Origin of the sequence: Bacillus sp. TH30, assembly GCF_016650875.1 — a bacterium.
GTDB lineage: Bacteria > Bacillota > Bacilli > Bacillales > Bacillaceae_G > Bacillus_A > Bacillus_A mycoides.
In genome coordinates, this window is sequence record NZ_JAEKEY010000002.1 from 2,362,593 (window position 1) to 2,419,540 (window position 56,948).

Consider the following 56,948-nt stretch of genomic DNA (forward strand, 5'->3'; position numbering starts at 1 on the left):
ATATCAAAGTTATGTATATAAAAATCCTTACCATCCGTTAGTTGATAAACACCGCTAATCTCACGTTCCTCTTTATCACTTTGTATCCCTTTTTCTATTTCAATGTAATATAAACAATTATTCCGATGTTCCTTACCTGCATGTTGGAAGTCCCCATATAGCTCTTTACGTTTCTTTATTTCCTCACATTCTTTTGACTGTGCAACATAATAAAAACCTTTACCAGTAGGCTCCCATTTGAATGTACTGACCCCTTCTTTCTCATCAGTAATTTGTAACTCACTATAACCATCTATTGACTTAACAAAGATTTGATTTTTCTTATTATCTCCGTCACCAACTGGGCTAAGGTATGCGATATCCCTAGAATCTGGGGACCATAATGGGTATATACTATCTATATCCCCAGTTGTTAATAGGTAACTCTGCTCCTTATCTTTTTCATATATCCATATATGATTCCTATATGTATTGTCTTTCCAGTTAGCTGTCTTCTTAACAAATGCTACGCCTTTGCCGTCATCACTTATATTTGCACCTGATAAGGTTGGTAATGAAATAATCTCTTCTATACTTAAATATGTTTTTTCTTTCACCTTCATTAATAAACCCCCTTGTAATGTCTAGTAATCTAATTTGTTCAATAAAGTGAAACTTTAATCAGTGTTTTTTTCCATCAACGAATATCTGAAATAACAACAGAAAATTCAGTTAAATAAAAGTAGTTCCGTCCCAAATCCGATAAAACCTCATGCTATCTGCCGGTTTTTATACTTTTTAAATCCCACTGCCAGTTCCTTGCCCCTCTTTAATCCACTTATCGATTTTAGATGTTCTTTTTTTCGACACAAAAATGCCCCTTTAGATAATCATATCCAAAGGGGCAAAGCTTCACAACTTTTTTATAAACTTCGTGACTTTATTTTAAATTTACAATAATCTAGTTACTCTACCAATCTCCTACTCAACAGTAACAGATTTAGCTAAGTTACGTGGCTTATCAACGTCACATTCGCGGTGAAGCGCTGCGTAGTATGAGATAAGTTGGAATGGAATAACTGCTACTAGCGGTGCTAGTGCTTCGTGTACAGCTGGTAATACGAAGCTGTCTCCTTCCATTTCTAAGCCTTTCATTGAGATGATACATGGGTTAGCTCCGCGTGCTACTACTTCTTTCACGTTACCACGAATTCCAAGGTTCACGTGCTCTTGTGTAGCAAGTGCGATAACTGGTGTACCGTTTTCGATTAAGGCAATTGTACCGTGTTTTAATTCTCCTCCAGCAAATCCTTCTGCTTGGATGTAAGAGATTTCTTTTAGTTTTAACGCACCTTCTAAACCTACGAAGAAGTCTACGCTACGTCCGATGAAGAAGCAGTTACGCGTTGTTGCTAAAAATTGTTTTGCTAATGCGTCCATCTCTTCTTTTTGATCACAAAGTACTACCATTGCATTTGCTACAAGTCCTAATTCATGTGTTAAATCGAAATCAAGAACCTCACCTTTTGCTTTTGCAATGTCAGCCGCTAAGATTGAAAGTACTGCAAGCTGTGCTGTGTATGCTTTCGTCGATGCAACTGCGATTTCTGGTCCTGCATATAAAGGAAGTGTATAATCAGCTTCACGAGAAAGCGTAGAACCAGGTACGTTTGTAATTGTTAATGCTTTATGACCCATTTCATTTGTTTGCACAAGTACTGCACGGCTATCAGCTGTTTCACCACTTTGTGAAATGTAAATGAAGAATGGTCTTTCTGTTAATAATGGCATGTTGTAAGAGAATTCACTTGCTACATGTACTTCAACTGGTACTTTCGCAAATTTCTCAATGAATTGCTTTCCAACAAGACCTGCATGATAACTTGTTCCACATGCAATGATGTAAATGCGATCGCTATCTAAAATTGCGTTACGGATATCTTGATCTAATTCAATTTCGCCATTTTCATCTTGGTACTTTTGAATAATATTACGGATTACAAGTGGTTGCTCGTCGATTTCTTTTAGCATGAAATGAGGATACGTTCCTTTTTCAATATCACTTGCGTCTAATTCCGCTGTAAACGGTGCACGTTCAATCGTTTCACCTTGTAAGTTTTTAATTGTAATGCTTTCTTTTGTTACGATTACCATTTCTTTATCCATTAACTCGATAAATTGATCTGTAACTTGTAACATCGCCATAGCGTCGCTTGCAATAACATTAAAGTTATCACCAGCACCTACTAATAGCGGGCTTTTGTTTTTAGCAACATAAATCATGTTTGGATTTTCAGCATCAAGTAGTCCGATTGCGTAAGAACCATGTAAAAGAGATAACGTTTGACGGAACGCGTCTTCTACACTTAGTCCTGTACTTACTTGTTGTTCCATAAGCTGCACGATAATTTCTGTATCTGTTTCACTTACGAACGTTACATCTTGTAAATATTCTTTTTTCACTAATTCATAGTTTTCAATTACACCGTTATGAACTAGTGTAAAGCGTTTTGATGTACTTTGATGCGGATGCGCGTTTAATTTGCTTGGAACACCGTGTGTAGCCCAGCGTGTATGACCGATTCCCACGCTTGCTGCTACATTCTCTTCTACGACTTCGCGAAGTTTTGCAATACGGCCTTTTTCTTTGTATACAATAACACCGTTCTCTGCTTGTACTGCAATACCTGCTGAATCATATCCGCGATATTCTAGCTTTTCTAAACCTTTTAATAAAATTTCCTTTGCATCTTGCTCTCCAATAAATCCTACGATTCCACACATGTTTAGTCGCCGTTACAAATGCTTACACTGCTCTGCGAACATGTAACGACATAGTCCGATACCATTTTTATTTATACTAAAAAACGGATTACATATTGCTAGCCCTGTAAGCTTGTAACGGCTTTCACCTTCCTCTCGATTGGGTTAAAGTCCGTATATACTTATACAGCTAGTATTCATCCGTTCCTCTTCTCTCATCACACTTTCACCTTTGTCCACTAAGTCACCTTAATGTTTTAAGTAAAAGATTGCGGTTGTGATGAACAACCGGGAGTCATCCGCCGAAATCTCGATAAACTCCACCTCGTCAACTACAATACTTGTAGTTCTGGCGCTTTTATAATTTACAATATTTCCTTTGAGAAAAAGAACAAGACCATCGTATAACAAACAATATAAATCGTCAATGAAATTTTTTTCATTGTCTATAAAACATATGAAAAAGGAGCACTTTTTGTGCTCCTTTTAAATAAAATCGACTAATTATTCAACGCCAACTTCAGCTTTCACAACTTCTACAATACGATGTACATACCCATCACAAATTTCTTGTGTCGGTGCTTCTGCCATTACACGAATAAGTGGTTCTGTTCCAGATGGACGAACAAGAATACGACCGTCTCCGTTCATTTCTTCCTCTACAACACGAATAATTTCTTTAATTTTCTCATTTTCTAGTGCTAGTTTCTTATCTGTTACACGAACATTTACTAGTAATTGTGGGAATTTTGTCATCTCGCCTGCAAGCTCAGATAATGGTTTTTTCGTCATTTTCATGATATTTACAAGTTGAAGTGCACTTAACATTCCATCACCAGTTGTAATGTAATCAAGTAAGATAATATGACCTGATTGTTCTCCGCCCAGGTTATATCCACCACGTTTCATCTCTTCCATTACGTAGCGATCACCAACTGCTGTTTTATCACTTGTAATATTGTTTGCTTCAAGCGCTTTGTAGAAACCTAAGTTACTCATAACTGTTGAAACAACTGTATTATGTTTCAATTGGCCAGTTTCTTTCATATACTTCGCGCAAATAAACATAATTTGATCGCCATCAACGATGTTTCCTTTTTCGTCTACTGCGATTAAACGGTCTCCGTCACCATCAAAAGCAAGACCAATGTCAGCACCTTTTTCTTTTACTAATTCAGCTAATACTTCTGGATGCGTAGAACCTACTCCAGCGTTAATATTCATACCGTTCGGTGAAGTTCCCATTGTTGAAATATCAGCTTCTAAATCTGCAAATAAATATGGAGCTAAAGAAGATGTAGCACCATGTGCACAATCTAAAGCAATATGTAAACCAGAGAAATCTTCCTCTACAGTTTGTTTAATGTATTGTAAATATTTTTGTCCACCTTCAAAGTAATCACTCACTTGTCCAAGGTTAGTACCTGTTGGACGTGGTAGCTCATCAACTTCTTTGTCTAATAACGCTTCAATTTCTGCTTCTTGCTCATCTGTTAATTTAAATCCATCTGAACCGAAGAACTTAATTCCATTATCTTGTACTGGGTTATGAGATGCAGAGATCATAACACCTGCTTGCGCCCCTAAAGCTTTTGTTAAATAAGCCACACCTGGTGTAGAAATAACACCAAGGCGCATTACTTCCGCTCCAGTTGATAATAGGCCTGCTACTAAAGCTCCTTCTAGCATATGTCCAGATACACGTGTATCACGGCCAATAATTACTTTTGGACGATCTGTATCTTTTGTTAATACATAGCCGCCAAAACGTCCTATTTTAAAAGCTAATTCAGGTGTTAATTCCTTATTTGCAACCCCGCGTACTCCGTCTGTACCAAAATATTTACCCATTATTATTCGCTCCTTTTTCGTGCTCTTTTTGATTATCTACTGTTGGTTCTTGGCTCGTTTCTTGGCCATTTTCTTTTTCTTTGTCTTTGTCTTTTTCTTTGTCTTTGTCTTTATCTTTTTCCTGATCCTTTTCTGGATTAGGTTCAGGATTTTTTGGTTTTTCAGTTTGATTTTCTTGATTGTTTTTTGAATCTGGTTGTTCAATATTACCCTGTACTTCTTTATCCGGCTTTTCTTTCTTCACAATTGTGACTTTAGCACTTTTTTGTTTTGCTTCTATCGAAATATTACCAGGACCACTCACTTGAATAGAAACATCATTCGTCCCCGGAGATACATTTTGCAGATTAATCGCCGCTGTTATTTGAGCAACTGTTATTTTATCTACTATACTTGCTTCTCCTGAAATATCAACGCTTATCTTTCCATCTTGTGGCGAAAGTAGCTGCGCAGTAACATCATTCGGAATTCCACTTTTTTGAATCGGGATACCATCAATAGTTTTACTTTTCATTTGTTTTACCTTTTGTACCCCTATGGAAACCTTCACTTGATTTGGTTTTGCACTTGTTACACCTTTTGGCAATAAAACAGAGGCATCGAATGTTGTAGAATCCGTCAATTGACTAAGATCTACCTCGACCCCCTCTATAGATTGTATATTATCCAAAATGTCTTTTGGACCTGCTATCGTTACTTCTTTTGGTTCAACACTAATATTTGTAACAGCTAAACCTTCTGGTAAATTCCCTTTTTTCGAATATGTTAAAGGAACTGTTTTTTCGACATTATTTGCTGTAGCTTGTGTCGCTACATTCACCGTTACACTTATTTTAGATGGACTTGTTTTTACATTTAAACGTTTTCCTTCTTTATTGTATAATGTAACGTCTGCTGTTTTTGTAACTGTTTTATTAACACCTTTTAAATCTATATATGCCTTAGCAGATGAAATACTTTCTATTTCTTCTTTTGTTCCAACTACTTCAACAGTGTCAGGCTTAATACTTGATTTCTCAATGGTAGCACCTGCTGGCATCTGGTCTTCATTTGATAATTTTAAATCTACATGAACATACTTTTTTGCTTTTTCATGAAGAGTGACTTTAATTGTTGCTGGCTGAACTGTCCCCTTCACATCATCTGGAAGCCCGTTCGCTTTTAAAGAAACTTCATACGTTCCTTTTGGTTGACCTTCCAAATCAACTGGTATATCAAATTGTCTTTTATTTTTTGTTGCAGCAACCGCTGCTTTTGGACCTTCTAACTTCACCTTAACTCCCTCTGATGGAATACCACTTACAATATACTTCTCTTCATCATACTTAAGGTTAATAGCATGATTAGTTAATGTTTCTTTCGCATCATTTAAGAAAGGCAGTATATTCGCTGTCGTATTTTTTTCAGTTAAAGTTGCTGACATAAAAAGCATACACGCCAATAGTAATGAGATTCCTTTTAAAAACCAATGATTCTCCATTAACTTATCCATGACGCTTTCTCCTCCAATTCCATAAAGACGAAGAAGTCGTTTTTTCGTTCCCACTGAATTCAGCTAACAACATATCCTTTAGCTGTTCTGTCTTCAAATCACGATGTAACTCACCGTTTTTCGTTAAAGAAATTTGGCCTGTTTCTTCCGACACAACTACTGTAATACTATCGGTGACTTCACTAACTCCCATTGCAGCGCGATGCCTAGTTCCTAACTCCTTAGAAATAAATGGGCTTTCTGATAAAGGAAGGTAACATGCTGCTGCTTTAATTGTACTTCCCTGCATAATTACTGCTCCATCATGAAGAGGGGTATTAGGGATAAAAATATTAATGAGTAATTCCGATGATACATTTGCATTTAGCGGAATACCCGTTTCTACATAATCATCCATCCCAGTCTCTTTTGACAAAGTAATTAGTGCACCAATTCTACGTTTTCCCATATATTCCGTTGCTTTAGCTATCGCTGTTGCAACAATTTCAGGTTCATCTTCCCCCTGATTTCCCACACGCGAAAATAAGCTACCCCGTCCTAGCTGCTCAAGTGCTCTTCTCAATTCTGGCTGGAAAATAATAATGACGGCTAAAAATCCCCACGTTAATACTTGTTCCGTTAGCCAATATAGCGTATGCAATTCAAGTAAAATACTAATCATCCGGACGACAATAATAACTGTAATACCTTTTAAAAGTTGCACCGCTTTCGTGCCCCGAATTATAAGAATTAGCTTATATATAATAAACCATACAACAGCAATATCTAATGCCGTACTAAGATATTTCAAAATGGTCGTATCTTCAAAAGGCATGCTAACCCTTCCTCCTACTTACGAGCAATTCTATCCATATATTGAAATATTATTTTATGCTCTATCTGTATGTATTTCCAACAACTAGTTAATTATACCATACATGAACCAAACGACAATTACAAACGCCCCCCTTTAGCTTAAATTGGTAAGATGTCAAACTTTCTTATCCTACAGTATAATATAAGTCATTATTATACGCCTATTTTCAAATAAAAAAAGCAACTTCTCAGTTGCTTTTCTTACATTTATTTTAGTTTTTCACCGAATAAAGAACCCATTAAAGCAACCGCTGTTGTTGCTGTTCTATTTCTCTCATCTAAAATCGTATTTACTTCAACAAATTCAGCAGATGTAACAATATCAGCTTCTGCTAACATTTCCATCGCTAGGTGGCTTTCACGATACGATAAACCACCAATTACAGGCGTCCCAACTCCTGGTGCATCATGAGGATCAAGACCATCTAAATCTAATGATAAATGAACACCGTCAGTATGAGATAGGTAAGCAATTGTTTCTTCCATAACAGCCGTCATACCCATACGATCAATTTCATGCATTGAAAATACTTTAATGCCTTCATTACGAATAAAGTCTTTTTCCCCTTCATCTAATGCACGTGCACCTATAATTACAACGTTCTCTTTTTTTACTTTCGGGTATGCCCCGTATAAATCTACAAGTGAAGAATGTCCATAACCTAAACTTGCAGCAAGTGACATACCGTGAATATTTCCAGATGGTGATGTTTCTTCTGTATTTAAATCACCGTGTGCATCATACCAAATAACACCTAAATTTTTATAATGTTTCGCCACACCAGCTAGCGTACCGATAGCAATACTATGATCACCGCCTAATACAAGTGGAAAACGACCTTCTTCTATAATATGATCAACCTTAGTCGCTAGTTCATTACATACAGTTGCAACTTGAGTAAGGTTTCGTAACTTTGTATTTTCATCTACTTCTTTTTCTCTCTCTATACATATATCTCCCATATCTTTTACGTCATATCCAATTTGTTCAATTCTTTCAACTACCCCTGCATAACGGATCGCGCTTGGTCCCATATCAACCCCGCGACGCATCTGTCCTAAATCCATTGGAACTCCAATAACTGAGATTTCTTTTTTCATAGATAGTATCCCCCTTTTATGCCTTCACTAAATATTTTAAATCTTTTATATAGTCTGACTCAACTCGACATTTTTCTGCATGGATATACATTTTATTCACTTATATTTACGTTGGATTCCCGATTTTTAAACTATTCTATGTATAAAGTTAACTTAATGAACCAACTAACTTTTCTATCAGCTAATATTTTTATCCGTGCCTTTCTCCATCAATACCTAGAATTACACAAAATATCCTCAAATAACTGAATTTAAAAAACACTTCTACACTTAGAAGCGTTTTTCTGATGCTAGTTTCCACACTGCTGCAATATTTTTTGCTGTCATTTCGATATTCTCTTCTGCCGCTTTATATGCTTCTTCTAATGTCATTGGGCTAGCCGTAATACTAAACACTGCATCAATTCCCTTTTCGTAAACAGTCGTATAATTCGGAGATACAGATCCACCAATAGCAATTACAGGAATATGACGACATTTCGCCCGCTTCGCGACACCAACAGGAGCTTTTCCATAAGCTGTTTGTTCATCTATCCTTCCCTCACCAGTTACAATAAGATCGGCACCCTCTATACACTTATCAAAATTTGTATAATCTAATACAATTTCAATCCCTTTTCTTAGCTGTCCCTTTAGTACTGCAACGACAGCGGCTCCCGTTCCTCCAGCTGCCCCCGCACCTGGTATTTCAGATACATCAAAAGACACATGTTGTTTAAGTATATTAGCATAATGTTTTAAATTCTCATCTAGCTCTTTCATCATCTCTACATTCGCACCTTTTTGTCTCGCAAATACAAAAGACGCTCCCCTTGGTCCAACTAATGGATTGTCGACATCACATGCTGCTTCTAGCTTTATATCCTTCAAACGTGTATCCATACGAGAAAGATTAAGAGCAGTAATCAAATGCAATGTTCCTCCAGAGGGCTCAATTACTTCACCTTTCCTATTAATAAACTCTACGCCTAAAGCAGACAACATACCTGCCCCACCATCATTTGTAGCACTTCCTCCAAGCCCTAAAATAATGTGTTTAGCTCCTTGATCTAATGCATGTAATATCAGTTCGCCTGTCCCTTTTGTCGTTGTAATAAGTGGGTTTCTCTTTTCAATTGGAACGTGTTGTAATCCTGATGCTGCCGCCATTTCAATAAATGCTGTCTCCTTATCCTTAGACATACCATAATAGGCTTGCACGCTCTCTCCAAGCGGCCCTGTCACATTAAGTGATATAATTTCCCCCATTGTAGCACCAACAAGAGATTCGACCGTTCCTTCACCTCCATCTCCAATTGGTACTTTAACGTACTCTGCTTTAGGAAAAACTGCTGCAAAGCCCCTTTCAATAGCTTCACATACCTCTATAGCTTTCAGGCTTTCTTTATATGAATCCGATGCAATGACAACTTTCATAATTATCCCCCCCTTATTCAATCCCTTTTTTTCATTTTAAACGATATACGGAACAGTTTCCTTTTTGAGTGGAATTTAAACACAAAAAAAGCTTACATCATTTGATGTAAGCTTTTCCTATTTATATGGAGCCTAGCGGGATCGAACCGCTGACCTCCTGCGTGCAAGGCAGGCGCTCTCCCAGCTGAGCTAAGGCCCCTTAGTAATTAAGCGGAAGACGGGATTCGAACCCGCGACCCCAACCTTGGCAAGGTTGTATTCTACCACTGAACTACTTCCGCGAAAATGGTGAGCCATGAAGGATTCGAACCTTCGACCCTCTGATTAAAAGTCAGATGCTCTACCAACTGAGCTAATGGCTCGTAAATGGCTGGGCTAGCTGGATTCGAACCAGCGCATGACGGAGTCAAAGTCCGTTGCCTTACCGCTTGGCTATAGCCCATTAATATTTACTAGTATGGTTATCTTTTCAAAAAAATAAACCCTTTCAGGTTATTTTAAAGAAAATGGTGGAGGGGGGCAGATTCGAACTGCCGAACCCAAAGGAGCGGATTTACAGTCCGCCGCGTTTAGCCACTTCGCTACCCCTCCGACATTTAAAAATATATGGTGGAGGATGACGGGATCGAACCGCCGACCCCCTGCTTGTAAGGCAGGTGCTCTCCCAGCTGAGCTAATCCTCCAAAAGTGGTGACCCGTACGGGATTCGAACCCGTGTTACCGCCGTGAAAGGGCGGTGTCTTAACCACTTGACCAACGGGCCAAAAAAAAACAAAAACTTTTCCCAAGCTTCCAACCGGGCTTGAACCGGTGACCTCTTCCTTACCATGGAAGTACTCTACCAGCTGAGCTATGGAAGCATAATGGCTCCGCAGGTAGGAATCGAACCTACGACCGATCGGTTAACAGCCGATAGCTCTACCGCTGAGCTACTGCGGAATAATATAAGCCTGGCAACGTCCTACTCTCACAGGGACAAGGTCCCAACTACCATCGGCGCTAGAGAGCTTAACTTCCGTGTTCGGTATGGGAACGGGTGTGACCTCTCTGCCATCATTACCAGACTTTTATCATTATACACATTCTTTTGAGAATGTCAAAAGGAATTTTAAATATATATTCCTTCAAAACTAGATAACATTAGCTTCATATTATATGGTTAAGTCCTCGATCTATTAGTATTCGTCAGCTCCACATGTCACCATGCTTCCACCTCGAACCTATCAACCTGATCATCTTTCAGGGATCTTACTAGCTTACGCTATGGGAAATCTCATCTTGAGGGGGGCTTCATGCTTAGATGCTTTCAGCACTTATCCCTTCCGCACATAGCTACCCAGCTATGCCCTTGGCAGAACAACTGGTACACCAGCGGTGCGTCCATCCCGGTCCTCTCGTACTAAGGACAGCTCCTCTCAAATTTCCTGCGCCCACGACGGATAGGGACCGAACTGTCTCACGACGTTCTGAACCCAGCTCGCGTACCGCTTTAATGGGCGAACAGCCCAACCCTTGGGACCGACTACAGCCCCAGGATGCGATGAGCCGACATCGAGGTGCCAAACCTCCCCGTCGATGTGGACTCTTGGGGGAGATAAGCCTGTTATCCCCGGGGTAGCTTTTATCCGTTGAGCGATGGCCCTTCCATGCGGAACCACCGGATCACTAAGCCCGACTTTCGTCCCTGCTCGACTTGTAGGTCTCGCAGTCAAGCTCCCTTATGCCTTTGCACTCTACGAATGATTTCCAACCATTCTGAGGGAACCTTTGGGCGCCTCCGTTACACTTTAGGAGGCGACCGCCCCAGTCAAACTGCCCACCTGACACTGTCTCCCGGGTCGATAAGACCCGTAGGTTAGAATTTCAATACAGTCAGGGCGGTATCCCACCAGCGCCTCCACCGAAGCTAGCGCTCCGGTTTCAATGGCTCCCGCCTATCCTGTACAAACTGTACCAAAATTCAATATCAGGCTACAGTAAAGCTCCACGGGGTCTTTCCGTCCTGTCGCGGGTAACCTGCATCTTCACAGGTACTATAATTTCACCGAGTCTCTGGTTGAGACAGTGCCCAAATCGTTACACCTTTCGTGCGGGTCGGAACTTACCCGACAAGGAATTTCGCTACCTTAGGACCGTTATAGTTACGGCCGCCGTTTACTGGGGCTTCAGTTCAGAGCTTCGCTTACGCTAACCCCTCTCCTTAACCTTCCAGCACCGGGCAGGTGTCAGCCCCTATACTTCGCCTTACGGCTTCGCAGAGACCTGTGTTTTTGCTAAACAGTCGCTTGGGCCTATTCACTGCGGCTTTCCGTTAAGAAAGCACCCCTTCTCCCGAAGTTACGGGGTCATTTTGCCGAGTTCCTTAACCAGAGTTCTCTCGCACACCTTAGGATTCTCTCCTCGCCTACCTGTGTCGGTTTGCGGTACAGGCACCTTTTATCTCGCTAGAAGCTTTTCTTGGCAGCGGGGAATCAAAGACTTCGCTCCATAAGGAGCTTCCCCATCACAGCTCAGCCTTCACGATAAGCGGATTTGCCTACTTATCAGCCTAACTGCTTGGACGTGCACAACCAATCGCACGCTTCTTCTATCCTTCTGCGTCCCTCCATTGCTCAAACGATAAAGAGGTGGTACAGGAATATCAACCTGTTGTCCATCGCCTACGCCTGTCGGCCTCGGCTTAGGTCCTGACTAACCCTGAGCGGACGAGCCTTCCTCAGGAAACCTTAGGCATTCGGTGGACGGGATTCTCACCCGTCTTTCGCTACTCATACCGGCATTCTCACTTCTAAGCGCTCCACCAGTCCTTCCGGTCTGACTTCACTGCACTTAGAACGCTCCCCTACCACTGATACCATTGGTATCAATTCGCAGCTTCGGTGGTGTATTTAGCCCCGGTACATTTTCGGCGCAGAGTCACTCGACTAGTGAGCTATTACGCACTCTTTAAATGGTGGCTGCTTCTGAGCCAACATCCTAGTTGTCTAAGCAACTCCACATCCTTTTCCACTTAATACACACTTTGGGACCTTAGCTGGCGATCTGGGCTGTTTCCCTCTTGACTACGGATCTTATCACTCGCAGTCTGACTCCTAAGGATAAGTCATTGGCATTCGGAGTTTGACTGAATTCGGTAATCCGATGAGGACCCCTAGTTCAATCAGTGCTCTACCTCCAAGACTCTTACACTTAAGGCTAGCCCTAAAGCTATTTCGGGGAGAACCAGCTATCTCCAGGTTCGATTGGAATTTCTCCGCTACCCACACCTCATCCCCGCACTTTTCAACGTGCGTGGGTTCGGGCCTCCATTCAGTGTTACCTGAACTTCACCCTGGACATGGGTAGATCACCTGGTTTCGGGTCTACGACCACGTACTAAACGCCCTATTCAGACTCGCTTTCGCTGCGGCTCCGCCTCTTCAGCTTAACCTCGCACGGGATCGTAACTCGCCGGTTCATTCTACAAAAGGCACGCCATCACCCATTAACGGGCTCTGACTATTTGTAGGCACACGGTTTCAGGATCTCTTTCACTCCCCTTCCGGGGTGCTTTTCACCTTTCCCTCACGGTACTGGTTCACTATCGATCACTAGGGAGTATTTAGCCTTGGGAGATGGTCCTCCCAGATTCCGACGGAATTTCACGTGTTCCGCCGTACTCAGGATACATTCAAGAGAGAACGAAGTTTCGACTACGGGGTTATTACCCTCTGTGACGGACCTTTCCAGGTCGCTTCGTCTACCTCGTTCCTTTGTAACTCCGTATAGAATGTCCTACAACCCCAAGAGGCAAGCCTCTTGGTTTGGGCTAGATTCCGTTTCGCTCGCCGCTACTCAGGAAATCGCATTTGCTTTCTCTTCCTCCAGGTACTTAGATGTTTCAGTTCCCTGGGTCTGTCTTCCATACCCTATGTATTCAGGTAAGGATACCATACCATTACGTATAGTGGGTTTCCCCATTCGGAAATCTTCGGATCAAAGCTTACTTACAGCTCCCCGAAGCATATCGGCGTTAGTCCCGTCCTTCATCGACTCCTAGTGTCAAGGCATCCACCGTGCGCCCTTTCTAACTTAACCAAACTAAAATTAAAAAAATATGAGCTACACTGTTATCTAGTTTTCAAAGAACATACATTTAAACTTGAGAGATAGTTCTCTCAAAACTGAACGAAACAAAACAAGTCAACGTTTATTGATGAACTGCGTTCATCAATTCTCCATAGAAAGGAGGTGATCCAGCCGCACCTTCCGATACGGCTACCTTGTTACGACTTCACCCCAATCATCTGTCCCACCTTAGGCGGCTGGCTCCATAAAGGTTACCCCACCGACTTCGGGTGTTACAAACTCTCGTGGTGTGACGGGCGGTGTGTACAAGGCCCGGGAACGTATTCACCGCGGCATGCTGATCCGCGATTACTAGCGATTCCAGCTTCATGTAGGCGAGTTGCAGCCTACAATCCGAACTGAGAACGGTTTTATGAGATTAGCTCCACCTCGCGGTCTTGCAGCTCTTTGTACCGTCCATTGTAGCACGTGTGTAGCCCAGGTCATAAGGGGCATGATGATTTGACGTCATCCCCACCTTCCTCCGGTTTGTCACCGGCAGTCACCTTAGAGTGCCCAACTTAATGATGGCAACTAAGATCAAGGGTTGCGCTCGTTGCGGGACTTAACCCAACATCTCACGACACGAGCTGACGACAACCATGCACCACCTGTCACTCTGCTCCCGAAGGAGAAGCTCTATCTCTAGAGTTTTCAGAGGATGTCAAGACCTGGTAAGGTTCTTCGCGTTGCTTCGAATTAAACCACATGCTCCACCGCTTGTGCGGGCCCCCGTCAATTCCTTTGAGTTTCAGCCTTGCGGCCGTACTCCCCAGGCGGAGTGCTTAATGCGTTAACTTCAGCACTAAAGGGCGGAAACCCTCTAACACTTAGCACTCATCGTTTACGGCGTGGACTACCAGGGTATCTAATCCTGTTTGCTCCCCACGCTTTCGCGCCTCAGTGTCAGTTACAGACCAGAAAGTCGCCTTCGCCACTGGTGTTCCTCCATATCTCTACGCATTTCACCGCTACACATGGAATTCCACTTTCCTCTTCTGCACTCAAGTCTCCCAGTTTCCAATGACCCTCCACGGTTGAGCCGTGGGCTTTCACATCAGACTTAAGAAACCACCTGCGCGCGCTTTACGCCCAATAATTCCGGATAACGCTTGCCACCTACGTATTACCGCGGCTGCTGGCACGTAGTTAGCCGTGGCTTTCTGGTTAGGTACCGTCAAGGTGCCAGCTTATTCAACTAGCACTTGTTCTTCCCTAACAACAGAGTTTTACGACCCGAAAGCCTTCATCACTCACGCGGCGTTGCTCCGTCAGACTTTCGTCCATTGCGGAAGATTCCCTACTGCTGCCTCCCGTAGGAGTCTGGGCCGTGTCTCAGTCCCAGTGTGGCCGATCACCCTCTCAGGTCGGCTACGCATCGTCGCCTTGGTGAGCCGTTACCTCACCAACTAGCTAATGCGACGCGGGTCCATCCATAAGTGACAGCCGAAGCCGCCTTTCAATTTCGAACTATGCAGTTCAAAATATTATCCGGTATTAGCCCCGGTTTCCCGGAGTTATCCCAGTCTTATGGGTAGGTTACCCACGTGTTACTCACCCGTCCGCCGCTAACTTCATAAGAGCAAGCTCTTAATCCATTCGCTCGACTTGCATGTATTAGGCACGCCGCCAGCGTTCATCCTGAGCCAGGATCAAACTCTCCAATAAAGTTAGTTTGTCTAGCATCTAAAAATAAAAATTGACGTTCACGTTGTTTGTTTCGTTCAGTTTTCAAAGAACTACTTAGTCGCTCATTTGCGACTTCCTTATGTTAACATCTTCATTTTTCGATGTCAACTAAGTTTTTTAATTTCCTTTTTGTCGTTTTCTGCATTTCTGCATCAGCGACGTTTATTAATTTATCATATCCTTACTCTTAGCGTCAACACTTTTTAATAAAAAATTCTTTTTCTTACATAACGAATACATTCTTCCCTATTAGCAACTCTCCGAAATAAACAAAAAATGATTTTATACCTTTCTTCCATCGCCTTTTTTACAACGCTATGTATACGCTCATCTTCAAAATCAAATAAAAGTTCCTCTAACTCTCTCTTCAGTATGTATTCCATTTCTTTTTTCTCTTCCTTCGTCAACATAATCCCAAGCAAATTATCACCTCAATAACTCCTTACGTGTACCGATAAACGCCCCACTCATTTTCAATTATCAATAACGTATCACCAAAAACAAAATTCTATCACTCATTATATCCACCACTTACGATATTAATCCCTTGTTCTCTTTTTTTAATTTAAAGCATATATGTAACTGAAAAGGATTGGACAAAGGGGCGTAATATTATGTTTTTCTTTTTTATTACGAGTAAAAGAACATTTAAACACATTAGCTTAATAGTCGTACTTTCCTTATTTACAGCATGGCTACTCTTTTTAAAAACATATTCAAATGAATCTGCTTTTTCAACTGCTACTGGCCCTAAAGTGATTTACAAAGGGGACACTGCAAAAAAACAAGTTGCATTCACGTTTGACATTAGCTGGGGGGACAAAAAAGCTATTCCAATCCTTAATACACTCAAAGAAAGAGAAATTAAGAATGCAACCTTCTTTCTCTCTGCTGCATGGGCTGAAAGACACCCTGATATTGTCGAACGCATCATGAAAGATGGACATGAGATTGGTAGTATGGGCTATAATTACACATCCTACACTTCACTAGAAGCAAATGAAATACGACGAGATCTTTTGCGGGCACAAGATGTTTTTACGAAACTTGGCGTAAAACAAGTCAAGCTATTACGTCCACCTAGTGGCGATTTTAACAAAACAACTCTTAAAATAGCGGAATCACTCGGATACACCATCGTTCATTGGAGTAACAATTCAAATGACTGGAAAAATCCCGGCGTAAATAAAATCATTTCCACAGTCTCTAGCAATTTAAAGGGTGGAGATATCGTCTTATTACATGCTTCTGATTCCGCCCTTCAAACAAATAAGGCTTTACCATTACTCTTACAAAAATTAAAGAGTGACGGATATGAACAAACATCTGTATCACAACTTATTTCCAACACAAGTACAAAAAGTGAAGATATTAAGTAGTTCCTTTCTACACGGTCCTTCACACATAAAAAGCTCTGCTATCTTTTGTTAAGATAGCAGAGCTTTTTTATCCTAGCATTTACAGACGATAAGAATCTGGATAATTAAAAATCCACTCTCCTCATTAAGCTGACTTACTCTTTTGTCCAATTAAACGATGCAATACAAGTAACTGATATGAATTACATAATAAAAGTGGTATCACCATTAAATATAACCAATCTGTATCATTAATCCTGAGCGCTGGTACCCATTCAAGAATTGTTACAACAACCATAAAGAACAGAGCGGGAACAAATGCTTTTTTATTCGTTTCTTTACTCTTTATATAAGCGACAATTGCCCCAAACACAAATAACATCCCAGCAACAAGTATGTTATTCCCTAATGAAACTTCCCCATTTGCAATAAGTACTGACCTTAAATAAACGAAATCAAATAATACGAACGCAATAAAGAACAGTTGCACTGTATTCCATAAAGAAGATGACCGAAACATCCCTAATCCAAAACGATGGATCGTTAAATACGCAAAGAACCCCATTTGACTTATAACACTAAAAATAAATCCTACGCCCATCAACCAAAAGGAAATTGCTAAAATCTCTTTTCCGTCGAAATTTTGAAAAAATTTAGCGTACTTGTCCCACTCTAAAACAAAACCAATAAAGACTGTGCTAATCCCACCAAGAAACAACGTCGTAAAAAATAGTCGTACCCACTTGCGGCTATTCACAACACATCCCCCATTATTCTTATATTTCTAATTAAATTGTAACAATGACAATTTCAAAAAGCTAGCCATGTTAATGTATAAATTCCTTAAAGAGATTTATATTAAAAAAAGAGAACTTTGCTGAAAGGAGCTCCAACTTATGAAACGGATGCTGCTCGTTTTGATTTCTTCTTTTCTATTTATAGCACTAGCGGCATGTGCACAAGAAAAAGAAGCAAAATCCGAACTTGATTATGATCAAACAAAAAAAATGATTGTTGATATTTTAAAAACCGATCAAGGAAAAAAAGCGATCCAAGATGTATTAACTGATGAAAAAATGAAACAAGCACTCATACTAGATGAAACAGTAGTAAAGAAAACGATTGAAGATGCACTGGTATCTGAAAAAGGGCAACAATTCTGGGAAAAGCTCTTTAAAGACCCTGAGTTCTCATCGAAATTTGCTAAAAGTATGGGAAAAGAACAAACAAACTTAATGAAAACTTTACTAAAAGATCCTGAATACCAATCAGGTGTTATAGAGATTATGAAAAATCCTGAAGTAGAGAAAATTATGTTACAAACAATGAAGAGTAAAGAATATCGTCAATATTTACAGCAAGTACTAACTGAAACTGCCGAAAGTCCTCTCTTCCAAGCTAAGATGATTGACATCATTAGTAAAGGTGTACAAAAAGCCGAAAAAGGTGGGTCTGATAAGAAAGGCGCAGGTGGTGAAGGCGGTTCTCAAGATGGGAACAAAGAACAATAATAAAAATTATAGCACTGAGTGGACAATGTATATATTGTCCACTCATTACTACTTTATTTTTGTGTAACAGCTGTTTTATCAATAACTGTCTCAGCTATCGTACGATAAATGAGACCCGTTGTATGTGTATCTTCATATACTGACGGCGCAAAGTCCTCTTTATTCCAATCAGGTTGTTGAAGTGGAATTCGGCCAAGTATATCCGTTTGGAGTTCCGTAGCCAATTTATCTCCTCCACCTCTTCCAAACACATACTCTTTTTCACCAGTTGCTTTACTTTCAAAATACGCCATATTTTCAACAACACCAAGAATACTATGTTCTGTACGTAAAGCCATGGCTCCAGCGCGCGCTGCTACAAATGCCGCTGTTGGATGCGGCGTTGTTACAATAATCTCTTTACAAACCGGCAACATCGAATGTACATCTAAAGCAACATCACCCGTACCTGGTGGTAGGTCCAATACTAAGTAATCTAAATCACCCCACTCTACTTCTGTGAAAAAGTGATTTAACATTTTCCCAAGCATCGGTCCTCTCCAAATAACAGGTGCGTTATCTTCTACAAAGAATCCCATTGAGATTACTTTCACGCCTAGACGCTCCACTGGTATTATCTTATCACCTCTTACGATTGGACGTTTTTCTATACCCATCATATCCGGTACACTAAAACCGTAAATATCCGCGTCAATGATACCAACCTTTTTGCCTAAACGAGCTAAAGCAATTGCAAGGTTAACAGAAACAGTTGATTTCCCTACTCCACCTTTTCCACTTGCCACTGCTAAAAATGTTGTATTTGAGTTCGGTGATAATAAGGATTCACTTTTCTCTTCCTCTTGCGGTGGTGCAAACTGAGCTAATTCCTCTTCTGTAAATTCTGCAAAACGAAGTCCAACTGTTGTTGCTCCAAGTTCTTTTACTAACTTTACAATTCCAGACTGCAACTGCATTTGTTCCGCTGTACCCGTCTTTACAATTGCAATTTTAACACTTACATGTTCCTTCTCAGGCTTGACTGTCACCTCTTTAATTGCATTTGTTTCTTTTAACGTTTTATGTATAAACGGATCTACAATCCCTTCCAATGCTTCCACTACTTGCTCTTTTGTTACCATAATTAGCCCAGCCCCCTGTATGAAAAATAACGTATTGTTAATTAAATTTATCTCTCTTTATTTTTGAAATAAATGCGTTTACATTTCCAGTATAACATATTTTCGGAAAACTTCGTTAACGAGAGAAACTCGAAAAAATCCTCCTTATTCTGGAGGATTTCCTTTTTCCGTAAAATAACGTAATATACCACGATATATTGCAGCAGCTACTTTTTGTTGGTATTTCTCCGAATTTAACATATATCTTTCATTCACATTCGATAAAAAGCCAGCCTCAATTAAAGCACCTGGTGTTTTGGCATACTTCAATAAATACACGTGAGGAATTGTTTTAGCAGAACGATTCGTATTTTCTAAGCTTGTTCTCAATTCAGCTTGTATAAATTTCGCAGCCCGTTCATTTTCAATCGAAGAACGATAGTAGAACGTTTGTGCGCCCTTAGATCCACTACTAGTTAGGGCATTTAAATGAATACTCGCAAAAAAGTCTACATCAGGCTTATTAATGATCTCAACACGCTTTTTTAAATCCTCTGCTTTACGTCTACTATATGACTTTGTATCTTTATTAGCTAAATCATAATCTCCTTCACGCGTTAAAATAACTAAAGCACCTTGTTCTTGTAAATAATCTTGTACCTTTTTTGTAATCTCAAGTGTAATATCTTTTTCTACAATATCCTTTCCACCAACAGCCCCTCCGTCTGGCCCACCATGCCCAGCATCTAGTACAATCACTTTCCCTGATAAGGGTAAATTCCAAGCTCGCCACGATTTTGTAATTTGAAATTCTTGTTTAACTAAAAAAAACAAAACAACCGCAGCGAGCGCAAAAGAGATAATTCGAATTCTCTTCATACCTTTCCTCCTCCAGCTAGTCCCTCTAATTACTTATATGGGACAAGAGGAAAGTTTATGCTTGTCTTAGTGTAGCTTTAATCGATATCTTCTTTCGCCTTTTTCATAGCCTTCCTGCCACCACAAGCCGATAAACTGCTGGCAAGATTCAAAAAGCAATTCCTCGTCTTGCAACTTAATTTCACGTATAGTCATACTCGTTAAAAATTGAAATAACGTTTCAGTTAATTGTTGTTCTTCTTCTAAAGCCCTATATTTCACATCAAAGAATGATTCACCATGATAACCAAATTTACTGTATCTCGCTCCTAATAAATAAGATTCTATCCCTAGTTCAATACAATAATCTTCATACTGACGATGAAGTTCTTGCATCTGAAAGGCATCATGAATATTTAAACGCAATGTTTTTAATGATAATTCTCGCAGCATCTTCCGCTCGTATTTTAACTGCTTTTCTTTTTGTTTTTCTTGTAAGCTGACAATGACATTCATAGTACTTATAAACCTCCCTAATACGTATTAGTCTAAACTTCTAAAGAAGAAGCATACGTAGGACGGTAGCACTAAAATATTCCAAGCTAAAAAAATTACAAAAGAAGAATTAAACATAAAAAAACCCCAACCAAAATGGTTGGGGTTTGTAGTTCGCAAAAATTAACGTTTTGAGAACTGAGGTGCACGACGTGCGCCTTTAAGACCGTATTTTTTACGCTCTTTCATACGTGCGTCACGAGTTAATAGACCCGCACGTTTTAATGTTAGACGGTATTCTGGATCAGCTTTTAATAAAGCGCGAGAAATACCGTGACGAATAGCACCAGCTTGACCAGTGTATCCACCACCATTTACGTTTACAAGTACATTGTAGTTACCTAAAGTTTCTGTTGCAACTAGAGGTTGTTTCACTACTTCACGTAATGCAGCAAATGGGATATAGTTTTCAAAATCACGACCGTTAATAATAACGCGTCCTTCGCCTGGAACTAGGCGTACGCGCGCTACTGAACTCTTACGACGTCCAGTGCCATAGTATTGAACCTGTGCCAAAGTAAGCCCTCCTTTAATTAATTATCCGCGAAGTTCGTAAACTTCTGGTTGTTGTGCTTGGTGTGGATGCTCTGCTCCAGCATACACGTTTAATTTCTTAGACACTTGACGTCCTAAACGTCCTTTTGGAAGCATGCCTTTAATTGCAAGCTCTAACATTTGTACAGGGTAGTTTGTACGCATTTCTAGAGCTGTTCTTTGCTTAAGTCCACCTGGGTGGTTAGTGTGACGGTAGTAAATTTTATCGTTTAATTTATTACCTGTTAAATGAATTTTCTCAGCGTTAATAATAATTACATGATCACCCGTGTCAACGTGTGGTGTAAATGTTGGTTTGTGTTTACCACGTAAAATGGATGCTACTTCAGTAGATAGGCGACCTAAAGTTTGACCTTCAGCATCAACCACATACCATTTACGCTCAACTTCGTTAGCTTTTGCCATAAAAGTCGTACGCATGTGTTTCCCTCCTCGTTATCTTTTCCATAGAAAAAATCTATTGTTTATCTTAAACACGATTTCCTTCCGGGGCTAATCGTGGTTTTAGAAACAATACCATATGTTATGATATACTTTTGAGTTTCTAATGTCAAGCAAATGTTACACCAGGATTAGTTGTTATAGTTTACCTGCCATAAGTAAAGTCCATGACCTGGAGCCATCTTTCCAGCAAACTGGCGATTTTGTTTCGCTAAAATCTCTGGAATACTATCCGGATCAAGCTTTCCTTGACCTACGCTAAGTAACGTACCAACAATAATTCTGACCATATTATATAAAAATCCATTACCTACAAAGCGAAAAATTAATTCATCGTCTTGCTCAATTAATTCGATTTCATAAATTGTTCGTACTTTATCTTTTTTGTCAGTTTTTGCCGAACAAAAAGAAGTAAAGTCATGCGTTCCAATAAAATAAGGAATCGCTTTTCTTATAGAGTTTATTTCGAGTGGATATGGATATTGATATACGTAATTTCTACGGAATACATCCGCAGTCTTTGATAATAATACACGATAGCGATATTCTTTTTTCTCGACACCGTAACGTGCATGAAATTCTTCTGTTTTCTTCTCTACCTGCCTGATAATAATATCATCCGGCAACATTGTATTTAAAGCATTACTCCATTGCCACTCTTCAAGAGACAAAGGTGTATCAAAGTGTATCACTTGTCCTTTGGCGTGAACGGTAGAATCCGTTCTGCCTGATGCCTGCACACGAACAAGTTCTCCTTTATGCAACTTCTGCAGTGCTTTCTCTATTTCTTGTTGAACAGTCCGATGCTGTGGTTGAATTTGGTAACCACAAAAATGAATGCCATCATATGCAACTGTACATTTTATTCTTTCCATTTCTCTATTCTCCATTACGACCGCACCCATGCCAAAATACAAGCTAAACAAAGTAAGCTTACAATTGTTACTGTATCACTTATTTTCCAGCGTAGTTGCCTAAATTTAGTACGTCCTTCGCCACTTTTATATCCACGAGATTCCATCGCAATAGCTAAGTCCTCTGCACGCTTAAAAGCACTGATAAATAATGGAACGAGTAGTGAGATAATAGCTTTCATCCTATCTTTTATCGGTCCCCCGGCGAAATCAATGCCACGTGACGCTTGTGCTTTCATAATTTTACTCGTTTCATCCATTAATGTCGGGATAAAACGTAGTGAAATTGACATCATTAATGCGATTTCATGAACAGGAACTTTTATACGCTTGAACGGCTTTAATAACGTCTCCAACCCATCTGTAATTTCAATAGGTGTCGTCGTTAACGTTAATAATGTCGTCATTAAAATAATAACGAAGAATCGTATAGAAATGTATATCCCTTGCTCTAATCCTTTTTCATGTATCGAAAACCAACCAAGCTGGAATAGTACTTCCCCTTCTTTATTTGTAAAAATATGCAGGAAAAATGTAAAAAGAAAAATCCACAGAATTGGTTTTAAGCCCGAAAGTACATAACGAATCGGCACTTTTGCAAAAAATAAAGCAATGAGTGCATATAAAAATAAAAATCCATATGAAATCGCATTATTTGCTAAGAAAACAACAAATACATATAAAAAGACAATCAACAGCTTCGTACGAGGATCAAGTTGATGAATGAGTGACTGACCTGGAATATATCTCCCAATAATCAACTGCTGCATGATTCATGACCACCTTTTCGTAACACCTGTACAACTTCATGAGTAAGATCCTCTAAAGATAAGGTAGCCTTCGAAATTGAAATACCAAACTTCTCTTCAATTGCACGTTTATACTTTAAAGACATTGGAAGATCCACACCGATTTGTTCTAATTCATCAGCATATGAAAATACTTCCTCTGCTCTTCCTTGCAAAAAGACCGTTCCTTTATGCATGACCACTATTTGATCTGCATACTTAGCGGCATCCTCCATATTATGGGTAACAAGAATGACTGTAAGCCCCTGTTCCTTATGCAAATTGTAAAACATCTCCATGAGCTCGTGCTGTCCTTTTGGATCAAGCCCTGCTGTAGGTTCATCTAATACAAGCACTTCGGGTTCCATCGCAAGTACGCCTGCTATTGCAACACGCCTCATTTGCCCACCGCTTAATTCAAACGGAGAACGTGCTAATAACTCTATGTCCAATCCAACAAGCTGGATTGCATCTTTCGCCTTTTGTTTTGCCTCTTCTTCAGATACACCAAAATTAGTCGGTCCAAAACAAATATCCTTTTCAACTGTTTCTTCAAATAGTTGATGTTCTGGAAACTGAAAGACAACCCCTACTTTTTTTCGTAGCGGCTTAAGCTTTTTCTCTTTCTTCCCTGCTGAAATTAAATGTTCACCAATTTGAACCGTACCATTTGTCGGCTGCAATAAACCATTTAAATGTTGAATCATCGTCGACTTACCTGAACCAGTATGACCGATAATGGCATAATAGCCCCCACTTGGAAACGACACGTCTACATCATAAAGTGCGCGTCTTTCAAATGGAGTTTTATATTGATAACGATGTTCTACTTTTTGGAATGTAATCTCCAAAGTTCGTTCACCAAGCTTTCCATTGTAAGATGCGTATTTTGCAAGTGAATTTCATTTCTTTTTAATAATTCTGCTATTTTCACCGAAAAAGGTACATCTAATCCAATCTCTTGGAGCATATGAGAGGATTTGAAAATTTGCTCTGGAGTACCTTCCTCTAATATTTCTCCCTTGTTCAAAATAATAATACGGTCTGACTGTGCCGCTTCTTCTAAATCGTGCGTAATCGATAATACCGTAATACCCTTTTGATCAACAAGTTGTCTGACCGTTTCTACTACTTCACGTCTCCCCTGAGGGTCTAACATTGAAGTTGCTTCATCTAGTATTAAAATAGATGGTTGAAGTGCTAGAACACCTGCTATTGCGACTCGCTGCTTTTGTCCACCAGATAACGAATGGGGTTCTTCATTTAAAAAATCTTCCATACGGACAAGTTGCAGAGCTTGTTCTAGTCTTTCTATCATCTGCTCCCTTGGCATTCCGATGTTCTCTAGGCCGAATACAACGTCATCTTGTACTGTTGTTCCAACAAATTGATTATCTGGATTTTGAAATACCATGCCAATTTGCTTTCGAACATCCCATACTGTTTCCTCTGATAAAATCATTGTATCATTTAAAGTAATTTTCCCTGATTCCGGTAAAAATAAGCCATTCAATAATTTTGCAAGTGTAGACTTCCCTGAACCATTTTGTCCAATAACAGATACCCATTCTCCTTCATATAAGGAAAACGAAACATCTTTTAATGCATAAGAGGCTGCCCCAGGATATTGAAATGATATATTTTCTGTCCGAAGTTTCTCTTTTTTCAATACAAGGCACCCTTTCTTTCGTCAAGTTAGCCTATTTTTATACTTAAAAAAAAAGGGCCATGACCAGTTACTTGAAAAGAACTGTCCTGCCCTTTTAATCATCATTATACTAACTCGATAATTACCATTGGTGCTGCGTCTCCGCGACGTGGACCAATTTTTGCAATACGAGTGTATCCGCCTTGGCGCTCAGCATAGCGTGGAGCTACATCAGCGAATAATTTTTGAAGTGCATCTTGACCAGTCTCAGCGTTAGCAACCTCATTACGGATGAAAGCTGCTGCTTGACGACGAGCATGAAGATCTCCGCGTTTACCTAAAGTGATCATTTTTTCCACTACAGAACGAAGTTCTTTTGCACGAGTTTCTGTCGTTTGGATGCGCTCGTTGATAATTAAATCAGTAGCTAAATCACGTAACATAGCTTTACGTTGCGCACTTGTACGGCCTAATTTTCTGTATGCCATTCGTAGTTCCCTCCTTTGTTGATGGGTTTAAATCCTCAGTCGTCTTTACGTAAACCTAAACCTAATTCCTCAAGTTTATGTTTAACTTCTTCTAAGGATTTACGTCCTAAGTTACGAACTTTCATCATATCTTCTTCTGTTTTGTTCGCAAGCTCTTGTACAGTATTAATTCCTGCACGTTTTAGGCAATTATAAGAACGAACAGAAAGATCTAGTTCTTCGATAGTCATCTCAAGAACTTTTTCTTTTTGATCTTCTTCCTTCTCGACCATAATCTCAGCATTTTGTGCTTCGTCAGTTAAACCAACAAAGATATTTAAATGCTCAGTTAAGATTTTGGCACCTAAAGAGATAGCTTCTTTTGGCCCGATGCTTCCATCCGTCCATACATCAAGCGTAAGCTTATCATAATTAGCCACTTGTCCGACACGTGTCTTTTCCACTTGGTAAGTCACACGTGATACTGGAGTATAAATAGAATCAATAGGAATTACTCCTATTGGTTGATCTTCGCTTTTATTTGCATCAGCTGGCGTATACCCACGGCCACGCTTTGCAGTTAAACGCATGCGGAAATGCGCATTTTTTGCTAACGTCGCAATGTGTAAATCTGGATTTAAGATTTCAACATCACTATCGTGAGTAATATCAGCAGCTGTGACAATACCTTCGCCCTGTACATCGATTTCCAACGTCTTCTCTTCTTCAGAGTAGATTTTAAGAGCTAACTTTTTCAAGTTTAAGATCATCGTCGTAACGTCTTCTACTACGCCCTCAACTGTTGAAAATTCGTGTAAAACGCCATCGATTTGGATAGCAGTTACAGCGGCACCAGGGAGTGAGGATAAAAGAATACGACGTAAGGAGTTACCCAAAGTAGTACCATATCCACGCTCAAGCGGTTCAATCACGAATTTGCCATACTTAGCATCTTCGTTAAGTTCAACCGTTTCGATTTTCGGTTTTTCGATTTCAATCATTAACTAAACCCTCCTTCAAAACGTCGAAACCCCGGTTAAACAAAGGAAGAACCTCTGTTTAACCGAAAGTCCCCCTTAGGCAGTTCCCGATTGTGCACAACAAGCGATGTTTCTGTACGAAATTTCTCGATAATGCATCATATCCATTATAGACAAAAGGGAAAATTCTATACAGAAAAATTACACACGACGACGTTTTGGTGGACGACATCCATTATGAGGAACTGGAGTAACATCTCTAATTGCTGTTACTTCTAGACCTGCCGCTTGAAGAGCACGAATTGCAGCTTCACGACCAGCACCAGGACCTTTAACAGTAACCTCTAAAGTTTTTAAACCATGCTCCATTGCAACTTTAGAAGCAGCTTCAGCAGCCATTTGCGCAGCGAATGGAGTAGATTTACGAGATCCACGGAAACCAAGTGCACCAGCACTAGACCAAGAAAGTGCGTTACCATGAGTATCTGTAAGTGTTACGATTGTGTTGTTGAAAGTAGAACGAATATGAGCTATACCAGCTTCAATATTCTTTTTCACACGTTTTTTACGAGTGTTTGTTTTACGTGCCATTGTTAGTTCAACCTCCTTTACTTATTATTTCTTTTTATTTGCTACTGTACGACGTGGACCTTTACGTGTACGAGCATTGTTTTTAGAGTTTTGACCACGAACTGGTAAACCACGACGGTGACGAAGACCACGGTAAGAACCGATCTCCATTAGACGTTTAATGTTAAGAGATACTTCACGACGAAGGTCTCCCTCAACTTTAATACGATCGATGATATCACGGATACGTCCTAATTCATCTTCCGATAAATCACGAACTCGTGTTTCCGAAGAAATACCAGCTTCTGTAAGAATTTTTTCAGCAGTTGTGCGACCAATGCCGAATACGTAAGTTAAAGAAATAACAACGCGCTTGTCACGAGGAATATCTACACCTGCGATACGTGCCATTTTGAATGCACCTCCTTCTGATTAACCTTGTTTTTGTTTATGTTTAGGGTTTTCACAAATAACCATTACTTTTCCACGTCTACGAATAACTTTACATTTTTCGCAGATTGGTTTAACTGACGGTCTTACTTTCATGTCTCGAACCTCCTTAAAGATTACGGAGTGCTATATTATTTAAAACGGTACGTAATACGACCACGATTTAAATCGTACGGAGATAATTCTACCGTAACTTTGTCTCCTGGTAAAATACGAATGAAGTTCATACGGATTTTACCAGAAACGTGAGCCAATACGACATGCCCATTCTCTAATTCTACTTTGAACATAGCATTTGGCAACGTTTCAAGAACGGTACCTTCGACTTCAATTACATCATCTTTAGCCATTCAATAGTTCTCCCTTCTTCAAATCAGTAACATTTTACACTGCTCTGAAATCCCGGAGAGCCAGCTACTTATAAAGTGGTAAGGATTTCGTATCCTGCTTCTGTAAGAGCAATCGTGTGCTCAAAATGGGCACACCATTTACCATCTACCGTTACCACTGTCCAGTCATCAGATAGTGTTTTTACATATCGTCTTCCTTGATTCACCATCGGCTCAACACAGATGACCATTCCCGGCTTTAATCTAGGGCCTCTATTTGGTGGACCATAGTGCGGGATTTGAGGGTCCTCATGTAAGTCTTGCCCGATTCCGTGACCAACATACTCCCTAACGATCGAGAACCCCTTCTCTTCAGCATGTGTTTGAACCGCATGCGAGATATTTGATAATCTTTCGCCTGGTTTTACTTGTTCTAGACCAAGATACAACGATTTTTCTGTGACATCAAGTAGCTTTTGAACAGATTCAGAAATGTTTCCAACTGGATACGTCCATGCAGAATCACCATGGTACCCATTGTATTTCGCACCAATATCGATACTGATGATATCGCCCTCTTCGAGCTTACGCTTCCCTGGAATCCCGTGTACAAGCTCTTCATTTACAGAAGCACAAATGCTCCCCGGAAATCCGTTGTATCCTTTAAAAGATGGCGTAGCACCATATTTTCGAATCGTCTTTTCCGCTATTTGATCGAGCTCTTTCGTTGTAATTCCTGGAGTAATATGTTGTTTCAACTCTTGATGAGTTAAAGCAACGATCCTGCCAGCTTCTCGCATGATTTCTATCTCGCGAGGAGTTTTGCAGATGATCATTACGCTAAGTCTCCGATGAGAACATCGATATCAGCAAATACTTTATTGATATCTTGCTCACCATTAATGCTTTGTAAGTAGCCAAGCTCCTCGTAGAAATCAAGCAAAGGTTTTGTTTGCTTAATATTTACATCTAAACGATTTGCTACAGTTTCTTCATTGTCATCAGAGCGTTGATATAATTCGCCACCACATTTATCGCACACATCAGCTTTTGCTGGCGGATTGAATTCTAAGTGGTAAGTCGCACCGCATTCTTTACAAATGCGACGGCCTGTAAGGCGTTTTAATAACAACCCTGAATCCACATTAATGTTTAAAACATAGTCGATTTTTTTGCCAAGATCTTTCATAATCTCTTCAAGAGCTGATGCTTGTGCAACAGTTCGTGGGAAACCATCTAATAAGAAGCCTTTAATACAGTCTTCTTGGCTTAAACGTTCACGAACAATTCCAATTGTAACTTCATCTGGAACAAGCGCACCTTTATCAATAAAAGATTTTGCTTGTAAACCAAGTTCAGTTTCAGCCTTCATAGCTGCACGGAACATATCTCCTGTTGAGATGTGAGGGATGTTATACTTGGCAATAATCTGTTCGGCTTGTGTACCTTTACCAGCACCAGGAAGCCCCATTAAAATCAAGTTCATCCTTGTTCCCCCTCAGTACATGAGCATGTAGGGAAGACAGTTCTTCCCACTTACTCACTGCTTGATAAACCCTTTGTAATGGCGTTTTACCAATTGGCTTTCTAGCTGCTTCATTGTTTCTAAAGCAACGCCGACAACGATTAACATACTCGTTCCACCAATCTGTGCAGATGGAGGAAGATTTCCCAATTTCGTAAAGATAACTGGTAAGATTGCAATCGCTGCTAGGAAAATTGATCCCACAAAGGTCAAACGATACAAGATTTTTGTTAGATATTGTTCTGTATTCTTACCCGGACGAATACCTGGAACATATCCACCTTGCTTGTTTAGATTCTCTGACATTTGCTCTGGATTAACCTGAACAAATGCATAGAAATATGTGAAGGCTACAATGAGCGCAACATATATGATCATTCCCACTGGGTGAGAATAGTTAAAGTTTGCAATAATCCACTGCGACACATCATGTTTCGGGAAGAACTGTGCAATAGTTGGAGGCGTAATTAAGAATGAAACAGCAAAAATGACTGGAATAACACCCGCACTATTTACCTTAAGTGGTAAATGAGTGTTTTGTGCTCCAGCATGATTCCCATTCCCTCCTGTTACACGCTTCGCGTATTGAATTGGGATCTTTCTAACAGCCTGTTGAATGAAAATAACACCAACAATAACCGCTAGCACAGCTAGTAAAATCAATGCAACTTTAACGATACTCATGAACAATTGATCTCCGATATTTTGAAACTGTTGTTGATACACTTGAGATATAACACTTGGGATCGCTGCGGCAATACCGCCAAAGATAAGAATGGAAATACCATTACCTACACCTTTAGCTGTAATCTGTTCACCTAACCACATTAAAAATGCAGTACCAGCAGTCAGTACCGTAGCAATGTATAAATAAGTGCTCCAACCTGGATTCAAAATTAATTGCCCACCTACCATACCGTTAAAACCGATTGACATACCAAACCCCTGAATAAACGCAAGAACAATTGTAAAGTAACGCGTGAATTGCGTTAGTTTACGACGGCCCATTTCGCCTTGCTTCGACCATTCCGAAAATTTAGGAACAACATCCATCTGCAATAATTGCACGATGATGGATGCTGTAATATACGGCATGATTCCCATCGCGAAGATGGAGAAGTTTTTCAAGGCGCCACCGCCAAATGTATTTAGGATACCTAAGGCATTTAATTGATCTTGTGCTTTCAGTACGTCTCCATTTGTAAATGGCACTGGGATAAACGTGCCAATCCTGAATACGACTAACATCGCTAAAGTGAATAATATTTTACGTCTTATCTCAGCAACGCGCATAAAGTTGGAGATTGTACGAAACATTAGATCACCTCAACTGATCCGCCAGCTGCTTCAATTGCTTCTTTAGCACTTGAAGAGAACTTGTGCGCTTTAACAGTTAATTTTTTCTCTACTGCTCCGCTTGCAAGAATTTTAACACCGTCGTTTAATTTGCTGATAACGCCAGTTTCCAGCAATAATTCAGGTGTTACTTCTGTACCATCTTCAAAACGATTTAACGTTGATAAGTTTACAATAGTAAACTCTTTACGGTTAATGTTTGTGAAGCCGCGTTTTGGTAAACGACGGAATAGTGGAGTTTGACCACCTTCGAAGCCAAGACGAACACCGCCGCCAGAACGTGCGTTTTGTCCTTTATGACCTCTACCAGCAGTTTTACCGTTACCAGAACCGATACCACGACCGACACGGTTACGTACTTTACGAGAACCTTCTGCAGGTTTTAATTCATGAAGTTTCATTCCCAGGCACCTCCTTATATTAATGAGTTATCCTTAAGCTTCTTTTACAGAGATAAGGTGAGAAACTTTGTTGATCATACCAAGAATAGCAGGAGTTTCTTCCTTAACTACAGTTGAATTCAACTTTTTAAGACCTAAAGCTTCTACCGTCGCACGTTGATCTTGTGGACGACCAATTACACTACGAGTGAGGGTAATTTCTAACTTTTTCGCCATTTGTTTTCCCTCCTTAACCTAGTAGCTCTTCTACAGATTTACCGCGTAATTTTGCAACATCTTCAGCGCGCTTAAGTTCGCTTAATCCGTTCACAGTAGCGCGAATCATGTTGATTGGTGTGTTAGAACCAAGAGATTTCGAAAGAATATCTTGTACACCAGCTAATTCTAGTACCGCACGAACAGGTCCACCAGCAATAACACCAGTACCCTCAGCAGCAGGTTTTAAGAATACTTCACCAGCTCCAAAATGACCGTTGATTGTGTGAGGAATTGTTGTACCAACTAATGGTACAGCGATTAGGTTTTTCTTAGCGTCTTCGATAGCTTTACGGATTGCGTCTGGTACCTCTTGTGCTTTACCAGTACCGAATCCAACATGACCGTTTTTATCGCCAACTACAACTAGTGCAGCAAAGCGGAAACGACGACCACCCTTAACAACTTTCGCGACACGATTTATCGTAACTACACGTTCTTCAAGTTCTAATTTACTTGGGTCAATGCGTTGCATCAATTTTCCCTCCTTTGACCATTAAAATTGTAATCCAGCCTCACGAGCAGCTTCAGCTAGAGCTTTAACACGGCCATGGTATAAGTAACCACCGCGATCAAATACTACTTCTTTAACGCCTTTCTCTACAGCACGCTTAGCAACTGATTCTCCAACTTTCGTAGCAGCTTCAGTATTGCTAGTACCGTTAAGAGCAAGGTCTTTATCAAGAGTAGATGCACTTACTAATGTTACACCATTTACATCATCAATAACTTGAGCGTAAATATGTTGGTTAGAACGGTACACGTTTAAACGTGGACGTTCTGCAGTACCAGTAAGTTTAGCACGTACACGTGCATGTCTTTTCTTACGAGTCGCATTTTTAGCAGCTTTAGTGATCATTCTTGTCACTCCTTTCTTTCACCTAACGGGTTTACTTAGCAGTTTTACCTTCTTTACGACGAACAACTTCGCCTTCGTAACGAATACCTTTACCTTTATATGGTTCAGGAGCACGTACAGCGCGGATGTTAGCAGCAAATTCGCCAACACGTTGCTTGTCGATACCTTTAATTACGATTTTAGTTGGTACAGGTACTTCAACTTCAAGTCCTGCTTCTGGAGTCATTTCTACTGGATGAGAATAACCTACGCTTAAAACAAGTTTATCTCCTTGTTTTTGAGCACGGTAACCAACACCGACTAATTCAAGTCCGCGTACGAAACCTGTAGTTACACCTTCAACCATGTTTCCGATTAAAGCACGAGTTGTACCGTGTAATGCACGGTGTTCCTTCTGTTCAGATGGACGCTCAACTGTTAGTGTATTTTCTTCAATTTTGATAGACATATCAGTTTTGAAAGTACGAGTTAATTCACCTTTAGGGCCTTTTACTGTTACAGTATTGTCTTCTGCAACTGTAATAGTAACACCTGCAGGGATTTCAAGAATCTTTTTACCAATACGAGACATGTGGTCACACCTCCGTTCGTTTTAAATATATATTACCAAACGTATGCTACTACTTCTCCACCAGTTTGTAATTGACGAGCGTCTTTGTCTGTCATTACTCCCTTAGATGTAGAAACAAGAGCGATACCTAATCCGTTAAGTACACGTGGTACTTCATCAGCTTTTGCGTAAACGCGTAAGCCAGGTTTACTGATACGTTTTAATCCAGTGATTACACGTTCATTGTTTGCACCATATTTCAGGAAAATACGAAGGATACCTTGTTTGTTATCCCCAATGTATTCTACATCACGAATGAAACCTTCACGTTTTAAAAGTTCAGCGATCTCTTTTTTGATTTTAGAAGCAGGAACCTCTAATTTCTCATGACGTACCATGTTCGCATTACGGATGCGAGTAAGCATGTCTGCAATTGGATCTGTCATCACCATGTGTTTTACCTCCTTCCCATTTGTGGGTTTTACCAACTAGCTTTTTTAACACCAGGAATTTGACCTTTATATGCAAGTTCACGGAAACAAATACGGCAAAGCTTAAATTTGCGGTATACAGAATGCGGACGACCGCAGCGTTCGCAACGTGTATACTCTTGTACTTTAAACTTAGGAGTACGCTTTTGTTTCGCGATCATAGATTTTTTAGCCACGTTTTCGCCTCCTCTACTTAGCGTTGGCTTCCATTATTTTTGGAATGGCATACCGAATTGTGTTAAAAGTTCACGAGCTTCTTCATCAGTTTTCGCTGTAGTAACGATTACGATGTCCATACCGCGGACTTTACTTACTTTATCATAATCAATCTCAGGGAAAATTAGTTGCTCTTTAACACCTAATGTGTAGTTCCCACGACCATCGAATGATTTCTTAGAAACACCACGGAAATCACGTACACGTGGTAAAGAAACTGATACTAATTTGTCGAAGAACTCATACATTTGTTGTCCGCGTAAAGTTACTTTCGCACCGATTGGCATACCTTCACGAAGACGGAAACCAGCGATTGATTTTTTAGCGCGAGTTACAACAGGTTTTTGACCTGCGATTTGCGTTAATTCTTCTACTGCATTGTCTAAAGCTTTTGAGTTAGATACCGCGTCACCAACACCAGTGTTGATTACGATCTTTTCGATTTTCGGTACTTCCATCACAGATTTATAGTTAAACTTGCTCATTAGAGCAGGAGTAATTTCCTTTTGGAACTTCTCTTTAAGGCGATTCAATGAAGTGACCTCCTTTCTTAAGAAAATTATTTATCTAATAATTCACCAGATTTTTTTGCAATACGAACTTTTTTACCATCTTCTACTTTGAAGCCTACGCGAGTAGGTTCGCCTGTTTTCGGATCTAATACCATAACATTAGAAACGTGAATAGGTGCTTCTTTCGTAATAATTCCACCTTGTGGATTTAATTGAGATGGCTTAGAGTGTTTTTTAACGATGTTAACACCCTCAACGATAACACGGTTTTGCTTTGGGAAAGCCACAAGGATAACGCCTTGTTTTCCTTTGTCTTTACCAGTGATTACCTGAACTTTATCACCTTTTTTTACATGCATCTTAATTCTGCACCTCCTTAGCAAGGCAATACCTTAAATTATAGAACTTCTGGAGCTAAAGAAACGATCTTCATGAAGTTGCTATCACGTAATTCACGAGCTACTGGTCCGAAGATACGAGTACCACGTGGGCTCTTATCGTCTTTGATGATAACCGCTGCGTTTTCATCAAATTTAATATAAGAACCGTCCGGACGACGAGCTCCGCTCTTCGTACGTACCACTACTGCCTTAACAACGTCACCTTTTTTAACAACGCCACCTGGTGTTGCTTGTTTTACCGTAGCAACGATAATATCACCAATATTAGCATATTTACGACCAGAGCCGCCTAATACTTTAATTGTTAAAAGTTCACGTGCACCAGAGTTGTCAGCAACTTTCAAACGAGATTCTTGTTGGATCATGTTATGAAACCTCCCTTCGGACTAAAAATTCCGATTCGTCTATTTAGATAACAACCGCTTCTTCAACGATTTCAACTAAACGGAAACGCTTAGTAGCAGAAAGCGGGCGAGTTTCCATGATTTTAACGATATCGCCAAGTTTTGCTTGGTTTTGCTCATCATGGGCTTTGTACTTTTTAGAATACTTAACACGTTTTCCGTACAAGGAATGAGTTTTGTAAGTTTCAACTAAAACTGTAATCGTTTTGTCCATTTTATCAGACACAACACGACCAGTATAAACTTTGCGTTGGTTACGTTCGCTCACTATGCAAACCTCCCCTCAATTTATCGATTAATTCCGATCTCTCTTTCACAAACTACAGTTTTCATACGAGCAATCGCTTTACGCACTTCACGGATGCGAGTTGGATTCTCTAATTGTCCTGTAGCAAGTTGGAAGCGAAGATTGAACAATTCTTCCTTTAAAGCTTTAACTTTTGTTTCGATTTCGGCAGTGGTTAATTCACGAATATCATTAGTTTTCATTAGATTCACCACCATTTTCTTCACGTTTTACGAACTTACATTTCACAGGTAGTTTGTGAGCTGCAAGACGTAATGCTTCGCGTGCTACCTCTTCAGATACACCCGCGATTTCAAACATAATTTTCCCAGGTTTTACTACTGCTACCCAGCCTTCTGGTGCCCCTTTACCGGAACCCATACGTACTTCTAGAGGTTTTGCAGTGTAAGGTTTAGAAGGGAAAATTTTAATCCATACTTTACCGCCACGTTTCATGTAACGAGTCATTGCACGACGAGCAGCTTCGATTTGACGGTTTGTAATCCATGAAGCAGCTTGTGCTTGTAAACCGAATTCACCGAAAGCAATTTCAGTTCCACCTTTTGCACGACCACGCATTTTACCACGATGCTCTCTACGATATTTTACGCGTTTTGGCATTAACATATTATTTTCCTCCTTCCTCAGAAGCTTTCTTTTTTGTAGGAAGGACTTCTCCACGGTAGATCCATACTTTTACGCCTAATTTACCGTATGTTGTATCAGCTTCAACTGCTGCATAGTCAATATCAGCGCGAAGTGTATGAAGTGGAACAGTTCCTTCACTGTAAGATTCTGCACGAGCGATATCAGCCCCGCCAAGACGACCAGAAACCTGTGTTTTAATACCTTTTGCTCCTGCACGCATAGCACGTTGAATAACTTGCTTTTGTGCACGACGGAATGATACACGGTTTTCTAATTGACGAGCGATGTTTTCGCCCACTAATTTAGCGTTAAGATCAGCTCTCTTAACTTCTAAAATGTTAATGTGTACACGCTTGCCTGTTAATTGGTTAAGAGCTTTACGAAGTGCTTCAACTTCAGTACCACCTTTACCAATTACCATACCAGGTTTTGCAGTGTGAATTGTAACATTTACACGATTTGCTGCACGTTCGATTTCTACTTTAGCAACAGCAGAATCTTTTAAGCGTACAGTAATGTACTCACGGATTTTGATGTCTTCATGTAATAACGTAGCATAATCTTTCTCAGCGAACCAACGAGATTCCCAGTCGCGGATAATACCGACACGAAGACCAATTGGATTAACCTTCTGACCCATCGATTATCCCTCCTTCTTTTCTGATACCACAACTGTGATGTGGCTTGTGCGTTTGTTAATTTGGCTTGCACGACCCATTGCACGTGGACGGAAACGTTTCAACGTTGGACCTTCGTCAACGAAGACTTTTTCAACAACTAGGTTGTTAATATCCATCTCATAATTGTGCTCTGCATTTGCGATTGCAGATTTTAAAACTTTTTCTACAACTGGAGAAGCAGTTTTTGGTGTGTGGTTAAGGATAGCAATCGCTTCACCCACTTGCTTACCTCGGATTAAGTCTACTACTAAACGAACCTTACGAGGAGCAATACGAACTGTTCTCACTACTGCTTTAGCTTGCATTGAAGTGCCTCCTCTCATTATCTTCTAGTTTTCTTATCGTCAGCAAGGTGACCTTTATACGTACGAGTTGGTGCGAATTCACCTAACTTATGGCCAACCATATCCTCAGTGATGTACACAGGTACGTGTTTACGACCATCATATACAGCAATTGTATGTCCGATGAACTGAGGGAAGATTGTTGAACGGCGAGACCAAGTTTTAACAACTTGTTTTTGCTCAGATGCAACTAATTTTTCCATTTTGTTCATTAAGTGATCATCGACAAATGGTCCTTTTTTTAAGCTACGAGCCATTTTGGTGCCTCCCTTCGTGATTGGCGTACGGTTCTTGAAATGAACCGTACTACAATCCCATTATTTTTTACGACGACGAACGATAAATTTATCAGACGCTTTGTTTTTCTTACGAGTCTTGAATCCAAGAGTTGGTTTACCCCATGGAGACATTGGAGACTTACGTCCGATTGGAGAGCGTCCTTCACCACCACCGTGTGGGTGATCAACCGGGTTCATTACAGAACCACGAACTGTTGGGCGCTTACCTAACCAGCGAGAGCGACCTGCTTTACCGATTTTGATAAGTTCGTGTTGTTCGTTACCAACTTGACCGATTGAAGCGCGACAAGCAGATAATACTAAACGTACTTCACCAGAAGTTAAACGTACAAGTACGTATTTTCCTTCTTTACCAAGTACTTGAGCAGATGTACCAGCAGAACGGACTAATTGTCCTCCACGACCAGGCTTAAGCTCGATATTATGAACAACAGTACCTACTGGAATGTTGATTAATGGTAATGCGTTACCGATTTTAATGTCAGCTTCAGGACCAGACATAACTTCCATACCTACTTCTAAAGTTTTAGGAGCAAGAATGTAACGTTTTTCACCGTCAACGTAGTTAATTAATGCGATATTCGCAGAGCGGTTTGGATCGTATTCGATCGTAGCAACGCGTCCTGGAATTCCATCTTTGTTACGCTTAAAGTCGATGATACGGTATTGACGCTTATGTCCGCCACCTTGATGACGTACAGTAATTTTACCTTGGTTATTACGACCAGCCTTTTTGCTTAAAGGAGCAAGTAAAGACTTTTCTGGTCTGTCGGTCGTGATTTCAGCGAAATCATTCGTAGTCATGTTACGACGACCGTTAGTAGTTGGATTATACTTTTTAATTCCCATCTCAATTTCCCTCCTTCTTTAGTAAGAATTAAACGCCTTGGAAGATTTCGATTTCTTTGCTGTCAGCAGTTAGCTTAACGATTGCTTTACGACGACGGCTAGTAAAACCAGCGTGACGACCAACACGTTTTGCTTTCGGCTTGTAGTTCATGATATTTACTTTGTCTACATTAACACCAAAGATCGCTTCTATAGCGTCTTTAACCTCTGTTTTATTAGATTTAACGTCCACGTCGAACGTGTATTTTTTTTCAGCCATCATTTCCATAGAACGTTCAGTGATAACTGGGCGCTTAATGATATCACGAGGATCTCTCATTATGCAAGCACCTCCTCTACTTTTTCCACTGCCGCTTTTGTCATGATTAGCTTATCATGATGAAGCACATCTAGCACGTTTACGCCATCAGCAGTGATTACTGTTACTCCAGGGATATTGCGAGCAGATAACTCTACAGATTCGTTTGCATCAGCAGTTACGATAAGAGCTTTCTTCTCAACAGTTAATCCTTTAAGTACTGCTACCATGTCTTTTGTTTTTGGTGCATTTAATACTAGGTCCTCAAGAACTACAATGTTGTTCTCAACTACTTTAGTAGCTAATGCAGATTTGATTGCTAAACGACGAACTTTCTTAGGAAGTTTGTACGCATAGCTTCTTGGTGTAGGTCCGAATACCGTACCACCACCACGCCATTGAGGAGAGCGGATAGAACCTTGACGAGCACGTCCAGTTCCTTTTTGACGCCATGGTTTACGACCACCACCACGAACTTCAGAGCGAGTTTTTACTTTGTGTGTACCTTGACGTAAAGATGCACGTTGCATCATTACAGCTTCAAATAGTACAGCTTCATTTGGTTCGATACCGAAAATAGCTTCAGCTAATTCGATTTCACCAACCTGTGAACCAGTTTGGTTATATACAGTAACTTTTGGCATTGGAATTCCTCCTTCCTATTGTGAATTATTTGCTAACCTTCACAGCGCCTTGAACAACTACAAGAGATTTCTTAGCACCTGGAACGTTACCTTTTACTAGTAATAAGTTGCGCTCAGTGTCAACTTGAACGATTTCTAAGTTTTGGATAGTAACTTGGTCTCCACCCATACGTCCAGCAAGTTTTTTGCCTTTGAATACACGGTTCGGAGCAACTGGCCCCATTGAACCTGGACGACGGTGATAGCGAGAACCATGAGACATAGGTCCGCGAGATTGTCCGTGGCGTTTAATAACACCTTGGAAACCTTTACCTTTAGAAATTCCTGTTACGTCAACGATTTCACCTGCAGCGAAAACTTCAACTTTTACCTCTTGACCAACCTCTAATCCGTCCACGTCTGCATCGCGGATTTCGCGAATGAAGCGCTTAGGAGTTGTAGATGCTTTAGCAGTGTGGCCTTGTTCAGGTTTGTTAGTTAACTTTTCACGTTTATCTTCAAATCCTAACTGAATTGCGTTGTAGCCATCAGTTTCAGTTGTTTTCTTTTGAAGAACAACGTTTGGATTAGCAGCGATTACCGTTACTGGGATTAACTCACCGTTCTCAGCAAATACTTGAGTCATACCGATCTTTCTTCCTAAGATTCCTTTGGTCATGAGTTACACCTCCTACATTTTTAAGTTATATGAATTATAGTTTGATTTCGATATCTACACCAGATGGTAAATCTAAACGCATTAATGAATCTACTGTTTGCGGAGTAGGACTCACGATGTCGATTAGACGTTTGTGTGTGCGCATTTCGAATTGTTCACGAGAATCTTTGTACTTATGAACAGCACGAAGAATTGTGTAAATAGTCTTCTCAGTTGGTAATGGGATCGGACCAGAAACTGTTGCCCCAGAACGCTTAGCTGTTTCTACAATTTTCTCAGCTGATTGATCAAGAATACGGTGATCATAAGCTTTTAAACGGATACGAATTTTTTCTTTTGCCATTATTTTCCCTCCTTCGTTCGCCTATTTCTAAAATAGACCTTCTCCATGGAAATTTCCCCACACCATGCCATGGCAAAGCGGCCGGGTGTGTCAGCAACCTTCCACTTCATCGCAGTCAAAGACCAACATTGTCTATTATACAATGTTATTCGTCTAGATGCAAGCATCTTTTTGTTCGCATCTGCTTTTCTCTACTTTTGCTATTATACATGGCACTTTAAAGAATATCAAGTTTTCATCTACTCTTATTCAACTTACAGTTTTTGGGTGTTATTTTTGGTTTTATATACTATAGAAGAAACTCATCCAAAAATAGAAAATACACCTCTTTCTTCTATAGTAATAAGCAATAAAAAAACTCAAGGGAGAATCCCTTGAGTTTTTAATAATCTAATTAAAGACTACTCAGCAACGATTGTAGCAACTACACCGTAACCTACTGTACGTCCACCTTCACGAATAGAGAATTTAGTTCCCTCTTCGATAGCGATTGGAGCGATAAGTTCGATAGTCATTTCGATGTTGTCACCAGGCATTACCATTTCAGTACCTTCTGGTAATTGGATGATTCCAGTTACGTCAGTTGTACGGAAGTAGAACTGTGGACGGTAGTTAGCGAAGAATGGAGTATGACGTCCACCTTCTTCTTTAGATAATACGAAAACCTCAGCTTTGAATTTAGCGTGTGCTTTTACAGAGCCAGTTTTAGCAAGAACTTGTCCACGTTGGATGTCTTCACGAGCAACCCCACGAAGTAGAGCACCGATGTTGTCTCCAGCTTGAGCTTGGTCAAGAAGCTTACGGAACATTTCTACACCAGTTACAGTTGTAGTAGCATTCTCTTCAGCAAGACCGATGATTTCTACTACGTCACCAACTTTAACGATTCCACGCTCAACACGACCAGTTGCAACTGTACCACGACCTGTGATAGAGAATACATCCTCGATAGGCATTAAGAATGGTTTGTCAGTTTCACGTTCTGGAGTTGGGATGTAAGCATCAACTTCAGTCATTAATTCGATGATTTTTTCTTCCCACTCAGCTTCTCCTTGAAGAGCTTTAAGAGCAGAACCTTTAATTACAGGAATATCGTCGCCTGGGAATCCGTATTCAGATAATAGGTCGCGAACTTCCATTTCTACTAATTCTAATAATTCTTCGTCATCTACCATGTCGCATTTGTTTAAGAATACAACGATGTAAGGAACACCTACTTGACGAGAAAGAAGGATGTGCTCACGTGTTTGAGGCATTGGACCATCAGCAGCAGATACTACTAAGATACCGCCGTCCATTTGAGCAGCACCAGTGATCATGTTTTTAACATAGTCAGCATGACCTGGGCAGTCAACGTGTGCATAGTGACGAGTTTCAGTTTCGTACTCAACGTGTGCAGTTGAGATTGTGATTCCGCGCTCTCTTTCTTCTGGAGCAGCGTCGATTTGATCGTATCCGCGTGCTTCAGCACCACCAGCTTTTGCAAGAACTGTAGTGATCGCAGCAGTTAATGTAGTTTTACCATGGTCAACGTGGCCGATTGTACCGATGTTAACATGGGGTTTAGAACGTTCGAATTTAGCTTTAGCCATTCTAAATTCCTCCTTAGTTTATATGGGTTATTTTATATTTAGACTAGAAAGTGAAACTTGCGTCTCACTTTCTAAGCTTACATAAGTAGTTATACTTGAACAATCGATAAAAATCAATTATTCACCTTTATTTTTTTTAATAATTTCTTCAGAAACAGACTTCGGTACTTCTTCATAATGATCAAATGTCATTGAGAATGTTCCGCGTCCTTGAGTGTTAGAACGTAATGCCGTTGCATAACCGAACATTTCAGAAAGTGGAACCATAGCGCGAACAACTTGAGCGTTACCGCGAGCTTCCATACCTTCTACACGTCCACGACGAGATGTTACGTCGCCCATAATGTCACCCATGTACTCTTCAGGAATTACAACTTCAACTTTCATCATTGGCTCAAGAATTACTGGGCTACATTTAGAAACCGCAGCTTTAAGCGCCATAGATGCAGCGATTTTGAACGCCATCTCAGATGAATCGACATCATGGTAAGATCCGTCAACTAACGCAGCTTTGATGTCAACTAGTGGGTAACCAGCTAGTACACCATTTTTAAGTGAGTCTTCAAGACCCGCTCCAACAGCTGGGATGTATTCACGTGGAACTACACCGCCGACGATTTTGTTTTGGAATTCAAAACCTTTACCTTCTTCATTAGGTTCAAACTCAATCCAAACGTGACCGAATTGTCCACGACCACCAGATTGACGAGCGAACTTACCTTCAACTTTCGCAGCAGCGCGGAAAGTCTCACGGTATGCTACCTGAGGAGCACCAACGTTTGCTTCCACTTTGAATTCACGGCGCATACGGTCAACGATGATATCAAGGTGAAGTTCACCCATACCAGCGATGATTGTTTGGCCAGTTTCTTGGTCAGTGTGAGCACGGAATGTTGGATCTTCTTCAGAAAGCTTAGATAATGCTGTACCCATTTTATCTTGGTCAGCTTTAGATTTTGGTTCGATAGCTACAGAGATAACTGGTTCTGGGAATTCCATAGACTCAAGGATAACAAGGCTCTTCTCGTCACAAAGAGTATCACCAGTAGTAGTATCTTTTAAACCTACAGCAGCAGCGATATCACCAGCGTAAACTGTTGAAATCTCTTCACGGCTGTTAGCGTGCATTTGTAGGATACGACCTACACGCTCACGCTTACCTTTAGTTGAGTTTTTCACGTATGATCCAGAGTTTAACACACCAGAGTACACACGGAAGAACGTTAACTTACCAACATAAGGATCAGTCATGATTTTGAATGCTAAAGCTGCGAATGGTTCTTCATCGCTAGACTTACGCTCGATAGCTTCATCTGTATCCGGAAGAGTACCTTTAATAGCAGGTACATCTAATGGAGATGGTAGGTAGTCGATAACTGCGTCTAACAGAATTTGAACACCTTTATTTTTGAATGCAGAACCACAGATTACTGGGAAGAATTCTACAGAAGTTGTAGCCTTACGGATACCAGCTTTAAGCTCTTCTACAGTGATTTCTTCACCTTCTAGGTACTTCATCATCATTTCTTCATCAAGCTCAGCTACCGCTTCAATAAGTTTTCCACGGTATTCTTCAGCTAATTCTTTATGCTCTTCAGGAATTTCGACACGCTCGATGTCTGTTCCTAAATCGTTAGCGTACATGTAAGCACACTCTTCAACAAGGTCAATGATACCATTGAACTCATCTTCAGCACCGATTGGTAACTGAATTGGATGTGCGTTTGCTTGTAAACGATCGTGGATTGTTCCTACAGAGTATAAGAAATCTGCACCAATCTTATCCATTTTGTTAACGAATACGATACGAGGTACACCATAAGTAGTAGCCTGACGCCAAACAGTTTCTGTTTGTGGTTCTACACCAGATTGTGCATCAAGTACTGCTACTGCGCCATCAAGTACGCGTAAAGAACGTTCTACTTCTACTGTGAAATCTACGTGTCCTGGAGTGTCAATGATATTTACACGGTGACCTTTCCATTGTGCTGTAGTTGCAGCAGAAGTAATTGTGATACCACGTTCTTGCTCTTGCTCCATCCAGTCCATCTGAGATGCACCTTCATGAGTTTCACCGATTTTATGAATACGTCCTGTGTAATACAGAATACGCTCAGTTGCTGTTGTTTTACCAGCATCGATGTGAGCCATGATACCAATATTACGAGTGTTTTCTAAAGAGAACTCTCTAGTCATTTGGTGTCTTGCTCCTTCCATATATGGATTGGATTATTTTATTTTAAGTAGCAAAAAAGCCACTTTATATTGTTACATATGCCAGTGTCCAGTACCCTCATTATGTAAAACGAGCGCCCAACGAAAGGGAGAGGCATTCTCCCTCTCCACACTTCCATAAGCGACAAATAAAGCGGTTTATGCTTACATTTATTTTACGTTGAATCCTACCAACGGTAATGAGCAAATGCTTTGTTAGCTTCTGCCATTTTATGAGTGTCTTCACGTTTCTTAACAGATGCACCAGCGTTGTTAGCTGCATCTAAGATTTCGTAAGCTAGACGCTCTTCCATAGTTTTTTCACCACGAAGACGAGCATAGTTTACTAACCAGCGAAGACCTAAAGTTGTACGGCGTTCTGGACGAACCTCAACTGGAACTTGGTAGTTAGCACCACCAACACGACGAGCGCGTACTTCAAGAACAGGCATGATGTTCTTAAGAGCTTGCTCGAATACTTCCATTGGTTCTTTATCTGAACGTTCACGAACGATATCGAAAGCGTTATAAAGAATTGTTTGAGATTTACCTTTTTTACCGTCAACCATCATTTTGTTGATTAGGCGTGTTACAAGTTTAGAATTGTACATTGGATCTGGTAACACGTCACGTTTCGCAACAGGTCCTTTACGAGGCATATTGAGTTCCTCCTTTCATTATAAGTTTATTATTTTTTAGCAGGTTTTGGTCGCTTAGTACCATATTTAGAACGTCCTTGCATACGTTTGTCAACACCAGCTGTATCAAGCGCACCACGAACGATGTGGTAACGTACCCCTGGTAAATCCTTTACTCGACCACCGCGAATTAATACTACGCTATGCTCTTGTAGGTTATGACCGATACCTGGGATGTAAGCTGTAACTTCAATACCGTTTGTTAAACGTACACGAGCGTATTTACGTAACGCTGAGTTCGGTTTCTTCGGAGTCATTGTACCAACACGAGTACACACACCACGTTTTTGAGGTGCAGAGATATCAGTTGATTTTTTCTTTAAAGAATTAAAACCTTTGTTTAACGCAGGTAATTTAGACTTCCATACTTTATCAGTACGACCATTTCTCACTAATTGGTTAATAGTAGGCATTTGATTATCCTCCCTTCGCATGTTTGTATGACCACATATCCAGGTGGTTCATTATTAGTTGAAAACAAAGTTTTTGCAAGGAAGAGCAAATGCTCTCTCCTCACAAAAACAGTTTTAACTTATTATTCCTATTGCTGAAGCTCCCACTTGAATCCCCGAAACTTTTCCAAGCTTACGAACTGATTCAACTTTGGTTATGGGTATGTTATGTTGCAAGGCAGTACGAATGATAACATGGGTTAACCGCACATCAGCATCTTCCGCAATAACAACTTCTTTAACTATACCATTTTTGATTGCTTCCAATGTTCGTTTATGACCAACGACTACATTTTCAGCATTTGACACTTTTTGATAAGACATTTAAATATCCTCCAAAGCATCATTCAGGAGCAACCTTGATTATAGTAACATTTTGTCTCATACAATGTCAACTAGGATCAGCTGTTTTTATACAAAATTTACGACGGAAAATTTTACTGTTCCACATAAACTTCATCGTTTTCTACATTCATGTTATCTTGTGTTGTTTTTACAAGATCCACTTTGCGATAACGATTCATACCTGTTCCAGCAGGAACAAGCTTACCGATAATAACATTCTCTTTCAATCCTAGAAGCTCATCGCGTTTACCCTTAATTGCTGCATCTGTTAGAACACGAGTTGTTTCTTGGAATGACGCCGCAGATAAGAACGAATCTGTCTCAAGTGAAGCTTTTGTAATACCAAGTAGAACTGGTCTAGCCGTTGCTGGTTGTTTACCTTTCAGTAACACCTTCGCATTCGCATCAGTAAACTGATGGATATCTAGTAATGTTCCTGGTAATACATCTGTTTCACCCGCATCACTTACACGAACTTTACGTAGCATTTGACGTACCATTACTTCTACGTGTTTGTCACCAATTTCTACCCCTTGCATACGGTATACTTTTTGAACTTCACGTAATAAGTATTCTTGAACTGCTGTAATGTCCGTTACTTTTAGTAATTCCTTCGGATCAATAGAACCTTCTGTTAACTCTTTACCGTGGCTAATTGGCTGTCCTAGAGTTACTTTCAGACGAGCACCGTAAGGAATAGCATACGTACGAGCTTCAACTTCACCCTGTACAACTACTTCTTGGCGATCTTTAACATCGTTGATCGCTGCGATAACACCGTCAATTTCACTGATAACTGCCTGACCCTTCGGATTACGAGCTTCGAAGATCTCTTGGATACGAGGTAAACCTTGTGTGATATCATCCCCGGCAACCCCACCTGTATGGAACGTACGCATCGTTAACTGTGTACCTGGCTCACCGATAGATTGAGCTGCGATAATACCTACCGCTTCTCCTACTTCTACGTCTGTACCAGTTGCTAAGTTACGACCGTAACACTTCTTACATACACCATGGCGAGTATTACACGTAAACGCTGAACGAATGTTTACAGTTTCAACACCCGACTTTTCAACGATATGAGCAATATCTTCAGTAATTAATTGATTTTCAACAACTAATACTTCACCTGTTTCAGGATGTTTTACAGTTTTTCTTGCAAAACGTCCAACAAGACGATCATATAGTGACTCAATAACTTCATTACCCTCTTTAATCGCACCAATTAGTAAACCGCGATCTGTTCCACAATCATCTTGACGAACAATTACATCTTGTGCAACGTCTACAAGACGACGTGTTAAGTAACCAGAATCGGCAGTTTTAAGTGCTGTATCGGCAAGACCTTTACGCGCACCATGCGTAGAGATGAAGTACTCAAGTACTGTTAAACCTTCACGGAAACTCGATTTGATCGGAAGCTCAATGATACGACCAGATGGATTGGCCATCAGACCACGCATACCAGCAAGCTGAGTAAAGTTCGATGCGTTACCACGGGCACCGGAATCACTCATCATGAAGATTGGGTTGCGTTTATTCAAGGATTTCATCAGCTTTCCTTGGATAACATCTTTTGCATTACTCCAAATAGAGATAACGCGATCGTAACGTTCTTCTTCCGTGATTAAACCGCGACGGAATTGTTTAATTACATTATCTACTTTTGCTTGTGCTTCATGGAGAATTTCATCTTTTTCACCTAATACAAGAATATCTGATACCCCAACTGTAATACCAGCTTTTGTAGAGTATTTAAATCCTAAGTTTTTCATACGGTCAAGCATGCGAGACGTTTCTGTAATTTGGAAACGTTTGAATACTTCCGCAATAATATTACCAAGGATTTTCTTGCTAAATGGTGCCACTTCTTCGCGACTAGCAATAATTTCTTTAATGTTCGCACCTTTTTCAACGAAATATTCCGCTGGTGTTTCTTTTTCAAGGTTTGAGTTTGTTGGTTCATTAATATAAGGGAACGACTCTGGTAAGATTTCGTTAAATATTAATTTACCAACTGTTGTTAATAGAAGCTTACTCTTTTGCTCTTCAGTAAACGTTACATTATTTACCGAACTCGCAGCAACTGCAACACGTGTGTGCAGATGTACATATCCATTTTGGTATGCAAGTATTGCTTCGTTTGCATCTTTGAAGACCATACCTTCACCGATTGCACCCTCGCGCTCAAGTGTTAAGTAATAGTTACCTAATACCATATCCTGAGATGGAGTAACAACTGGTTTTCCGTCTTTTGGATTCAAGATGTTTTGTGCCGCTAACATAAGGATACGAGCTTCTGCTTGTGCCTCTGATGATAACGGAACGTGAACCGCCATTTGGTCACCGTCAAAGTCCGCGTTGTATGCAGTACATACAAGTGGGTGAAGACGGATTGCACGACCTTCTACTAGTGTAGGTTCAAACGCCTGGATACCAAGACGGTGAAGTGTTGGTGCGCGGTTTAGAAGTACTGGATGCTCTTTGATCACAGATTCTAAAACGTCCCAAACTTCAGGGTGTACACGCTCGATTTTACGTTTAGCACTCTTAATGTTGTGTGCTAATCCTTTTCCAACTAACTCTTTCATAACGAAAGGTTTAAACAATTCAAGTGCCATTTCTTTCGGCAATCCACATTGGTACATCTTTAAGTTCGGTCCTACAACGATTACAGAACGGCCAGAGTAGTCAACACGTTTACCTAATAAGTTTTGACGGAAACGTCCTTGTTTACCTTTAAGCATGTGAGATAGTGATTTTAATGGACGGTTACCTGGTCCAGTAACTGGACGGCCACGGCGACCATTATCGATTAATGCGTCTACAGCTTCTTGTAACATACGTTTTTCGTTTTGAACGATAATGCTTGGTGCACCTAAGTCCAATAGACGTTTTAAACGGTTGTTACGGTTAATTACACGACGATATAAGTCGTTTAAGTCAGAAGTAGCAAAACGTCCACCATCTAACTGTACCATTGGGCGTAGTTCTGGTGGGATAACTGGAAGAACCTCTAAGATCATCCAAGATGGGTGATTTCCAGAGTTACGGAATGCTTCTAATACTTCTAGACGTTTAATAGCACGAGTACGGCGTTGTCCTTGTGCTGTTTTTAATTCTTCTTTTAAGAAGTCTACTTCTTTATCTAAATCGATGTCTTGCAGTAATTTTTTAATCGCTTCTGCACCCATAGCAGCATGGAATGTACTGCCATATCGATCACGATATGCACGGTATTCTTTTTCAGAAAGTAATTGCTTCTTATCAAGTGGTGTATCTCCACTTTCTGTTACAACATAAGAAGCGAAATAAATTACTTCTTCAAGCGCGCGAGGGGACATGTCTAAGACAAGTCCCATGCGGCTCGGGATACCTTTGAAATACCAAATATGAGATACAGGAGCAGCTAATTCGATATGACCCATACGTTCACGACGAACTTTTGCACGCGTTACTTCAACGCCACATCGATCACAAACTACACCTTTATAACGTACACGTTTATATTTCCCGCAATGACATTCCCAGTCCTTTTGTGGTCCGAAAATACGCTCACAGAACAAGCCATCTTTTTCAGGCTTTAACGTACGATAGTTAATTGTTTCTGGTTTCTTAACTTCACCGTATGACCAAGAACGAATCTTGTCAGGTGAAGCAAGTCCAATCTTCATATATTCAAAGTTATTTACATCTATCAAGGGGCCTACCTCCCTTTTAGTCTACAGGTTATCCCAATTATTCCTTAGTTGTCTCAACTTCAACATTCAATTTATCTGCTGATTGATGATCATCGTCATCTTCCGTATCACGCATTTCAATTTCTGTATCGTTGATAGACATCATTTTAACGTCCATACCTAAACTTTGCAGTTCTTTAATCAATACTTTGAATGATTCAGGAACGCCTGGTTCTGGAACATTTTCACCTTTAACAATTGCTTCATACGTCTTAACACGTCCAATAACATCATCAGACTTCACTGTTAAGATTTCTTGAAGAGTATAAGCAGCACCATAAGCTTCAAGTGCCCAAACCTCCATCTCACCGAAACGCTGTCCACCGAACTGAGCTTTACCTCCAAGAGGTTGCTGCGTTACAAGTGAGTATGGTCCAGTAGAACGAGCATGAAGTTTATCGTCAACCATGTGCGCAAGTTTGATCATATACATGACACCAACAGATACACGGTTATCGAATGGCTCACCAGTACGTCCGTCATACAGGATTGTTTTCGCGTCATTTGCCATACCAGCTTCTTCAATTGTGCCCCATACATCTTCCTCACGAGCACCATCGAATACCGGTGTTGCAATGTGAATACCAAGGTATCTTGCTGCCATACCAAGATGAAGCTCTAATACCTGACCGATATTCATACGAGATGGTACCCCTAATGGGTTTAACATGATATCGATTGGCGTACCATCTGGTAAGTAAGGCATATCTTCTTCCGGTAAAATACGGGAGATAACACCTTTGTTACCATGACGACCGGCCATTTTGTCACCTTCAGAAATTTTACGCTTTTGAACGATATACGCACGTACAAGTTGATTCACGCCTGGTGGCAATTCATCGCCATCTTCACGGTTAAACACTTTTACGTCTAAGATAATACCGCCACCACCGTGTGGTACACGTAGTGATGTATCACGTACTTCACGTGCTTTTTCACCGAAGATTGCATGTAATAGACGTTCTTCTGCCGTTAATTCTGTTACACCTTTTGGCGTTACTTTACCAACAAGTAGATCTCCATCTTTTACTTCAGCACCGACGCGAATAATACCGCGCTCGTCAAGATTACGAAGTGCATCTTCTCCAACATTCGGGATATCACGTGTAATTTCTTCTGGTCCAAGCTTCGTATCACGAGCTTCTGATTCATATTCTTCAATATGGATAGAAGTGTACACATCATCTTTTACAAGGCGCTCACTCATGATGATCGCATCCTCATAGTTATAACCGTCCCATGTCATAAAGCCAACAAGCACGTTACGTCCAAGCGCCAGTTCACCTAGTTCCATAGAAGGACCATCCGCAAGGATTTCACCTTTTACAACTTGGTCTCCAACACTTACGATTGGACGTTGGTTGTAGCAAGTTCCTTGGTTAGAACGAATGAATTTTTGCATTTTGTAGCGATCTAAGTCGCCTTTTACTGTTTGACCGTCAACGTCTACATAGCGACGTACCCAAACTTCACGTGCTTCTACGCGCTCAACAACACCAGGCTGTTTACAGATTACTGCAGCACCTGAGTCTTTTGCTGATACGTACTCCATACCTGTACCTACGATCGGAGATTCCGGATTTATTAACGGAACCGCCTGACGTTGCATGTTCGCTCCCATAAGTGCGCGGTTAGAGTCATCGTTTTCTAAGAACGGAATACAAGCTGTCGCTGCCGACACTACTTGTTTTGGAGATACATCCATGTAGTCGATGCGTTCTTTATTTGTGACAATGTTTTCACCACGGAAACGAGCTACGATATCTTCATCAAGGAATTCCCCTACTTCAGATAATTTCATATTCGCTTGGGCTACAACATAGTTATCTTCTTCATCTGCTGTTAAATAATCAACCTGCCCTGTTACAAGACCAGTTTCTGGGTCAACACGACGGTATGGCGTTTCAATGAAACCAAACTCATTTACTTTCGCAAACGAAGATAATGAGTTAATCAAACCGATGTTTGGTCCCTCTGGCGTTTCAATTGGACACATACGACCATAGTGAGAGTAGTGAACGTCACGTACTTCAAAGCCTGCGCGCTCACGCGTTAAACCACCGGGTCCTAATGCAGATAGTCTTCGTTTGTGAGTTAACTCTGCTAATGGGTTTGTTTGATCCATGAACTGAGATAACTGAGAACTTCCGAAGAACTCTTTAATAGATGCAATAACCGGGCGAATGTTAATTAACGCTTGTGGTGTAATTGCATTTGTATCTTGAATCGACATTCTCTCACGAACAACACGTTCCATACGAGAAAGACCGATACGGAATTGGTTTTGTAGTAACTCTCCTACAGAACGCAGACGACGATTTCCTAAGTGGTCAATATCATCTGTATCCCCTACTTTATATAGCAAGTTAAAGAAGTAGCTAATAGAAGCAAGAATATCACCTGGTGTGATGTGTTTTATATCACGAGTAATATTTGCATTCCCAATTACGTTTATAGATCGTTCGCCTTCTGATTCTGGAGCATAAATCTTAATAGATTGCAGCTCAACATCGCCTGCTACCACTCCACCCATTGGTTTCGCTGTTTTGAATCCAATGTTTTTCTCTAAGTAAGGTAGAATGCGATCCAGTGTACGACGATCTAAGACTGTTCCTTCTGCCGCTAAAATTTCACCAGTTTCTGGATCCACCAGTGTTTCAGCTAAACGTTGGTTAAACAATCTGTTTTTAATGTGTAGCTTTTTGTTGATCTTATAGCGACCTACATTTGCTAAATCGTAGCGCTTTGGATCAAAGAAACGAGACACAAGTAAGCTCTTTGCATTTTCTACTGTTGGTGGTTCACCAGGGCGTAGACGCTCATAAATTTCAAGCAATGCTTTCTCTGTGCTATCTGTGTTGTCTTTTTCTAACGTATTGCTTAAGTATTCGTTATCACCTAAAAGCTCGGTGATTTCTTGATCAGAGCCAAACCCTAATGCGCGTAACAAAACAGTTACAGGAAGTTTACGCGTACGGTCAATACGCACATATACAACATCCTTAGCATCTGTTTCATACTCTAACCAAGCTCCGCGGTTTGGAATTACAGTAGCAGTAAAACCACGTTTTCCGTTTTTATCCACTTTGCCACTATAGTATACGCTTGGAGAGCGAACTAACTGGGAAACGATAACACGTTCTGCACCGTTAATTACGAATGTTCCAGTCTCTGTCATGAGTGGGAAATCTCCCATGAACACATCTTGTTCTTTTACTTCACCAGTTTCCTTGTTGATTAGACGCACTTTTACACGAAGTGGTGCTGCATACGTCACATCACGCTCTTTGCATTCTTCTACAGAGTATTTAGGTTCACCCAAGCTGTAGTCGATAAATTCAAGCGATAGATTTCCCGTAAAGTCTTCGATCGGAGAAATGTCTTGGAACATTTCTCGCAAACCCTCATCAAGAAACCACTGATAAGAAGAGGTTTGAATTTCGATAAGATTTGGTAACTCTAATACTTCACTAATACGGGCATAACTTCTTCGTTGGCGGTGGCGTCCGTATTGAACTAGTTGACCTGTCAACTGCTTCACCCCTCAAATCATGAGTATTATAAATGCACAAAAAAATTTGTGCAAAATCACAAATAAATACAACTACTGCTATTAGCGTAGTTTTTTTCTCTTAAAGATAGATACGTTGAGTCTTTCTACCTGCTCAAAAAAGAAAAATGGCTTCTATAAGAAAACCATCATTCTGTTTCATAATCTGCTGATTTTACTATCTTTTCCAAGAGAAGCAAAAATATACATCTTTCTCAACGCAGAAAATCATATATTGGCATTGTATAATGTTAACATAGCCAAAAATAACCGTCAACGCTTTTTTGATTTTATGATATAATATCCTTTTTTCTTTTCTACAACTTCAACTTCAGAAAATACTTCTTCTAGTTTTTTCATCGCAGATGGCGCACCTTGTTTCTTTTGAATAACAATCCACAATTCTCCACCTGAAACTAAATACTCCACAGCCTTTTCTAAAATCTCATGCACGATATCTTTACCAGCACGAATTGGAGGATTAGATAGAATAACAGCATACTTGCCATCTACATTTTCATAGACACTACTTTGCAAAATACGTATATTTTCAATTCTGTTATTAACGGCATTTTCTTTTGCAAGTCCCAAGGCCCTTTCATTCACATCCACCATGTGAATTTCACGATTTTGAAACTCTTTCGCTAACGACAAACCGATTGGACCGTACCCACATCCTACGTCTAACACATTACCTTTAACATCTGGCATTTGAAACGCTTCAATTAAAAGACGAGAACCAAAGTCCACTTCGTTTTTCGAGAACACCCCATGGTCAGATAAAAAAGTAAATCGAGATTCACGAAGTGTAACTTCCCATCGTTTACGATCACTTTTACTAGAAGGGTCATTAGAAAAATAATGGTCTGCCATATGGCCACCTCTTTTCTTTACAGTTAAAAAAAAAGCTCGCATAAGAGCGAGCTTTTTTTAAAGCACCAAAAGTTAATTACTTAACTTCTACAGCAGCGCCAACTTCTTCAAGTTTAGCTTTCATTTCTTCAGCTTCCTCTTTAGTAACGCCTTCTTTGATTGCTTTTGGAGTGTTGTCAACTAATTCTTTAGCTTCTTTTAAGCCAAGACCAGTGATTTCACGTACAGCTTTGATAACTTTGATTTTTTGAGCGCCAGCACTTGCAAGTACTACGTCAAATTCAGTTTGCTCAGCAGCAGCTTCACCAGCGCCACCAGCTACAGCTACAGGAGCAGCAGCAGTTACGCCGAATTCTTCCTCGATAGCTTTTACTAAGTCGTTAAGTTCTAATACAGTCATAGATTTAACTGCTTCAATGATTTGTTCTTTAGTCATTGTAAATATCCTCCCTTAAATAGGTTTGTATTGTTTTATAGATAACAAGTAATTATCTTTTAAAAAATTAAGCGCCTTGCTCTTCCTTTTGATCTGCAACTGCTTTAGTAGCAAGTGCAAGGTTACGGATTGGAGCTTGAAGAACGCTAAGAAGCATAGAAAGTAAGCCTTCACGTGATGGAAGAGTAGCGATAGCTTTAACCTCATCAAGTGTTACAAGTTTACCTTCGATTACGCCCGCTTTAATTTCTAAAGCTTCATGATTTTTAGCGAAGTCGTTTAATACTTTCGCAGGAGCAACTACATCCTCGTTACTGAACGCGATTGCGTTTGGTCCTGTTAAGAATTCGTTTAACTCAGCCATTTCAGCAGACTCTGCAGCACGACGAGTTAAAGAGTTTTTGTAAACTTTGAACTCAACGCCAGCTTCACGTAAGTTTTTACGTAATTCTGTTGCTTCAGAAACTGTTAAACCACGGTAGTCAACAACAATTGTAGATTTACTCGCGCGAAGTTTTTCAGCGATTTCAGTTACAACTTGTTGTTTAGTTTCGATTACTTTGCTCATGTTATTACACCTCCTGTAGATTATATAGAAGATGTACCGAAAGTGCACTAAAAACCTCCATGCCCAACTTGTAGACATGGAGGCATATAGTCACAGAAAAAAGATTCCGCTTCGTATATTAACACCTAGGTAGGAAATTAAGTCGAATCGACTCCTACTGTCTACGGTACACTATTAAAATTCACAACATAAATGATTATATTAAAACTTCTTTATGAAGTCAACTTCCAATTTTTACGCAAGTGTAGAAACGTCTACGCGTACGCCAGGTCCCATTGTAGAAGCAACAGTTGCGTTCTTCATGTAAGTACCTTTTGCAGCAGCTGGCTTAGCTTTTTGTAGCGTGTCAGCAATTGTTTTGAAGTTTTCTACTAATTTAGCATCTTCGAAAGATACTTTACCGATTGGAACGTGGATGTTACCAGCTTTATCAACGCGGTATTCAACTTTACCAGCTTTGATTTCGTTAACAGCTTTAGTTACATCGAAAGTAACTGTTCCAGTTTTAGGGTTTGGCATTAAACCTTTAGGTCCTAATACACGACCAAGTTTACCAACTTCACCCATCATATCAGGAGTTGCTACTACTACATCGAAATCAAACCAACCTTTTTGGATTTTACCGATGTAATCAGCATCGCCTACGAATTCAGCGCCAGCAGCTTCAGCTTCTTTTGCTTTTTCGCCTTTAGCGAATACTAATACACGTTGTACTTTACCAGTACCGTGCGGAAGAACAACTGCACCACGAATTTGTTGGTCAGCTTTCTTAGGGTCAACACCTAAACGGAATGCAGCTTCTACAGTTGCATCAAATTTAGCTGTGTTTGTTTTCTTTACTAATTCTACTGCTTCTGTTGCAGAGTAAGCAGATGCACGATCAACAAGCTTCGCAGCTTCAACGTACTTTTTACCTCTTTTAGCCATGTTTGTTTCCTCCTTGAATGTGGTTTTAGCGGAATAACCTCCCACGTTTACGCCTTCATTCCGGGAACCCCCGAGGATGTGCGCCCATCCATTTATTTAAAAATGATGATCATTTACGATAATAAAGGTTGCGAATTGGAATTCCAGACCCGCAACCTTTTTTACAAAAAACAAATCGAATTAGTCTTCGATAACGATGCCCATACTGCGCGCAGTACCTTCAACCATACGCATTGCAGCTTCTACGCTAGCAGCGTTTAGGTCAGGCATTTTAGTTTCAGCGATTTCGCGTACTTTATCACGCTTAACAGTTGCCACTTTATTACGATTTGGTTCACCAGAACCAGACTCAATACCAGCTACTTTCTTAAGAAGAACAGCAGCAGGAGGAGTTTTAGTAATGAAAGTGAATGAACGGTCCTCAAATACCGTAATTTCAACAGGGATGATAAGACCAGCTTGATCAGCTGTACGAGCGTTAAACTCTTTACAGAAGCCCATGATGTTAACACCTGCTTGTCCTAATGCTGGACCAACCGGCGGAGCTGGATTAGCTTTACCTGCAGGAATCTGAAGTTTTACCATTTTAATTACCTTTTTAGCCACGAGACACACCTCCTTAAGTCCGTGATGTGGTCAATTGGGCAGTGATTTGCCCTCCCACTTCATATTTTATCATAATGATAAAATCTTTTTCAAAAAACGTCTCCGTTACCGAAGACGTACTGACTTAAAAGATATTATCACTTTTTACAATTCATTTCAAGTTTCATTTTATAATTTTTCAATTTGATGGAAATCAAGTTCAACCGGAGTCTCGCGACCGAACATGTCTACAAGCACGCTAACTTTTTTCTTTTCCACATCAATTTCTTCAATCGCACCTGTATAATCCGCGAATGGCCCCTCATTTACACGCACTGTTTCATGAAGTTCAAATTCGAAATCAACCACTTCATTGTCCATTCCCATATGCTTCATGATGGTAACAACTTCCTCTTCTAATAGAGGCGATGGTTTAGATCCTGAACCAGAAGAACCGACAAAGCCTGTTACACCTGGCGTATTACGAACAACATACCAAGAATCATCAGTCATGATTAGTTCTACTAATACGTAACCTGGGAACACTTTTCTTTTCGTTATTTTTTCTTTACCATTTTTCATTTCTACTTCTACTTCTTCCGGGACAACAACACGGAAAATTTTATCTTGCATACCCATTGATTCTACACGTTTCTCTAGGTTTGCTTTTACTTTATTTTCATATCCAGAATAAGTATGGACAACATACCAACTTTTTTCCATTCATTTAGGACGAGCGTCCTTCCCTCCCTGACGTACATTTTTTTGCGCAAATGAAAAAACCCGTTCACCGGGCTTTTACACAGTTCTTATAAATAACATTATATCATGGATAAGTGCTTCTTATTCAAGAATTAACCAAGAATTAACCGAATTAAAGAAGAAATGCCCATATCAACCACTGCGAAGAAAATCGCAAAGAACACAACTGTCGCGATAACAGTCGTTGTTGATCGGAGTAATTCATCTTTTTTAGGCCAACTTACTTTTTTCATTTCGCGACCTACATCGCCGAAAAAGTTCGTTAAACGCATCTACGGGACCTCCAGTTTATTATTTCAATTATTTATTTTGTTTCTTTGTGAACTGTATGCTTATTGCATGTTTTACAAAACTTCTTTATCTCAAGTCGCTCTACTGAGCTCGTATCTTTCATCGTAGAGTAGTTT

65 protein-coding genes, 9 tRNA genes, 3 rRNA genes, 1 pseudogene and 1 other annotated feature (2 of these 79 cut by a window edge) are annotated in these 56,948 nt (G+C 40.2%); of the genes and pseudogenes, 2 read left to right on the plus strand and 76 right to left on the minus strand.

Features of this window, described 5'->3' with window-relative positions:
* The 21 genes and pseudogenes from JFU20_RS14195 to JFU20_RS14295 all read right to left on the minus strand — a co-directional run.
* Window positions 1–602: the 5' end (the start) of a S9 family peptidase gene (locus tag JFU20_RS14195; RefSeq protein ID WP_002009851.1), read on the minus strand. 1,366 nt of this gene lie to the left of the window's left edge; only the first 602 of its 1,968 coding nucleotides appear in the window; it begins with the start codon at window positions 600–602; its stop codon lies beyond the left edge, outside the window.
* A 358-nt stretch (window positions 603–960) separates the two neighbouring features.
* Window positions 961–2,763 (minus strand): glutamine--fructose-6-phosphate transaminase (isomerizing), encoded by a 1,803-nt coding sequence (gene glmS, locus JFU20_RS14200; protein WP_002009853.1) that lies wholly within the window; start codon window positions 2,761–2,763, stop codon window positions 961–963.
* Between the two features lie 12 nt (window positions 2,764–2,775).
* Window positions 2,776–2,961: pseudogene (locus JFU20_RS14205) on the minus strand (hypothetical protein).
* A gap of 285 nt (window positions 2,962–3,246) precedes the next feature.
* Window positions 3,247–4,593, minus strand: a complete 1,347-nt coding sequence (gene glmM / locus JFU20_RS14210; protein WP_002139928.1) for a phosphoglucosamine mutase — start codon at window positions 4,591–4,593, stop codon at window positions 3,247–3,249.
* Complete coding sequence (locus JFU20_RS14215; protein WP_201038706.1) at window positions 4,586–6,085, minus strand: CdaR family protein; 1,500 nt, start codon at window positions 6,083–6,085, stop codon at window positions 4,586–4,588. Before JFU20_RS14215 ends, glmM begins: the two co-directional genes overlap by 8 nt.
* On the minus strand, window positions 6,078–6,899 hold the full coding sequence (gene cdaA / locus JFU20_RS14220; RefSeq protein WP_002091475.1) for a diadenylate cyclase CdaA: 822 nt from the start codon (window positions 6,897–6,899) through the stop codon (window positions 6,078–6,080). Before cdaA ends, JFU20_RS14215 begins: the two co-directional genes overlap by 8 nt.
* 248 nt (window positions 6,900–7,147) lie before the next feature.
* A complete protein-coding gene (rocF, locus tag JFU20_RS14225; protein WP_002009861.1) occupies window positions 7,148–8,041 on the minus strand; it encodes an arginase in 894 nt (297 codons plus the stop codon).
* 270 nt (window positions 8,042–8,311) lie between these two features.
* Window positions 8,312–9,457, minus strand: coding sequence for a glycerate kinase (locus JFU20_RS14230; RefSeq protein ID WP_002009863.1), 1,146 nt, complete (start codon window positions 9,455–9,457; stop codon window positions 8,312–8,314).
* Between the two features lie 126 nt (window positions 9,458–9,583).
* Window positions 9,584–9,656 (minus strand) — tRNA-Ala (locus JFU20_RS14235).
* Between the two features lie 10 nt (window positions 9,657–9,666).
* A tRNA-Gly gene (locus tag JFU20_RS14240) sits at window positions 9,667–9,738 on the minus strand.
* A gap of 5 nt (window positions 9,739–9,743) precedes the next feature.
* Window positions 9,744–9,819: transfer RNA gene (locus JFU20_RS14245), tRNA-Lys, on the minus strand.
* A gap of 5 nt (window positions 9,820–9,824) precedes the next feature.
* Window positions 9,825–9,899, minus strand: a tRNA-Gln gene (locus JFU20_RS14250).
* A 65-nt stretch (window positions 9,900–9,964) separates the two neighbouring features.
* Window positions 9,965–10,048: transfer RNA gene (locus JFU20_RS14255), tRNA-Tyr, on the minus strand.
* 16 nt (window positions 10,049–10,064) lie between these two features.
* Window positions 10,065–10,140, minus strand: a tRNA-Val gene (locus JFU20_RS14260).
* Between the two features lie 5 nt (window positions 10,141–10,145).
* Window positions 10,146–10,220, minus strand: a tRNA-Glu gene (locus JFU20_RS14265).
* 24 nt (window positions 10,221–10,244) lie between these two features.
* Window positions 10,245–10,317, minus strand: a tRNA-Thr gene (locus tag JFU20_RS14270).
* 4 nt (window positions 10,318–10,321) lie between these two features.
* Window positions 10,322–10,396 (minus strand) — tRNA-Asn (locus tag JFU20_RS14275).
* 9 nt (window positions 10,397–10,405) lie between these two features.
* Window positions 10,406–10,521: ribosomal RNA gene (rrf, locus tag JFU20_RS14280) — 5S ribosomal RNA — on the minus strand.
* Window positions 10,522–10,612: 91 nt separating this feature from the next.
* Window positions 10,613–13,534, minus strand: a 23S ribosomal RNA gene (locus tag JFU20_RS14285).
* 146 nt (window positions 13,535–13,680) lie between these two features.
* Window positions 13,681–15,232 (minus strand): 16S ribosomal RNA (locus JFU20_RS14290).
* The 16S, 23S and 5S rRNA genes sit together here with 9 tRNA genes alongside, the layout of an rRNA operon.
* A 224-nt stretch (window positions 15,233–15,456) precedes the next feature.
* A complete protein-coding gene (locus JFU20_RS14295; protein ID WP_002139933.1) occupies window positions 15,457–15,675 on the minus strand; it encodes a hypothetical protein in 219 nt (72 codons plus the stop codon).
* A gap of 192 nt (window positions 15,676–15,867) precedes the next feature.
* Here JFU20_RS14295 and pdaB point away from each other — a divergent pair, with 192 nt between their 5' ends.
* The gene (gene pdaB / locus JFU20_RS14300) at window positions 15,868–16,632 is read left to right on the plus strand and encodes a polysaccharide deacetylase family sporulation protein PdaB (protein ID WP_002009713.1); all 765 of its coding nucleotides are present in this window, start codon (window positions 15,868–15,870) and stop codon (window positions 16,630–16,632) included.
* A 124-nt stretch (window positions 16,633–16,756) separates the two neighbouring features.
* Here pdaB and kbaA read toward each other — a convergent pair whose 3' ends face one another.
* Entirely contained in the window at window positions 16,757–17,368 is a 612-nt protein-coding gene (gene kbaA / locus JFU20_RS14305) for a KinB signaling pathway activation protein KbaA (RefSeq protein WP_002167158.1), read from the minus strand.
* 139 nt (window positions 17,369–17,507) lie between these two features.
* Between kbaA and gerD the strand changes: the two genes are divergently transcribed.
* Window positions 17,508–18,122 (plus strand): spore germination lipoprotein GerD, encoded by a 615-nt coding sequence (gene gerD, locus JFU20_RS14310; RefSeq protein ID WP_002009716.1) that lies wholly within the window; start codon window positions 17,508–17,510, stop codon window positions 18,120–18,122.
* A 53-nt stretch (window positions 18,123–18,175) separates the two neighbouring features.
* Here the strand turns inward: gerD and JFU20_RS14315 are convergent, their stop codons facing one another.
* From JFU20_RS14315 to rpmG, 54 genes are all read right to left on the minus strand, one after another.
* Window positions 18,176–19,243 (minus strand): Mrp/NBP35 family ATP-binding protein, encoded by a 1,068-nt coding sequence (locus JFU20_RS14315; protein WP_201038707.1) that lies wholly within the window; start codon window positions 19,241–19,243, stop codon window positions 18,176–18,178.
* Window positions 19,244–19,387: 144 nt separating this feature from the next.
* Window positions 19,388–20,101, minus strand: coding sequence for an N-acetylmuramoyl-L-alanine amidase CwlD (gene cwlD, locus JFU20_RS14320; protein WP_002009721.1), 714 nt, complete (start codon window positions 20,099–20,101; stop codon window positions 19,388–19,390).
* 66 nt (window positions 20,102–20,167) lie between these two features.
* Window positions 20,168–20,596 carry a DUF2521 family protein gene (locus JFU20_RS14325; RefSeq protein WP_002009725.1) on the minus strand — a complete coding sequence of 143 codons (429 nt, stop codon included), beginning with the start codon at window positions 20,594–20,596 and terminating at the stop codon, window positions 20,168–20,170.
* 162 nt (window positions 20,597–20,758) lie between these two features.
* Entirely contained in the window at window positions 20,759–21,151 is a 393-nt protein-coding gene (rpsI, locus tag JFU20_RS14330) for a 30S ribosomal protein S9 (RefSeq protein WP_002009728.1), read from the minus strand.
* A 21-nt stretch (window positions 21,152–21,172) separates the two neighbouring features.
* Window positions 21,173–21,610, minus strand: a complete 438-nt coding sequence (rplM, locus tag JFU20_RS14335; protein WP_002029337.1) for a 50S ribosomal protein L13 — start codon at window positions 21,608–21,610, stop codon at window positions 21,173–21,175.
* A 152-nt stretch (window positions 21,611–21,762) separates the two neighbouring features.
* Window positions 21,763–22,506 (minus strand): tRNA pseudouridine(38-40) synthase TruA, encoded by a 744-nt coding sequence (gene truA / locus JFU20_RS14340; RefSeq protein WP_002124694.1) that lies wholly within the window; start codon window positions 22,504–22,506, stop codon window positions 21,763–21,765.
* Between the two features lie 14 nt (window positions 22,507–22,520).
* Window positions 22,521–23,315, minus strand: a complete 795-nt coding sequence (locus tag JFU20_RS14345) for an energy-coupling factor transporter transmembrane component T family protein (protein ID WP_002124692.1) — start codon at window positions 23,313–23,315, stop codon at window positions 22,521–22,523.
* Entirely contained in the window at window positions 23,303–24,184 is an 882-nt protein-coding gene (locus tag JFU20_RS14350) for an energy-coupling factor ABC transporter ATP-binding protein (RefSeq protein ID WP_002124690.1), read from the minus strand. Before JFU20_RS14350 ends, JFU20_RS14345 begins: the two co-directional genes overlap by 13 nt.
* The gene (locus JFU20_RS14355; RefSeq protein WP_002009740.1) at window positions 24,160–25,002 is read right to left on the minus strand and encodes an energy-coupling factor ABC transporter ATP-binding protein; all 843 of its coding nucleotides are present in this window, start codon (window positions 25,000–25,002) and stop codon (window positions 24,160–24,162) included. Before JFU20_RS14355 ends, JFU20_RS14350 begins: the two co-directional genes overlap by 25 nt.
* 104 nt (window positions 25,003–25,106) lie before the next feature.
* The gene (rplQ, locus tag JFU20_RS14360) at window positions 25,107–25,469 is read right to left on the minus strand and encodes a 50S ribosomal protein L17 (protein WP_000331490.1); all 363 of its coding nucleotides are present in this window, start codon (window positions 25,467–25,469) and stop codon (window positions 25,107–25,109) included.
* Between the two features lie 35 nt (window positions 25,470–25,504).
* Window positions 25,505–26,449, minus strand: a complete 945-nt coding sequence (locus tag JFU20_RS14365) for a DNA-directed RNA polymerase subunit alpha (RefSeq protein WP_002009743.1) — start codon at window positions 26,447–26,449, stop codon at window positions 25,505–25,507.
* 180 nt (window positions 26,450–26,629) lie between these two features.
* Window positions 26,630–27,019, minus strand: coding sequence for a 30S ribosomal protein S11 (gene rpsK, locus JFU20_RS14370; RefSeq protein ID WP_002009745.1), 390 nt, complete (start codon window positions 27,017–27,019; stop codon window positions 26,630–26,632).
* A 24-nt stretch (window positions 27,020–27,043) separates the two neighbouring features.
* Window positions 27,044–27,409: a 30S ribosomal protein S13 gene (rpsM, locus tag JFU20_RS14375; protein ID WP_002009746.1), complete on the minus strand. Its 366-nt coding sequence runs from the start codon at window positions 27,407–27,409 to the stop codon at window positions 27,044–27,046.
* Window positions 27,410–27,430: 21 nt separating this feature from the next.
* Window positions 27,431–27,544, minus strand: a complete 114-nt coding sequence (rpmJ, locus tag JFU20_RS14380) for a 50S ribosomal protein L36 (protein ID WP_000868344.1) — start codon at window positions 27,542–27,544, stop codon at window positions 27,431–27,433.
* A 35-nt stretch (window positions 27,545–27,579) separates the two neighbouring features.
* A complete protein-coding gene (infA, locus tag JFU20_RS14385; RefSeq protein WP_001029884.1) occupies window positions 27,580–27,798 on the minus strand; it encodes a translation initiation factor IF-1 in 219 nt (72 codons plus the stop codon).
* A gap of 68 nt (window positions 27,799–27,866) precedes the next feature.
* A complete protein-coding gene (gene map / locus JFU20_RS14390) occupies window positions 27,867–28,613 on the minus strand; it encodes a type I methionyl aminopeptidase (protein ID WP_002167157.1) in 747 nt (248 codons plus the stop codon).
* On the minus strand, window positions 28,613–29,263 hold the full coding sequence (locus JFU20_RS14395) for an adenylate kinase (RefSeq protein ID WP_002009751.1): 651 nt from the start codon (window positions 29,261–29,263) through the stop codon (window positions 28,613–28,615). The genes map and JFU20_RS14395 overlap by 1 nt, the downstream gene beginning before the upstream one ends.
* A gap of 54 nt (window positions 29,264–29,317) precedes the next feature.
* Window positions 29,318–30,619 (minus strand): preprotein translocase subunit SecY, encoded by a 1,302-nt coding sequence (gene secY / locus JFU20_RS14400; RefSeq protein ID WP_002124688.1) that lies wholly within the window; start codon window positions 30,617–30,619, stop codon window positions 29,318–29,320.
* Window positions 30,619–31,059 carry a 50S ribosomal protein L15 gene (gene rplO, locus JFU20_RS14405; protein WP_002009754.1) on the minus strand — a complete coding sequence of 147 codons (441 nt, stop codon included), beginning with the start codon at window positions 31,057–31,059 and terminating at the stop codon, window positions 30,619–30,621. The genes secY and rplO overlap by 1 nt, the downstream gene beginning before the upstream one ends.
* Before the next feature lie 33 nt (window positions 31,060–31,092).
* A complete protein-coding gene (gene rpmD, locus JFU20_RS14410; protein ID WP_002009757.1) occupies window positions 31,093–31,275 on the minus strand; it encodes a 50S ribosomal protein L30 in 183 nt (60 codons plus the stop codon).
* Window positions 31,276–31,288: 13 nt separating this feature from the next.
* The gene (gene rpsE, locus JFU20_RS14415) at window positions 31,289–31,789 is read right to left on the minus strand and encodes a 30S ribosomal protein S5 (protein ID WP_002009759.1); all 501 of its coding nucleotides are present in this window, start codon (window positions 31,787–31,789) and stop codon (window positions 31,289–31,291) included.
* A gap of 21 nt (window positions 31,790–31,810) precedes the next feature.
* Window positions 31,811–32,173: a 50S ribosomal protein L18 gene (gene rplR / locus JFU20_RS14420; RefSeq protein WP_002009761.1), complete on the minus strand. Its 363-nt coding sequence runs from the start codon at window positions 32,171–32,173 to the stop codon at window positions 31,811–31,813.
* Between the two features lie 31 nt (window positions 32,174–32,204).
* Window positions 32,205–32,744 carry a 50S ribosomal protein L6 gene (rplF, locus tag JFU20_RS14425; protein WP_002009762.1) on the minus strand — a complete coding sequence of 180 codons (540 nt, stop codon included), beginning with the start codon at window positions 32,742–32,744 and terminating at the stop codon, window positions 32,205–32,207.
* 32 nt (window positions 32,745–32,776) lie between these two features.
* Window positions 32,777–33,175: a 30S ribosomal protein S8 gene (rpsH, locus tag JFU20_RS14430; RefSeq protein ID WP_002009764.1), complete on the minus strand. Its 399-nt coding sequence runs from the start codon at window positions 33,173–33,175 to the stop codon at window positions 32,777–32,779.
* Between the two features lie 29 nt (window positions 33,176–33,204).
* Window positions 33,205–33,390: a 30S ribosomal protein S14 gene (rpsN, locus tag JFU20_RS14435; protein WP_001085700.1), complete on the minus strand. Its 186-nt coding sequence runs from the start codon at window positions 33,388–33,390 to the stop codon at window positions 33,205–33,207.
* Window positions 33,391–33,423: 33 nt separating this feature from the next.
* Window positions 33,424–33,963, minus strand: coding sequence for a 50S ribosomal protein L5 (rplE, locus tag JFU20_RS14440; protein ID WP_002091528.1), 540 nt, complete (start codon window positions 33,961–33,963; stop codon window positions 33,424–33,426).
* A gap of 26 nt (window positions 33,964–33,989) precedes the next feature.
* Window positions 33,990–34,301 (minus strand): 50S ribosomal protein L24, encoded by a 312-nt coding sequence (rplX, locus tag JFU20_RS14445; RefSeq protein WP_000558201.1) that lies wholly within the window; start codon window positions 34,299–34,301, stop codon window positions 33,990–33,992.
* A 38-nt stretch (window positions 34,302–34,339) separates the two neighbouring features.
* The gene (gene rplN / locus JFU20_RS14450; protein WP_000615912.1) at window positions 34,340–34,708 is read right to left on the minus strand and encodes a 50S ribosomal protein L14; all 369 of its coding nucleotides are present in this window, start codon (window positions 34,706–34,708) and stop codon (window positions 34,340–34,342) included.
* A 43-nt stretch (window positions 34,709–34,751) separates the two neighbouring features.
* A complete protein-coding gene (rpsQ, locus tag JFU20_RS14455; protein WP_002091526.1) occupies window positions 34,752–35,015 on the minus strand; it encodes a 30S ribosomal protein S17 in 264 nt (87 codons plus the stop codon).
* Window positions 35,016–35,035: 20 nt separating this feature from the next.
* A complete protein-coding gene (rpmC, locus tag JFU20_RS14460) occupies window positions 35,036–35,236 on the minus strand; it encodes a 50S ribosomal protein L29 (RefSeq protein WP_002091523.1) in 201 nt (66 codons plus the stop codon).
* On the minus strand, window positions 35,226–35,660 hold the full coding sequence (rplP, locus tag JFU20_RS14465; RefSeq protein WP_000928969.1) for a 50S ribosomal protein L16: 435 nt from the start codon (window positions 35,658–35,660) through the stop codon (window positions 35,226–35,228). Before rplP ends, rpmC begins: the two co-directional genes overlap by 11 nt.
* 1 nt (window position 35,661) lies before the next feature.
* Window positions 35,662–36,321, minus strand: coding sequence for a 30S ribosomal protein S3 (gene rpsC, locus JFU20_RS14470; protein WP_002009771.1), 660 nt, complete (start codon window positions 36,319–36,321; stop codon window positions 35,662–35,664).
* Window positions 36,322–36,324: 3 nt separating this feature from the next.
* Window positions 36,325–36,666, minus strand: a complete 342-nt coding sequence (gene rplV, locus JFU20_RS14475) for a 50S ribosomal protein L22 (RefSeq protein ID WP_002009773.1) — start codon at window positions 36,664–36,666, stop codon at window positions 36,325–36,327.
* 17 nt (window positions 36,667–36,683) lie between these two features.
* Window positions 36,684–36,962 (minus strand): 30S ribosomal protein S19, encoded by a 279-nt coding sequence (gene rpsS / locus JFU20_RS14480; protein ID WP_000124452.1) that lies wholly within the window; start codon window positions 36,960–36,962, stop codon window positions 36,684–36,686.
* A 60-nt stretch (window positions 36,963–37,022) separates the two neighbouring features.
* A complete protein-coding gene (gene rplB / locus JFU20_RS14485; protein ID WP_000511584.1) occupies window positions 37,023–37,853 on the minus strand; it encodes a 50S ribosomal protein L2 in 831 nt (276 codons plus the stop codon).
* A 28-nt stretch (window positions 37,854–37,881) separates the two neighbouring features.
* Window positions 37,882–38,172: a 50S ribosomal protein L23 gene (rplW, locus tag JFU20_RS14490; protein WP_001205557.1), complete on the minus strand. Its 291-nt coding sequence runs from the start codon at window positions 38,170–38,172 to the stop codon at window positions 37,882–37,884.
* On the minus strand, window positions 38,172–38,795 hold the full coding sequence (gene rplD / locus JFU20_RS14495; protein WP_001127261.1) for a 50S ribosomal protein L4: 624 nt from the start codon (window positions 38,793–38,795) through the stop codon (window positions 38,172–38,174). Before rplD ends, rplW begins: the two co-directional genes overlap by 1 nt.
* A 25-nt stretch (window positions 38,796–38,820) precedes the next feature.
* Window positions 38,821–39,453 (minus strand): 50S ribosomal protein L3, encoded by a 633-nt coding sequence (rplC, locus tag JFU20_RS14500; RefSeq protein ID WP_000160209.1) that lies wholly within the window; start codon window positions 39,451–39,453, stop codon window positions 38,821–38,823.
* Between the two features lie 34 nt (window positions 39,454–39,487).
* Window positions 39,488–39,796 (minus strand): 30S ribosomal protein S10, encoded by a 309-nt coding sequence (gene rpsJ / locus JFU20_RS14505; RefSeq protein WP_001040595.1) that lies wholly within the window; start codon window positions 39,794–39,796, stop codon window positions 39,488–39,490.
* A gap of 401 nt (window positions 39,797–40,197) precedes the next feature.
* Entirely contained in the window at window positions 40,198–41,388 is a 1,191-nt protein-coding gene (gene tuf, locus JFU20_RS14510) for an elongation factor Tu (protein ID WP_002009778.1), read from the minus strand.
* A gap of 117 nt (window positions 41,389–41,505) precedes the next feature.
* Window positions 41,506–43,584 carry an elongation factor G gene (gene fusA, locus JFU20_RS14515; protein ID WP_002113318.1) on the minus strand — a complete coding sequence of 693 codons (2,079 nt, stop codon included), beginning with the start codon at window positions 43,582–43,584 and terminating at the stop codon, window positions 41,506–41,508.
* Between the two features lie 206 nt (window positions 43,585–43,790).
* On the minus strand, window positions 43,791–44,261 hold the full coding sequence (rpsG, locus tag JFU20_RS14520; RefSeq protein WP_001137492.1) for a 30S ribosomal protein S7: 471 nt from the start codon (window positions 44,259–44,261) through the stop codon (window positions 43,791–43,793).
* A gap of 29 nt (window positions 44,262–44,290) precedes the next feature.
* Window positions 44,291–44,713: a 30S ribosomal protein S12 gene (gene rpsL, locus JFU20_RS14525; RefSeq protein ID WP_201038708.1), complete on the minus strand. Its 423-nt coding sequence runs from the start codon at window positions 44,711–44,713 to the stop codon at window positions 44,291–44,293.
* A 114-nt stretch (window positions 44,714–44,827) separates the two neighbouring features.
* The gene (locus JFU20_RS14530; protein WP_000121833.1) at window positions 44,828–45,076 is read right to left on the minus strand and encodes a 50S ribosomal protein L7ae-like protein; all 249 of its coding nucleotides are present in this window, start codon (window positions 45,074–45,076) and stop codon (window positions 44,828–44,830) included.
* A gap of 113 nt (window positions 45,077–45,189) precedes the next feature.
* Window positions 45,190–48,801 carry a DNA-directed RNA polymerase subunit beta' gene (gene rpoC, locus JFU20_RS14535; RefSeq protein WP_002009783.1) on the minus strand — a complete coding sequence of 1,204 codons (3,612 nt, stop codon included), beginning with the start codon at window positions 48,799–48,801 and terminating at the stop codon, window positions 45,190–45,192.
* A gap of 37 nt (window positions 48,802–48,838) precedes the next feature.
* Window positions 48,839–52,372 carry a DNA-directed RNA polymerase subunit beta gene (rpoB, locus tag JFU20_RS14540; protein WP_002113316.1) on the minus strand — a complete coding sequence of 1,178 codons (3,534 nt, stop codon included), beginning with the start codon at window positions 52,370–52,372 and terminating at the stop codon, window positions 48,839–48,841.
* Between the two features lie 291 nt (window positions 52,373–52,663).
* Window positions 52,664–53,263 (minus strand): class I SAM-dependent methyltransferase, encoded by a 600-nt coding sequence (locus JFU20_RS14545; protein WP_002167156.1) that lies wholly within the window; start codon window positions 53,261–53,263, stop codon window positions 52,664–52,666.
* Between the two features lie 76 nt (window positions 53,264–53,339).
* A complete protein-coding gene (rplL, locus tag JFU20_RS14550) occupies window positions 53,340–53,699 on the minus strand; it encodes a 50S ribosomal protein L7/L12 (protein WP_002009788.1) in 360 nt (119 codons plus the stop codon).
* Between the two features lie 67 nt (window positions 53,700–53,766).
* Window positions 53,767–54,267, minus strand: coding sequence for a 50S ribosomal protein L10 (rplJ, locus tag JFU20_RS14555; protein WP_002009790.1), 501 nt, complete (start codon window positions 54,265–54,267; stop codon window positions 53,767–53,769).
* Window positions 54,268–54,306: 39 nt separating this feature from the next.
* Window positions 54,307–54,452 (minus strand) — a sequence feature (ribosomal protein L10 leader region).
* A gap of 49 nt (window positions 54,453–54,501) precedes the next feature.
* Window positions 54,502–55,194, minus strand: coding sequence for a 50S ribosomal protein L1 (rplA, locus tag JFU20_RS14560; RefSeq protein WP_002009792.1), 693 nt, complete (start codon window positions 55,192–55,194; stop codon window positions 54,502–54,504).
* Window positions 55,195–55,374: 180 nt separating this feature from the next.
* On the minus strand, window positions 55,375–55,800 hold the full coding sequence (rplK, locus tag JFU20_RS14565; protein WP_001085872.1) for a 50S ribosomal protein L11: 426 nt from the start codon (window positions 55,798–55,800) through the stop codon (window positions 55,375–55,377).
* Window positions 55,801–55,968: 168 nt separating this feature from the next.
* Window positions 55,969–56,502 (minus strand): transcription termination/antitermination protein NusG, encoded by a 534-nt coding sequence (nusG, locus tag JFU20_RS14570; protein ID WP_002009795.1) that lies wholly within the window; start codon window positions 56,500–56,502, stop codon window positions 55,969–55,971.
* Between the two features lie 131 nt (window positions 56,503–56,633).
* Window positions 56,634–56,813 carry a preprotein translocase subunit SecE gene (gene secE / locus JFU20_RS14575; RefSeq protein ID WP_002009797.1) on the minus strand — a complete coding sequence of 60 codons (180 nt, stop codon included), beginning with the start codon at window positions 56,811–56,813 and terminating at the stop codon, window positions 56,634–56,636.
* A gap of 32 nt (window positions 56,814–56,845) precedes the next feature.
* Window positions 56,846–56,948, minus strand: the 3' portion of a protein-coding gene (gene rpmG / locus JFU20_RS14580; RefSeq protein ID WP_012260172.1) for a 50S ribosomal protein L33. The gene runs 44 nt beyond the window's last position; the window shows 103 of its 147 coding nt (coding positions 45–147); its start codon lies beyond the right edge, outside the window; the stop codon is at window positions 56,846–56,848.

Excerpts from the sequence above, each read along its gene's own strand:
- glmS (WP_002009853.1), bottom strand. The coding sequence starts at position 2,763 with ATGTGTGGAATCGTAGGATTTATTGGAGAGCAAGATGCAAAGGAAATT.
- glmM (WP_002139928.1), bottom strand. The coding sequence starts at position 4,593 with ATGGGTAAATATTTTGGTACAGACGGAGTACGCGGGGTTGCAAATAAG.
- JFU20_RS14215 (WP_201038706.1), bottom strand. The coding sequence starts at position 6,085 with ATGGATAAGTTAATGGAGAATCATTGGTTTTTAAAAGGAATCTCATTA.
- cdaA (WP_002091475.1), bottom strand. The coding sequence starts at position 6,899 with ATGCCTTTTGAAGATACGACCATTTTGAAATATCTTAGTACGGCATTA.
- rocF (WP_002009861.1), bottom strand. The coding sequence starts at position 8,041 with ATGAAAAAAGAAATCTCAGTTATTGGAGTTCCAATGGATTTAGGACAG.
- JFU20_RS14230 (WP_002009863.1), bottom strand. The coding sequence starts at position 9,457 with ATGAAAGTTGTCATTGCATCGGATTCATATAAAGAAAGCCTGAAAGCT.
- pdaB (WP_002009713.1), top strand. The coding sequence starts at position 15,868 with ATGTTTTTCTTTTTTATTACGAGTAAAAGAACATTTAAACACATTAGC.
- gerD (WP_002009716.1), top strand. The coding sequence starts at position 17,508 with ATGAAACGGATGCTGCTCGTTTTGATTTCTTCTTTTCTATTTATAGCA.
- JFU20_RS14315 (WP_201038707.1), bottom strand. The coding sequence starts at position 19,243 with ATGGTAACAAAAGAGCAAGTAGTGGAAGCATTGGAAGGGATTGTAGAT.
- cwlD (WP_002009721.1), bottom strand. The coding sequence starts at position 20,101 with ATGAAGAGAATTCGAATTATCTCTTTTGCGCTCGCTGCGGTTGTTTTG.
- JFU20_RS14325 (WP_002009725.1), bottom strand. The coding sequence starts at position 20,596 with ATGAATGTCATTGTCAGCTTACAAGAAAAACAAAAAGAAAAGCAGTTA.
- rplM (WP_002029337.1), bottom strand. The coding sequence starts at position 21,610 with ATGCGTACGACTTTTATGGCAAAAGCTAACGAAGTTGAGCGTAAATGG.
- truA (WP_002124694.1), bottom strand. The coding sequence starts at position 22,506 with ATGGAAAGAATAAAATGTACAGTTGCATATGATGGCATTCATTTTTGT.
- JFU20_RS14345 (WP_002124692.1), bottom strand. The coding sequence starts at position 23,315 with ATGCAGCAGTTGATTATTGGGAGATATATTCCAGGTCAGTCACTCATT.
- rplQ (WP_000331490.1), bottom strand. The coding sequence starts at position 25,469 with ATGGCATACAGAAAATTAGGCCGTACAAGTGCGCAACGTAAAGCTATG.
- JFU20_RS14365 (WP_002009743.1), bottom strand. The coding sequence starts at position 26,449 with ATGATTGAAATCGAAAAACCGAAAATCGAAACGGTTGAACTTAACGAA.
- rpsK (WP_002009745.1), bottom strand. The coding sequence starts at position 27,019 with ATGGCACGTAAAACAAACACTCGTAAAAAACGTGTGAAAAAGAATATT.
- rpsM (WP_002009746.1), bottom strand. The coding sequence starts at position 27,409 with ATGGCACGTATCGCAGGTGTAGATATTCCTCGTGACAAGCGCGTTGTT.
- rpmJ (WP_000868344.1), bottom strand. The coding sequence starts at position 27,544 with ATGAAAGTAAGACCGTCAGTTAAACCAATCTGCGAAAAATGTAAAGTT.
- infA (WP_001029884.1), bottom strand. The coding sequence starts at position 27,798 with ATGGCTAAAGATGATGTAATTGAAGTCGAAGGTACCGTTCTTGAAACG.
- map (WP_002167157.1), bottom strand. The coding sequence starts at position 28,613 with ATGATCATCTGCAAAACTCCTCGCGAGATAGAAATCATGCGAGAAGCT.
- JFU20_RS14395 (WP_002009751.1), bottom strand. The coding sequence starts at position 29,263 with ATGAACTTGATTTTAATGGGGCTTCCTGGTGCTGGTAAAGGTACACAA.
- secY (WP_002124688.1), bottom strand. The coding sequence starts at position 30,619 with ATGTTTCGTACAATCTCCAACTTTATGCGCGTTGCTGAGATAAGACGT.
- rplO (WP_002009754.1), bottom strand. The coding sequence starts at position 31,059 with ATGAAACTTCATGAATTAAAACCTGCAGAAGGTTCTCGTAAAGTACGT.
- rpmD (WP_002009757.1), bottom strand. The coding sequence starts at position 31,275 with ATGGCGAAAAAGTTAGAAATTACCCTCACTCGTAGTGTAATTGGTCGT.
- rpsE (WP_002009759.1), bottom strand. The coding sequence starts at position 31,789 with ATGCAACGCATTGACCCAAGTAAATTAGAACTTGAAGAACGTGTAGTT.
- rplR (WP_002009761.1), bottom strand. The coding sequence starts at position 32,173 with ATGATCACTAAAGCTGCTAAAAATGCGACTCGTAAGAAAAGACATGCA.
- rplF (WP_002009762.1), bottom strand. The coding sequence starts at position 32,744 with ATGTCTCGTATTGGTAAAAAGATTCTTGAAATCCCTGCAGGTGTTACT.
- rpsH (WP_002009764.1), bottom strand. The coding sequence starts at position 33,175 with ATGGTGATGACAGATCCAATTGCAGACATGCTTACTCGCATCCGTAAT.
- rplX (WP_000558201.1), bottom strand. The coding sequence starts at position 34,301 with ATGCATGTAAAAAAAGGTGATAAAGTTCAGGTAATCACTGGTAAAGAC.
- rplN (WP_000615912.1), bottom strand. The coding sequence starts at position 34,708 with ATGATCCAACAAGAATCTCGTTTGAAAGTTGCTGACAACTCTGGTGCA.
- rpmC (WP_002091523.1), bottom strand. The coding sequence starts at position 35,236 with ATGAAAACTAATGATATTCGTGAATTAACCACTGCCGAAATCGAAACA.
- rplP (WP_000928969.1), bottom strand. The coding sequence starts at position 35,660 with ATGTTAATGCCAAAACGCGTAAAATATCGTAGAGAGCATCGTGGTAAA.
- rpsC (WP_002009771.1), bottom strand. The coding sequence starts at position 36,321 with ATGGGTCAGAAGGTTAATCCAATTGGTCTTCGTGTCGGTATTATCCGC.
- rplV (WP_002009773.1), bottom strand. The coding sequence starts at position 36,666 with ATGCAAGCTAAAGCAGTAGTGAGAACAGTTCGTATTGCTCCTCGTAAG.
- rpsS (WP_000124452.1), bottom strand. The coding sequence starts at position 36,962 with ATGGCTCGTAGCTTAAAAAAAGGACCATTTGTCGATGATCACTTAATG.
- rplB (WP_000511584.1), bottom strand. The coding sequence starts at position 37,853 with ATGGGAATTAAAAAGTATAATCCAACTACTAACGGTCGTCGTAACATG.
- rplW (WP_001205557.1), bottom strand. The coding sequence starts at position 38,172 with ATGAGAGATCCTCGTGATATCATTAAGCGCCCAGTTATCACTGAACGT.
- rplD (WP_001127261.1), bottom strand. The coding sequence starts at position 38,795 with ATGCCAAAAGTTACTGTATATAACCAAACTGGTTCACAGGTTGGTGAA.
- rplC (WP_000160209.1), bottom strand. The coding sequence starts at position 39,453 with ATGACCAAAGGAATCTTAGGAAGAAAGATCGGTATGACTCAAGTATTT.
- rpsJ (WP_001040595.1), bottom strand. The coding sequence starts at position 39,796 with ATGGCAAAAGAAAAAATTCGTATCCGTTTAAAAGCTTATGATCACCGT.
- tuf (WP_002009778.1), bottom strand. The coding sequence starts at position 41,388 with ATGGCTAAAGCTAAATTCGAACGTTCTAAACCCCATGTTAACATCGGT.
- fusA (WP_002113318.1), bottom strand. The coding sequence starts at position 43,584 with ATGACTAGAGAGTTCTCTTTAGAAAACACTCGTAATATTGGTATCATG.
- rpsG (WP_001137492.1), bottom strand. The coding sequence starts at position 44,261 with ATGCCTCGTAAAGGACCTGTTGCGAAACGTGACGTGTTACCAGATCCA.
- rpsL (WP_201038708.1), bottom strand. The coding sequence starts at position 44,713 with ATGCCTACTATTAACCAATTAGTGAGAAATGGTCGTACTGATAAAGTA.
- JFU20_RS14530 (WP_000121833.1), bottom strand. The coding sequence starts at position 45,076 with ATGTCTTATCAAAAAGTGTCAAATGCTGAAAATGTAGTCGTTGGTCAT.
- JFU20_RS14545 (WP_002167156.1), bottom strand. The coding sequence starts at position 53,263 with ATGGCAGACCATTATTTTTCTAATGACCCTTCTAGTAAAAGTGATCGT.
- rplL (WP_002009788.1), bottom strand. The coding sequence starts at position 53,699 with ATGACTAAAGAACAAATCATTGAAGCAGTTAAATCTATGACTGTATTA.
- rplJ (WP_002009790.1), bottom strand. The coding sequence starts at position 54,267 with ATGAGCAAAGTAATCGAAACTAAACAACAAGTTGTAACTGAAATCGCT.
- rplA (WP_002009792.1), bottom strand. The coding sequence starts at position 55,194 with ATGGCTAAAAGAGGTAAAAAGTACGTTGAAGCTGCGAAGCTTGTTGAT.
- nusG (WP_002009795.1), bottom strand. The coding sequence starts at position 56,502 with ATGGAAAAAAGTTGGTATGTTGTCCATACTTATTCTGGATATGAAAAT.
- secE (WP_002009797.1), bottom strand. The coding sequence starts at position 56,813 with ATGCGTTTAACGAACTTTTTCGGCGATGTAGGTCGCGAAATGAAAAAA.